At 44.1% G+C, this 57,671-nt stretch carries 58 protein-coding genes, 1 pseudogene and 1 riboswitch (2 of these 60 cut by a window edge); of the genes and pseudogenes, 42 read left to right on the top strand and 17 right to left on the bottom strand.

Annotated elements, in window-relative coordinates:
- Positions 1-277 carry the 3' portion of a hypothetical protein gene (locus tag ACSQ8O_RS08155; protein ID WP_056609146.1) on the top strand. The gene continues 146 nt to the left of window position 1, outside the view, so 277 of the gene's 423 nt are visible here — the last part of the coding sequence; its start codon lies off the left edge, out of view; it ends in the stop codon at positions 275-277.
- Between the two features lie 160 nt (positions 278-437).
- Here ACSQ8O_RS08155 and ACSQ8O_RS08160 read toward each other — a convergent pair whose 3' ends face one another.
- Together ACSQ8O_RS08160 and ACSQ8O_RS08165 are read right to left on the bottom strand one after the other, a co-directional pair.
- Positions 438-2,021: a stalk domain-containing protein gene (locus ACSQ8O_RS08160; protein WP_436241153.1), complete on the bottom strand. Its 1,584-nt coding sequence runs from the start codon at positions 2,019-2,021 to the stop codon at positions 438-440.
- A gap of 166 nt (positions 2,022-2,187) precedes the next feature.
- Complete coding sequence (locus ACSQ8O_RS08165; protein ID WP_056609147.1) at positions 2,188-2,961, bottom strand: LytR/AlgR family response regulator transcription factor; 774 nt, start codon at positions 2,959-2,961, stop codon at positions 2,188-2,190.
- A gap of 189 nt (positions 2,962-3,150) precedes the next feature.
- On the opposite strand from ACSQ8O_RS08165, the gene ACSQ8O_RS08170 reads away from it, so the two are divergent.
- A complete protein-coding gene (locus ACSQ8O_RS08170) occupies positions 3,151-3,780 on the top strand; it encodes a hypothetical protein (protein WP_436241154.1) in 630 nt (209 codons plus the stop codon).
- Here the strand turns inward: ACSQ8O_RS08170 and ACSQ8O_RS08175 are convergent.
- Positions 3,751-4,392, bottom strand: a complete 642-nt coding sequence (locus tag ACSQ8O_RS08175) for a helix-turn-helix domain-containing protein (protein ID WP_436241155.1) — start codon at positions 4,390-4,392, stop codon at positions 3,751-3,753. The genes ACSQ8O_RS08170 and ACSQ8O_RS08175 overlap by 30 nt on opposite strands.
- A 253-nt stretch (positions 4,393-4,645) precedes the next feature.
- Between ACSQ8O_RS08175 and sigI the strand changes: the two genes are divergently transcribed.
- The 4 genes from sigI to ACSQ8O_RS08195 all read left to right on the top strand — a co-directional run bounded on the left by sigI (position 4,646) and on the right by ACSQ8O_RS08195 (position 9,917).
- The gene (sigI, locus tag ACSQ8O_RS08180) at positions 4,646-5,434 is read left to right on the top strand and encodes an RNA polymerase sigma factor SigI (RefSeq protein ID WP_056609152.1); all 789 of its coding nucleotides are present in this window, start codon (positions 4,646-4,648) and stop codon (positions 5,432-5,434) included.
- Positions 5,435-5,453: 19 nt separating this feature from the next.
- Complete coding sequence (locus ACSQ8O_RS08185; RefSeq protein WP_436241156.1) at positions 5,454-6,839, top strand: anti-sigma-I factor RsgI family protein; 1,386 nt, start codon at positions 5,454-5,456, stop codon at positions 6,837-6,839.
- 182 nt (positions 6,840-7,021) lie between these two features.
- Positions 7,022-8,035 carry an aldo/keto reductase gene (locus ACSQ8O_RS08190; protein WP_436241157.1) on the top strand — a complete coding sequence of 338 codons (1,014 nt, stop codon included), beginning with the start codon at positions 7,022-7,024 and terminating at the stop codon, positions 8,033-8,035.
- A 373-nt stretch (positions 8,036-8,408) separates the two neighbouring features.
- Positions 8,409-9,917: a leucyl aminopeptidase gene (locus ACSQ8O_RS08195; RefSeq protein ID WP_436241158.1), complete on the top strand. Its 1,509-nt coding sequence runs from the start codon at positions 8,409-8,411 to the stop codon at positions 9,915-9,917.
- Positions 9,918-10,020: 103 nt separating this feature from the next.
- On the opposite strand, the gene ACSQ8O_RS08200 is transcribed toward ACSQ8O_RS08195, so the two are convergent.
- The gene (locus ACSQ8O_RS08200; protein WP_436241159.1) at positions 10,021-10,575 is read right to left on the bottom strand and encodes a hypothetical protein; all 555 of its coding nucleotides are present in this window, start codon (positions 10,573-10,575) and stop codon (positions 10,021-10,023) included.
- A gap of 129 nt (positions 10,576-10,704) precedes the next feature.
- Between ACSQ8O_RS08200 and ACSQ8O_RS08205 the strand changes: the two genes are divergently transcribed.
- The 3 genes from ACSQ8O_RS08205 to ACSQ8O_RS08215 all read left to right on the top strand — a co-directional run bounded on the left by ACSQ8O_RS08205 (position 10,705) and on the right by ACSQ8O_RS08215 (position 17,680).
- Positions 10,705-11,982 (top strand): MFS transporter, encoded by a 1,278-nt coding sequence (locus ACSQ8O_RS08205; RefSeq protein ID WP_436241160.1) that lies wholly within the window; start codon positions 10,705-10,707, stop codon positions 11,980-11,982.
- Position 11,983: 1 nt separating this feature from the next.
- Entirely contained in the window at positions 11,984-12,907 is a 924-nt protein-coding gene (locus tag ACSQ8O_RS08210) for a Gfo/Idh/MocA family protein (protein WP_436241161.1), read from the top strand.
- Between the two features lie 345 nt (positions 12,908-13,252).
- Positions 13,253-17,680 (top strand): OmpL47-type beta-barrel domain-containing protein, encoded by a 4,428-nt coding sequence (locus tag ACSQ8O_RS08215; RefSeq protein WP_436241162.1) that lies wholly within the window; start codon positions 13,253-13,255, stop codon positions 17,678-17,680.
- A 119-nt stretch (positions 17,681-17,799) separates the two neighbouring features.
- On the opposite strand, the gene gcvPB is transcribed toward ACSQ8O_RS08215, so the two are convergent.
- The 3 genes from gcvPB to gcvT are packed head-to-tail and all read right to left on the bottom strand — an operon-like array spanning position 17,800 to position 21,739.
- The gene (gene gcvPB, locus ACSQ8O_RS08220; protein WP_436241163.1) at positions 17,800-19,257 is read right to left on the bottom strand and encodes an aminomethyl-transferring glycine dehydrogenase subunit GcvPB; all 1,458 of its coding nucleotides are present in this window, start codon (positions 19,255-19,257) and stop codon (positions 17,800-17,802) included.
- Entirely contained in the window at positions 19,254-20,609 is a 1,356-nt protein-coding gene (gcvPA, locus tag ACSQ8O_RS08225; RefSeq protein ID WP_436241164.1) for an aminomethyl-transferring glycine dehydrogenase subunit GcvPA, read from the bottom strand. The genes gcvPB and gcvPA overlap by 4 nt, the downstream gene beginning before the upstream one ends.
- A 35-nt stretch (positions 20,610-20,644) precedes the next feature.
- On the bottom strand, positions 20,645-21,739 hold the full coding sequence (gene gcvT / locus ACSQ8O_RS08230; protein WP_436241975.1) for a glycine cleavage system aminomethyltransferase GcvT: 1,095 nt from the start codon (positions 21,737-21,739) through the stop codon (positions 20,645-20,647).
- A gap of 213 nt (positions 21,740-21,952) precedes the next feature.
- Positions 21,953-22,049, bottom strand: a riboswitch (glycine riboswitch).
- Between the two features lie 198 nt (positions 22,050-22,247).
- Here gcvT and gcvH point away from each other — a divergent pair.
- Both gcvH and ACSQ8O_RS08240 read left to right on the top strand, forming a co-directional pair.
- Positions 22,248-22,637 carry a glycine cleavage system protein GcvH gene (gene gcvH / locus ACSQ8O_RS08235; RefSeq protein WP_065857454.1) on the top strand — a complete coding sequence of 130 codons (390 nt, stop codon included), beginning with the start codon at positions 22,248-22,250 and terminating at the stop codon, positions 22,635-22,637.
- A 44-nt stretch (positions 22,638-22,681) separates the two neighbouring features.
- Positions 22,682-23,278, top strand: coding sequence for a sulfite oxidase-like oxidoreductase (locus tag ACSQ8O_RS08240; RefSeq protein WP_436241165.1), 597 nt, complete (start codon positions 22,682-22,684; stop codon positions 23,276-23,278).
- Between the two features lie 270 nt (positions 23,279-23,548).
- Here the strand turns inward: ACSQ8O_RS08240 and ACSQ8O_RS08245 are convergent, their stop codons facing one another.
- Entirely contained in the window at positions 23,549-24,358 is an 810-nt protein-coding gene (locus tag ACSQ8O_RS08245) for an AraC family ligand binding domain-containing protein (RefSeq protein ID WP_436241166.1), read from the bottom strand.
- 142 nt (positions 24,359-24,500) lie between these two features.
- Here ACSQ8O_RS08245 and ACSQ8O_RS08250 point away from each other — a divergent pair, with 142 nt between their 5' ends.
- The 4 genes from ACSQ8O_RS08250 to ACSQ8O_RS08265 are packed head-to-tail and all read left to right on the top strand — an operon-like array spanning position 24,501 to position 28,838.
- Positions 24,501-25,424: an aldo/keto reductase gene (locus tag ACSQ8O_RS08250; RefSeq protein WP_436241167.1), complete on the top strand. Its 924-nt coding sequence runs from the start codon at positions 24,501-24,503 to the stop codon at positions 25,422-25,424.
- A complete protein-coding gene (locus tag ACSQ8O_RS08255) occupies positions 25,421-27,373 on the top strand; it encodes a hypothetical protein (RefSeq protein ID WP_436241168.1) in 1,953 nt (650 codons plus the stop codon). Before ACSQ8O_RS08250 ends, ACSQ8O_RS08255 begins: the two co-directional genes overlap by 4 nt.
- The gene (locus ACSQ8O_RS08260) at positions 27,364-28,197 is read left to right on the top strand and encodes an amidohydrolase family protein (RefSeq protein ID WP_436241169.1); all 834 of its coding nucleotides are present in this window, start codon (positions 27,364-27,366) and stop codon (positions 28,195-28,197) included. Before ACSQ8O_RS08255 ends, ACSQ8O_RS08260 begins: the two co-directional genes overlap by 10 nt.
- Positions 28,194-28,838 carry a hypothetical protein gene (locus ACSQ8O_RS08265; RefSeq protein ID WP_436241170.1) on the top strand — a complete coding sequence of 215 codons (645 nt, stop codon included), beginning with the start codon at positions 28,194-28,196 and terminating at the stop codon, positions 28,836-28,838. Before ACSQ8O_RS08260 ends, ACSQ8O_RS08265 begins: the two co-directional genes overlap by 4 nt.
- A gap of 552 nt (positions 28,839-29,390) precedes the next feature.
- Here the strand turns inward: ACSQ8O_RS08265 and tlp are convergent.
- Positions 29,391-29,612: a small acid-soluble spore protein Tlp gene (gene tlp, locus ACSQ8O_RS08270; RefSeq protein ID WP_436241171.1), complete on the bottom strand. Its 222-nt coding sequence runs from the start codon at positions 29,610-29,612 to the stop codon at positions 29,391-29,393.
- Positions 29,613-29,909: 297 nt separating this feature from the next.
- On the opposite strand from tlp, the pseudogene ACSQ8O_RS08275 reads away from it, so the two are divergent.
- From ACSQ8O_RS08275 to ACSQ8O_RS08300, 6 genes and pseudogenes are all read left to right on the top strand, one after another.
- Positions 29,910-30,083 (top strand): annotated as a pseudogene (locus ACSQ8O_RS08275) (small acid-soluble spore protein H); the annotation flags it as partial.
- A 486-nt stretch (positions 30,084-30,569) separates the two neighbouring features.
- Positions 30,570-31,145, top strand: coding sequence for a TetR/AcrR family transcriptional regulator (locus tag ACSQ8O_RS08280; protein WP_436241172.1), 576 nt, complete (start codon positions 30,570-30,572; stop codon positions 31,143-31,145).
- Positions 31,146-31,212: 67 nt separating this feature from the next.
- Positions 31,213-32,430: an MFS transporter gene (locus tag ACSQ8O_RS08285; RefSeq protein WP_436241173.1), complete on the top strand. Its 1,218-nt coding sequence runs from the start codon at positions 31,213-31,215 to the stop codon at positions 32,428-32,430.
- A gap of 73 nt (positions 32,431-32,503) precedes the next feature.
- The gene (locus tag ACSQ8O_RS08290) at positions 32,504-32,650 is read left to right on the top strand and encodes a hypothetical protein (protein ID WP_436241174.1); all 147 of its coding nucleotides are present in this window, start codon (positions 32,504-32,506) and stop codon (positions 32,648-32,650) included.
- A 324-nt stretch (positions 32,651-32,974) separates the two neighbouring features.
- A complete protein-coding gene (locus tag ACSQ8O_RS08295) occupies positions 32,975-33,193 on the top strand; it encodes a hypothetical protein (RefSeq protein WP_436241175.1) in 219 nt (72 codons plus the stop codon).
- An 81-nt stretch (positions 33,194-33,274) separates the two neighbouring features.
- A complete protein-coding gene (locus ACSQ8O_RS08300; RefSeq protein ID WP_436241176.1) occupies positions 33,275-33,742 on the top strand; it encodes a DUF2691 family protein in 468 nt (155 codons plus the stop codon).
- A 575-nt stretch (positions 33,743-34,317) separates the two neighbouring features.
- On the opposite strand, the gene ACSQ8O_RS08305 is transcribed toward ACSQ8O_RS08300, so the two are convergent.
- The 3 genes from ACSQ8O_RS08305 to ACSQ8O_RS08315 form a co-directional block, all read right to left on the bottom strand.
- Entirely contained in the window at positions 34,318-35,520 is a 1,203-nt protein-coding gene (locus tag ACSQ8O_RS08305) for an MFS transporter (protein ID WP_436241976.1), read from the bottom strand.
- Between the two features lie 82 nt (positions 35,521-35,602).
- Positions 35,603-35,884, bottom strand: coding sequence for an ArsR/SmtB family transcription factor (locus ACSQ8O_RS08310; RefSeq protein ID WP_028554769.1), 282 nt, complete (start codon positions 35,882-35,884; stop codon positions 35,603-35,605).
- 554 nt (positions 35,885-36,438) lie between these two features.
- Positions 36,439-37,332, bottom strand: a complete 894-nt coding sequence (locus ACSQ8O_RS08315) for a DMT family transporter (RefSeq protein WP_436241177.1) — start codon at positions 37,330-37,332, stop codon at positions 36,439-36,441.
- 100 nt (positions 37,333-37,432) lie between these two features.
- Here ACSQ8O_RS08315 and ACSQ8O_RS08320 point away from each other — a divergent pair, with 100 nt between their 5' ends.
- The 3 genes from ACSQ8O_RS08320 (at position 37,433) to ACSQ8O_RS08330 (ending at position 39,502) form a co-directional block, all read left to right on the top strand.
- Positions 37,433-38,323, top strand: a complete 891-nt coding sequence (locus ACSQ8O_RS08320) for a LysR family transcriptional regulator (RefSeq protein ID WP_436241178.1) — start codon at positions 37,433-37,435, stop codon at positions 38,321-38,323.
- Positions 38,324-38,419: 96 nt separating this feature from the next.
- On the top strand, positions 38,420-38,722 hold the full coding sequence (locus ACSQ8O_RS08325) for a Dabb family protein (RefSeq protein WP_436241179.1): 303 nt from the start codon (positions 38,420-38,422) through the stop codon (positions 38,720-38,722).
- Between the two features lie 213 nt (positions 38,723-38,935).
- Complete coding sequence (locus ACSQ8O_RS08330) at positions 38,936-39,502, top strand: hypothetical protein (RefSeq protein WP_436241180.1); 567 nt, start codon at positions 38,936-38,938, stop codon at positions 39,500-39,502.
- Positions 39,503-39,731: 229 nt separating this feature from the next.
- Here the strand turns inward: ACSQ8O_RS08330 and ACSQ8O_RS08335 are convergent, their stop codons facing one another.
- Complete coding sequence (locus tag ACSQ8O_RS08335) at positions 39,732-40,781, bottom strand: zinc-binding alcohol dehydrogenase family protein (protein ID WP_436241181.1); 1,050 nt, start codon at positions 40,779-40,781, stop codon at positions 39,732-39,734.
- Between the two features lie 124 nt (positions 40,782-40,905).
- On the opposite strand from ACSQ8O_RS08335, the gene ACSQ8O_RS08340 reads away from it, so the two are divergent.
- On the top strand, positions 40,906-41,283 hold the full coding sequence (locus tag ACSQ8O_RS08340; RefSeq protein WP_436241182.1) for a winged helix-turn-helix transcriptional regulator: 378 nt from the start codon (positions 40,906-40,908) through the stop codon (positions 41,281-41,283).
- A gap of 231 nt (positions 41,284-41,514) precedes the next feature.
- Here ACSQ8O_RS08340 and ACSQ8O_RS08345 read toward each other — a convergent pair whose 3' ends face one another.
- Positions 41,515-42,408: an SMP-30/gluconolactonase/LRE family protein gene (locus ACSQ8O_RS08345; RefSeq protein WP_056620499.1), complete on the bottom strand. Its 894-nt coding sequence runs from the start codon at positions 42,406-42,408 to the stop codon at positions 41,515-41,517.
- Positions 42,409-42,922: 514 nt separating this feature from the next.
- Here ACSQ8O_RS08345 and ACSQ8O_RS08350 point away from each other — a divergent pair.
- The 13 genes from ACSQ8O_RS08350 to ACSQ8O_RS08410 all read left to right on the top strand — a co-directional run bounded on the left by ACSQ8O_RS08350 (position 42,923) and on the right by ACSQ8O_RS08410 (position 51,148).
- Positions 42,923-43,198 (top strand): hypothetical protein, encoded by a 276-nt coding sequence (locus tag ACSQ8O_RS08350; RefSeq protein ID WP_436241183.1) that lies wholly within the window; start codon positions 42,923-42,925, stop codon positions 43,196-43,198.
- 277 nt (positions 43,199-43,475) lie between these two features.
- A complete protein-coding gene (locus ACSQ8O_RS08355; protein ID WP_436241184.1) occupies positions 43,476-43,850 on the top strand; it encodes a GNAT family N-acetyltransferase in 375 nt (124 codons plus the stop codon).
- A gap of 6 nt (positions 43,851-43,856) precedes the next feature.
- Positions 43,857-44,354, top strand: coding sequence for a DUF5946 family protein (locus ACSQ8O_RS08360; RefSeq protein ID WP_436241185.1), 498 nt, complete (start codon positions 43,857-43,859; stop codon positions 44,352-44,354).
- 62 nt (positions 44,355-44,416) lie between these two features.
- Positions 44,417-44,734: a hypothetical protein gene (locus ACSQ8O_RS08365; RefSeq protein WP_436241186.1), complete on the top strand. Its 318-nt coding sequence runs from the start codon at positions 44,417-44,419 to the stop codon at positions 44,732-44,734.
- A gap of 165 nt (positions 44,735-44,899) precedes the next feature.
- Entirely contained in the window at positions 44,900-45,136 is a 237-nt protein-coding gene (locus tag ACSQ8O_RS08370; RefSeq protein WP_436241187.1) for a hypothetical protein, read from the top strand.
- Positions 45,137-45,280: 144 nt separating this feature from the next.
- Positions 45,281-45,931, top strand: a complete 651-nt coding sequence (locus ACSQ8O_RS08375; protein ID WP_436241188.1) for a hypothetical protein — start codon at positions 45,281-45,283, stop codon at positions 45,929-45,931.
- Positions 45,932-46,201: 270 nt separating this feature from the next.
- Positions 46,202-46,585: a hypothetical protein gene (locus tag ACSQ8O_RS08380; RefSeq protein ID WP_436241189.1), complete on the top strand. Its 384-nt coding sequence runs from the start codon at positions 46,202-46,204 to the stop codon at positions 46,583-46,585.
- A gap of 190 nt (positions 46,586-46,775) precedes the next feature.
- A complete protein-coding gene (locus ACSQ8O_RS08385) occupies positions 46,776-47,249 on the top strand; it encodes a GNAT family N-acetyltransferase (RefSeq protein WP_436241190.1) in 474 nt (157 codons plus the stop codon).
- Between the two features lie 34 nt (positions 47,250-47,283).
- Complete coding sequence (locus ACSQ8O_RS08390; RefSeq protein ID WP_436241191.1) at positions 47,284-47,820, top strand: hypothetical protein; 537 nt, start codon at positions 47,284-47,286, stop codon at positions 47,818-47,820.
- 140 nt (positions 47,821-47,960) lie between these two features.
- Complete coding sequence (locus tag ACSQ8O_RS08395; protein ID WP_436241192.1) at positions 47,961-48,269, top strand: hypothetical protein; 309 nt, start codon at positions 47,961-47,963, stop codon at positions 48,267-48,269.
- A gap of 53 nt (positions 48,270-48,322) precedes the next feature.
- Positions 48,323-48,592, top strand: a complete 270-nt coding sequence (locus ACSQ8O_RS08400) for a hypothetical protein (protein WP_436241193.1) — start codon at positions 48,323-48,325, stop codon at positions 48,590-48,592.
- 444 nt (positions 48,593-49,036) lie between these two features.
- Positions 49,037-50,527, top strand: coding sequence for a hypothetical protein (locus ACSQ8O_RS08405; RefSeq protein WP_436241194.1), 1,491 nt, complete (start codon positions 49,037-49,039; stop codon positions 50,525-50,527).
- Between the two features lie 243 nt (positions 50,528-50,770).
- Positions 50,771-51,148: a hypothetical protein gene (locus ACSQ8O_RS08410; RefSeq protein ID WP_436241195.1), complete on the top strand. Its 378-nt coding sequence runs from the start codon at positions 50,771-50,773 to the stop codon at positions 51,146-51,148.
- Positions 51,149-51,805: 657 nt separating this feature from the next.
- Here ACSQ8O_RS08410 and ACSQ8O_RS08415 read toward each other — a convergent pair.
- Positions 51,806-52,189, bottom strand: coding sequence for a hypothetical protein (locus ACSQ8O_RS08415; RefSeq protein WP_236293530.1), 384 nt, complete (start codon positions 52,187-52,189; stop codon positions 51,806-51,808).
- An 828-nt stretch (positions 52,190-53,017) separates the two neighbouring features.
- Between ACSQ8O_RS08415 and ACSQ8O_RS08420 the strand changes: the two genes are divergently transcribed.
- The 3 genes from ACSQ8O_RS08420 to ACSQ8O_RS08430 all read left to right on the top strand — a co-directional run bounded on the left by ACSQ8O_RS08420 (position 53,018) and on the right by ACSQ8O_RS08430 (position 55,314).
- Entirely contained in the window at positions 53,018-53,488 is a 471-nt protein-coding gene (locus ACSQ8O_RS08420) for a hypothetical protein (protein ID WP_436241196.1), read from the top strand.
- Between the two features lie 310 nt (positions 53,489-53,798).
- A complete protein-coding gene (locus tag ACSQ8O_RS08425) occupies positions 53,799-54,590 on the top strand; it encodes an aminoglycoside phosphotransferase family protein (protein WP_436241197.1) in 792 nt (263 codons plus the stop codon).
- A 253-nt stretch (positions 54,591-54,843) separates the two neighbouring features.
- Complete coding sequence (locus ACSQ8O_RS08430; RefSeq protein ID WP_236293529.1) at positions 54,844-55,314, top strand: DinB family protein; 471 nt, start codon at positions 54,844-54,846, stop codon at positions 55,312-55,314.
- Positions 55,315-55,544: 230 nt separating this feature from the next.
- Here ACSQ8O_RS08430 and ACSQ8O_RS08435 read toward each other — a convergent pair whose 3' ends face one another.
- Positions 55,545-55,904 (bottom strand): winged helix-turn-helix transcriptional regulator, encoded by a 360-nt coding sequence (locus ACSQ8O_RS08435; RefSeq protein ID WP_056626055.1) that lies wholly within the window; start codon positions 55,902-55,904, stop codon positions 55,545-55,547.
- A 128-nt stretch (positions 55,905-56,032) separates the two neighbouring features.
- Here ACSQ8O_RS08435 and ACSQ8O_RS08440 point away from each other — a divergent pair, with 128 nt between their 5' ends.
- Positions 56,033-56,671: an FMN-dependent NADH-azoreductase gene (locus ACSQ8O_RS08440; protein ID WP_436241199.1), complete on the top strand. Its 639-nt coding sequence runs from the start codon at positions 56,033-56,035 to the stop codon at positions 56,669-56,671.
- Positions 56,672-57,017: 346 nt separating this feature from the next.
- Here the strand turns inward: ACSQ8O_RS08440 and ACSQ8O_RS08445 are convergent, their stop codons facing one another.
- Positions 57,018-57,671: the 3' portion of a GerAB/ArcD/ProY family transporter gene (locus tag ACSQ8O_RS08445; protein WP_436241200.1), read on the bottom strand. The gene runs 435 nt beyond the window's last position; the window shows 654 of its 1,089 coding nt (coding positions 436-1,089); its start codon lies off the right edge, out of view; it ends in the stop codon at positions 57,018-57,020.

Genomic DNA, 57,671 nt, shown 5'->3' on the forward strand with positions numbered 1-57,671 from the left:
CCTCGCTGAATATGCCCATGGGGATGGTGCTGTTGAAGTCGATTTTATTGAATACGTAGATGGCAAAGATCATCTGTTGCACGACAACTGTGTAAATCACGAAGGCGAAGAGCCGCTCGATATCGTTCGCTGCCAAATTGACATGGCGTTAGATCTGTTAGGATTCGCCAAAACGATTGAGGATCAGGAATGGGAAGAGCAACTTATGAAGCGATTAAAAATGCTTAGCGCACGCCGCGACAAGCTGAAAAATAAAAAGACCTCTAAGAATTCTTAGAGATCTAAATGAAAATTCCGATTAAATGGAAAACCTCCCGTTAATTTTCTGGTTTTTGCTAATTTCGAAGCAAATTACAGAGAATAGCTGGAGGTTTTCCTGTTATTTAGCTTAGAGGAGGAATTTTAGCGATAATAACGGGAGTATTTACAGTAATATTTTATTGGTCAATGTTAATTGATGAGTTTTCCCCGTCCCAAGTTACTTTCTTTTGCAATGCTTCGCCAACAAAACGAAGCGGCACGTAGGTTGTATTATTTTCAATCATAGGTGCTTCTTCCAATGGCTGAGCTTGTCCATTCACGAAAGCCGTATGCTCACCTATGGAGAGCTTGATAGATAAGCCTTCTTTTGATCCAGTTATGGTACGAGTACTAGGTTCCCATTCTATTTTGAGGCCTAACTGCTCGAAAAAGGAGCGGAAGGGTACTAAAACGATGCCTTCTTTGTTTAGTGGAACATCAGCTAATGGCATGCTTATGTTATCTAAATAGACTTGAATTGGCTTCTTACCGAAGGCTGTGAGTCCAATTTCGTTGCTTGTGGCGTATATATTTCCATTTAAACCAAGCAAAATGCTAACTGATTTAGACCAAAACGCATTCCTGAGAAATACAAATATTTCTTCTCCCTGGGAATTGAGGGCAATAATATTACCAGAAGCCGTAGTAAAATAGACGTTACCCTCTTGATCTATCAATGGTTGATCCGCAGATCCCAATCCATTCTTCTCAGACTCACGTTTGCTGTATTCCCAAAGCATGTCCCCATTGTGGTTGATTTTTAGAAACCGTCCCCGATACTCGATATAATAGCCATCATTACCATCCGTTGGCAGCCCAGAGGATTGCATATCAGTGTGGTCTACATGGATGGATACATCCAAGTCGCTCCCATCATGGGTTGATAGGGCATGCAATCCATATTCATTTAATAAATAAAGAATACCTTTTGCTGAAAGGTAAGGATGGAATCCAGTGAAAAAACTTATGTATGGCAATGGTTTAGTGCGCCATCGTTCTACGCCAGAGGAATCAAGCGAAATCACTTCTCCAAGTGCAGAGTCTAAATAAACGTTTCCATTTGAATCCAAGTATACCTTTACAAGATGTGAGCTTCGAGAATAAATTCGTGGTGCAGAAGAGGTGATGGATTTGTTTACCCAAGTGACTTCACCTTTTGTATTTCGTGAGGTTAATCCTTCATTCGTAAAGTATACAAAGTTGCCTTTGGCATCACCTGCAAATTGGCTGTTGAATTGACTGTAAATGTTGTTATCCTGCAATTTCCATTTGATGTTTCCTTCAGGAGTTACAGCGTAGATTGTTGTTAGGCCCTTCTCTGAAAGTATGTCTGAACTATAGGCGTACAGTGTGTCATCCTGCCCAATGGTTAAGTAAATAACTGAAATTTCAAACCCCATATCCAAATGTAGTTGCCATTTTTCTTTCCCATTTGGATACACAGCATGAATGATATCTTTGGAATCGGAGGTGTACATCAGACCTTGTTTATCTTGAACGAGATTATGCATAAGTGAATTATCCATTTTCCATTTTAGCTCGTAGTTTGCCGGGTTTAGAATTTTCGGGGAGGGACGTTTAGGTGGGGTTTCCGTAATCGTCCAATTTAGTTCAAGCCCTTCGTCATCAGGCAAATAGACATACGTTGAAGCACTGACAGTGAATGGAGATATAAGACTGTATATCAGTAGGGCACTTAGTAAAAAAAGATATCGTTTCATTTGTGAGGATGCTCCTTTGCGTGTACTTGTCGTAAGACATATTCGACAAAATACAAGAATTCCCTACAACAAGTTTTTACTGTTCGCAGCAAAATAGAAAAGAGCCGCACTGCTGCTACTGGCAGCGCGGCTCATTTAACATTTAGCCTAAGTTACACATCCGGACTCACTTGACTTCCTGCAGCAGCTTTGCGAATTCCTTCTGCAAATCACGGCTGAGTGGTATCTTGACGGAGGTATGCCTCAAGTGAATGACAAATCTCCGAGAAGTGGGGAACCCGCTTTCTTTCACAAACGAAACGACATGTCGCAGATTCACTAGATAGCCCTTGAAGGGGCTGAACATATGGGGTGTGCTTTGAGCCAGAATATCCGATAAATTCGAACTGGATTCCATTTGAGCCCCGTTCACCAGATGAATTCTGGAGAGTCGCTTGTCTTCTTTTTCCACAAAGAGTATGGCATCTTCGGAGATAGGGAGCTGTGATTTTTGATTTTTAACGGTAATCCACGTTGCGGAGGCAGGCTGTGGTTCTTCCGAAATACGGCTTCGATCTAATTGGATTTCTGCAATCGTTTTGCGGATGGCCGCTTGAAATTTCGGCAGCATAACAGGTTTGGAGAGAAAATAGACGGAATCAAGCTCATGAAAGGCGGTCAAGATATGCTCGGTATTCGTTGTTCCACTAACCATAATGACCTTCATTTGATACCCTGATAGTCGTAAAGCTTGCACAACGCTGATGCCATCCAATTTACCTTCAAGCCCAATATCCATGAGAAGTATATCAGGCTGCAGCTTATCGTAATCCCGTAGAAATTGTTCGCCATCCGATACGATCGAAATGACCTGTAATCCACATTGCTGACAATAGTTTTCAAGTAATTGACCTACCCAGTAATTATCTTCTACGATGGCGACTGTAAAGCCATGCTTCATTTACTGATCTCACTCCAATCCTTTCTAGACAATTGCGGAAACTTTTGTCATCTTATACGCTATAACAGCCAACTTAGTCCACTTTGAATGCAAAAGTACAAATATCTTGTATACTTTTAAATGTAATTATAGAAATTGTCAAGTTGCATATCGTATGATTTCGTCGCTTAGAAATGAGGGAAAGCGCAATTGTTCACATGGGTAAAATTGATACTAGCCATTATTCATTTTGTTCCCATGCTCTTATTCTCCTTGTTGCTATTTCGGATTCGAATAAAGCCATATTGGAAACAAATATCGCTAGCCGTGCTGGTAGGCTCACTGCTCTCATTAATTAATAATTCGCCTTTAATATTGGTTTGCATCATATGTATCTTACTTATGTGTGTATGGAAATATCGGTTTGTACCTGCTTTGCTTATTGCACTTTCGGGCTACATTATGCCAGTTCTCATATCAACGACTGTCATTGTTTGTGTCGATTTCACACAAGACGAAGCCTATAATGTGATCAAGAACGATCTTACCATTACTTATGCGACGCGCTCCTTTATTCAGTTGGGCATATTCGCATTTCTCTTGATACTATATAAACGTAGATTAGGATTTACCTTTCTTTCGCATTATACGAGAATTCCGTTCAATCGAGAAAATGTTGGGGCCTATTTATACATGATCGTTGTTATTGTTGGCATGATCTACCGTCATGCTTTAAGTGATAATGTATTCAGTGTAGTGATGCCCATTCAGCTATTGAGTATGGCAACGATTCTGTTCATCTATGTCATGCTAAGTAAAGAACTTGGCTTTCAAAGATGAGGGACATTGACTACCCAATGATTCCAAGGCTTGCCCATTATTAAAAGCGACATAATCAAGAATCGTTTGATGATACTTCTTCTGTGGTATTGCTGCGGCAATGATGAAGGGTGCATTCTCATATGTATCAAAATAAAGTTTGCCTTCTGAGGAGGCATACTTTTTTACTTTGTTCAGATTTACGAAAAGATGCATATCCATTTTCACAAAATGATGCTCTGTTAATGTTTCGATAAAGTGTGTGAAAGCCACGAGAGATTCAACTTGTTCTTCTCGCATGCCGTCTTCTGAGTAGTAGATAATCGATTGGATTCCGAATTCCACATACCAGATGGTATCCAGATTTGCTTGCGCTGGCTTCGACCACGTGGAAGTTTCTTCTAGATATCCTGCCTTTTTAAGTAAATCCGTATACGGGTATTGATAAGCTTGTGCCAACTTTCTCAAGGTCTCAGGAGAAGGTTTAATGACATCATTGGTCGTTCGATTACGACCCAGTTCCAAATCTCTAATATATGCATGAGATAGGCCGCTCTTATTAGCTGCTTTACGCAATGAAGCTTTGCCTCGTAACGTTTCAAGAAACTTACCGAAGTTATTGCTTGCTTCCATATGAAACACCTCCCTTGTCGTACCACCTCTATTCAACATTGCTCATCTGAGAGGGCATCGTGATAGAGGTTTTCTTAATATTATAAAGGATTGATAAAGCAATTGAAACCGTAAACAAGGGTTTATTTGCCAGTAGGTGCTCATTTAGAGATCTATGTTATAATGAATCAGCAAATTATTTATAAATTTCATCATACGTACCCCCCGAATTGTTATATACAAGGACGAAACTACTATACTGTGAGGTGGAAAGGTGCTACTGGTACTATTCAAAAAGTTTCTGGGAAAGAGTGAGTCCCATGGAAAAAATGAACCGCAAGCCTCTTCACTTGAGGTAACTATACATCAGATTCAAGAGGGAGACCTACGACTAAGGAATCAATTTATTTCAGATTATCAGCCCTACGTAGCCAAAGTAACGAGCAGGTTTTGCAAGAGATTTATTGATCCCGCAAGAGATGATGAATTTAGCATTGCCTTAGCGGCTTTTAATGAAGCCATTAATCAATACTCTTCGGTTATGGGAAGATCTTTTCTAGGTTTCGCAGAAACGGTTATCAGGCGAAGGCTCATTGATTTTATTCGTAAGGAGCAACGCTTCAAAGGGCAAATCCCTTATAGTTCGTTTGATCAAGAAGATGATGAAGATAACTTAATGAATCCAATTGAGGTTCATCAAGCCATCGAAGCCTATGAGAAGCAGAAGGGTTTAGAAGAAAGGCGAAGTGAAATTATTGATTTTAATCGCTGCTTAAGTGATTTTGACATTAATTTCTCGGAATTAACGGATGCCTCCCCCAAGCATGACGACTCAAGGCAGATGCTTTTTGGTATCGGCCGTACACTTGCACAGGATTCAGAGCTTATGCGCACTCTGTTGACGAAACGACAGCTGCCAATTAAAGAGCTGCTCGAGCAAGTTCAAGTATCTAGAAAAACTTTGGAACGAAATCGTAAGTACATCATTGCCATTGCACTTATTTTTAACGGTCCTTACCCATATTTGCGGGATTACTTACATATTCGCGATGAAGAAAGTTGAATGAAAGGAAGAACAGCGCATGAACAAGGGGATCGTAATGGAATTAAGCGAAAGCTCCATTATTGTAATGAATTCAAAGGGGCGTTTTGATAAGTTACCAAGGGGGACGCGCAGCTGTGAGTTAGGTGAAGAGATTCTCTACTCACCCGTGAAACGTCGGTTACAAGTACCGCAAATGGCTGTCGTTTCAGCATTAGCTGCTGCAATCGTTGTATGCTTCGTTCTAGTCACAACGTTGTCAGGCGGCGTGCCTGGCAATAGCGTAGTTGCGTACGTAACAATTGATATTAATCCAAGTGTTGAAATTGGTATTGATAATAATGAGATTGTTCGTGACCTGCATGGACTCAATACAGACGGTGAGGATTTGATTCAAGCTTTAGTGTTTGAAGGTAAATCTTTAGAGGCTGTAACGTCTGATATTCTCGATAAAGCTGAGCAAGGGGCATTGGCAAAGGGTGAAGGAGATATTATTATTTCCTCAACGGTTGTAGGAGCCAAAACAACGGTCAACGACGAAGCGATTGCGACGAAGTTGAAAGCTCAGGTCAACAAACACATCGAAGACAGTCATCCGGATCAAGTGAAGAACTATGAAGTGCAAGCCTTCGCTGCCCCGCAAGAAGTAAGGCAGGAAGCGAAAGCAAGTGGTGTATCTGCAGGTAAATATGCGATCTATCTAAATGCTATTGATAATGGTGCGAAAGTATCGCTAGATGACATCAAAACGACTTCCATTCATCAACTTGCGAAGGACAACGGTGGTATTCAAACGTTCGTTAAACCGGATAAGCCGATTGATAAGTCTTCTTTGCAAAGATTACTTGCTGACGAGAAGTCCGGCAAGCTCAGTGAACGAGCTGGGCAAACTTCCGTTGCCAAATCTGGTGCAGATAATTCATCTAATAAAGATGACGACAAAAACAGTAAAAATAACAACGGCAAAGGTAACAACACAGGGAATAATACCCCAGGCAAAGTGACGAAGAAACCGACGCCGACGCCAACGCCAACATCGAAGAATGACAATAACGGTAGAAATAATAACAACGATAATAACAATGGTAAGAACAACGGAAATGATAAGAATGATAACGATAATAAGGATGATCGTAAACCGACCCCAAAGCCGGATCGTAAGGATGATGACGACGATGGGAAGAAACCAACGGTAACGAAGAATTCAACGGCTACACCAAAGGCGACGCCAACACCAACTCCTAAGGCAACTTCAACACCGAAGGCAACTGCGAAACCTACAGTGAAACCAACAATTTCAAGTAAACCTACGGTCAACCCATTCCAGCAATCGAAAGATGACAACGGGAAATTCCCAGGTGTCAATTGGGGCTGGGGAAACAATGCCCGGGACGACAATGGTAATCAAGATGAGGGAAGAAGATAAAGGAAGAGCACCTGGGGCATTTGTCTCAGGTGTTTTTGCATGTAAGCGACCTAGTGGACAGCATGGAAAGTAGAACTGACTTGTATTACAATATTGAAGTGAAGAAGGAAGCTCTTGCGGGAGAGCATGAGAATGTCCAAGTTAATTTGAAAATGAACCAGCAAACCTGAGGGGGAATAAGGTTGAAATATTCAACATTTGGGAAGTCAGGCTATAAAGTGTCGTCATTAGGGTTTGGCGCCATGAATTTGCCTAGCGTACCCTTGGAACAAGCGAGAGAAGCGCTTAATTATGCTTTGGATCATGGCATTAATTACATAGATACTGCGGCAGCTTATAGGAACAGCGAAGAAATTATCGGGGAGTGTATCTCGCATCGAAGACAGGATTATTTCTTGGCAACGAAAACGGGAGCACGCGATTATGCTACTGCGAAAGCGGAAATTGAGCGAAGCCTGGTACGTATGAAGACCGATTATGTTGATTTACTACAAATTCACTATGTGAATAATGTAACGGAATACAAGAAAGCGATGGAAGTCGGTGGCGCCTACGAGGCAGCATTAGAGGCTCAGCGAGAGGGGAAAGTGCGATTTATCGGCATTTCCGGACATCGTCCAGATCTACTTGTTAAATGGATTGCGAAAGGGCAATTCTCGCAAATATTATTTCATTTGAACTTGGCACAGCCCTTCGCCTTGGATGAGCTGATTCCCAAAGCAGCTGAGATGGATTTGATGCGGGTAGCGATGAAGCCTTTATCAGGTGGATTCATTCAACCAGTGGATCGGGCGATCCGCTATCCGTATAGCCAAGATGTGCATGTGACGATTTCAGGGATGGTCAGCGTCAAGGAAGTGAAAGAGAATTTGGAGGCGCAGCGAAAAGAAGTTGGCCCAGAAGAGCGCCGTGAACTAGAGCAGCTTGCACTTGAGTTAGGTGAGCACGATTGCAGACGTTGTAATTATTGCTCTTGTCCACTGGAAATCCCGATCCCTGACGTGATGATCGCGAGTAAGTTCAGGGAGAAATTCGGCTTGCTGCCGAAGGGGGATGGATTTTTCCAGCGGCATCAGGAAAAAATAACTAGCTGTGCAGACCATGATCCTTGTAAGGTGGTCCCACTATGTGAAGCAAAGTGTCCGTACCAACTACCGATGTCTTCGGTTGTGCAGAAGGCTGCTTCGTTTTATTAGGGGGAGTTAGCGGATGCTATTTGGGGCTCGGGAATGATGCTGCATGACTAATGCTCCTCAGTCCAGGCGAATAACTGGAAAAAGTCCATCTAATTGCGACTACATATATCGATTTAGAGGAATAGATGGATTTTATGTAGCTAATTTATCTAGTTTGGCTTGAAAACAGCAGATATGCTGAAAATAACTGGAGTTTTTCCAGTTAAATGGATATTTCTGTGAGAAGTGAAGGAATTAGCTGGAGTTTTTCCAGTTAATTGGCGGGGCAACCAGAATAGGAATCAAGATACGAAAACAGGAATAACGATGAGATCGATTAGTGGGAAGAATAAAGTAAGAGTAGAAATATAGATGAGGGTAGGGACAACTTCCTATGTTTATAAAAATAACGAACGTTACAACAGGGGTTTACACCTCGTTGCTAGATAACACAACAGGGGCAGACGCGATTCTCGTCTGCCTCACAGAAGCAGAGCTGCGCCAGGACGGCGTCCTCGGCCAGCCGCAGCTCGATCAGGCCCTTGAGCGCATGCGCGCAAAGGGCCTATTCACGGGCGCCTCAGGCGAGCTCGAGGCGCTGCCGACCCACGGGCTGCTGCCGTACGCGTACGTGCTGATTGCGGGGCTCGGCCCCGCAACCACGCGCGATACGCTGCGCGCAGCCGCGGTCTTTGCAGCGCGCAAGATGCTCGCGCTGCAGTTCGAACGCTTGGCACTGAAGCTGCCAAGCGGGTTTGAGACCCGGTCAGCTGCCTCGGCGCTGACTGAAGGGCTGCTCCTCGGTACGTACCGCATCGCGGCGTACCGCAAGAACGAGCCTGCGCGCGCGGAGCTGCGCCAGGCGGTGTTGCTCACAGAAGCGGCTGCGGATGCAGCGCTTCTGGCAAGTGCGATCGCAGCCGCAGAGGCGGTTGCGGAGGGTACGAACTATGCCCGGGATCTCACGAACCTCCCGGGCAACAAGCTTGTGCCAGCTTCCATCGCAGAGGAAGCCATCAAGCTCGCCCAGCACTATGGCTTCGCCATAGAAGTGCTGGATGAGCACGAGATCGCCGCCCGCGGGATGGGCGGCCTCACAGCGGTGGGCGCGGGCAGCGTCCACCCGCCCCGCATGATCACCCTGCGTTACACGGGTGATCCAGATAGCGCCGATGTGCTTGGCCTCGTCGGCAAGGGCGTTACCTTCGATACTGGCGGTATCTCGATGAAAAAGCCCGACGGCATGGAAGAAATGATCAGTGATATGGGCGGAGCCGCCACACTGCTCGGGGCTTTGCACGTCGTCGGTCAATTGAAACCGAAAGTGAATCTGGTTGTGGTCATTCCCGCAGCAGAGAATATGACATCTGGCACCGCGTACCGCCCAGGGGATATCGTCACGATGCTCAGCGGTCATTCCGTGGAGGTGCTGAATACCGATGCAGAGGGTCGTATTATTTTGGCAGAGGGAATCACCTACGCGAAAGCGCAAGGGGCGAACCGGCTGATTGACGTAGCAACGTTAACGGGTGCAATTTTGATCTCCTTTGCAGATATCGCAACAGGGGCTGTAACGAATGACGATGAATTCATTAAGCCATTTCTGCAAGCAGCAGGAGCTGCTGGTGAGAAAGTATGGCAGCTTCCGAACTATCCTGAATACCGTGCAATGCTGAAAAGTGATGTAGCGGATATCAAAAACGCGACCTCCTCCGACCGCTGGGCAGGTGCGATTACGGCTGGTCTGTTTATCGGATACTTTGCCGAGGAAACGCCGTGGATCCATTTGGATACCGGTGGCACAGCTTGGCTTTGGTCGGCCAAAGGCATCGAGCCCAAAGGGGCAACCGGTGTTATGGTTCGCACGTTAGCTGCGTATTTGTGCGGCGAGCTCCTCACTTAATCATTTTCAATAAAAAAATCACCCACGCTTGAGACTTCTCCTACCTACCTATTACATGTAGGCTGAGATCTCAAGCGTTGGGTGATTTTATGTTTTGAGGCTATTAAGCGCCAACCTGTTGCCCCACAGAGGCAGGTTGTTTAAAGTTGGTTTGCAGTAATTCTTGAATATCCGAAGTACGAATAATTAGACGGTTCACTTCATTGGTTGTATAAGAGAGCTGTTCGGTGCGCTGCTCAAGTTGATCTAAGGAAATGCCGATCCAATTCTTCTTACGGCGATGCTGGAATAGGTCGTATTTGAGTACAGTAAGCGTTGCCGCAAATGGATCTGGCTTTACATATACATCTTTCATGTTATCTGCTAGATTGAAGAAAAGCTTGCCGCCATTCCATTTGATATAACCAGGTTCAAAAAGGATCACGAGAAAATCAGTATCACCGCTGTCCTTGTTTTCCATTGAAATGAGGCGTACAGCGCCGTTCCCTTTGGGCTTAATATATTGATTCGAGCGAATATCAGGTAAAAAAGGCACGACAAGAATCGGGCAAACACTAGCGACATACAAATAAGTAGTTGACTCAAATTTCATAGAGAGTACAATGAAAATCAAAAAGAGCAACAAAGTTGCCAGCAAACCCCAATATTTAGGTTTCATAAGTTTACGATGATCCCGCCTGACATGATAGATTAGGTAGTCTCTACTATTTTAACATAAGCGACCCATAGGTTGTAAACTATTAGATCCTGCTAACCTTGCTAGACCGACAAAAGGAGATTTATGCCTATGAAATTATTCGATCCGAACGCGCGCAAACCGAAGAAAAAAATGTCCACCTACCGGAGAAGCTTACTCGTTGCGACATTTGAGGGTTTTCCTGCTGTTATTATTTTTCAACTGCTTGGCGGACCGTTCCTAACCGGTTACTTGATTTACTTAGGCGCAAGCTCGACCGAGATCGGACTTATTCTAGCGATCACAACAGTCGTCAATATCGTGCAAATTGCGATGGCTGTCGTTATGCAGAAATTCCGAAATCGGAAGCGGATGCTGATTATTTTCGGATCTACCCATCGTGTGTTATGGGCTTGTGTCGGTTTAATCCCTTTTGTCTTGCCGCAAGAGTATTGGGTGATTACCTATATGATTCTGTACACGGCTGCGCATCTAGGGAATGCGGCTGGGGGGATTGTGTGGACCTCACTGATCAGTGATGCGGTACCTGGACCGATTCGTGGACGTTATTTTGGACTGCGTAATACCATTCTGGGTGGCGTGAGCTCGCTGGCGCTATTCGTAGGTGGTCAGATTCTCGATAAGTACCCAGGTGAGCAGGGCTTCAATTACATTTTTGTGATCGTAAGTGTTTGTGTGGTTCTTAACGTGATTGCTTACTTTTTGTACCCGAATCCACCTTTTGAGCCTTCAACGGCATCCAATCCAGTTGGTATGCTCCAGAAGCCATTAATGGATCGCGCGTTTCTCAAAGCGATTATTTTCCTGGCCGCCTTCCTCTTCGTGCAAGGATTGACCGTGCCCCTTTTTTCCTATGTCATGCTGAAGTTGATGAACATTTCCTACGGAACTGTTTCCTATATTACAGTGGTACATACCTTAGTCATGATGGCTAGCTATTATGTATGGGGAAATTTGAATGCACGATTCTCGGCCCAAACCTTGCTATTATGGTCGTTACCGATCATTGCGTTAGCGTGTTTATTATGGGGAACTATCGCCTTCATTCCAGCTGTTGTTGTGCTGTTCTTGGTTCATATTGTGCTCGGGATTGGCTTAGGAGGCTTCAATCAAATGGTATTCGCTTTTACAATCGGGGATACTCCAAAGAGTGAGCGTCCGATGTATATTGCGACGTATTCGGCGATCACAGGTTTCGCGGCTTTCTTGGGACCTGTAGCAGGTGGCAAGATTTATGCCCTAATTGTGGATCAACCTGAGTGGGTGCAGGTGTATGGCGTATCCACGATAGTTGGTGCTATCTTGCTCATACTTGGCTTGTGGGTAGGACGTTATGTATTACGAACAGAAATAAGGAGTGGCGTTTAGGATGTCAAAAAAAAGAATTGGCCTCATCGGCTTAGGCGATATTGCGCAAAAGGTATACTTACCGCTGCTTTCCGTCAATGAACGGGTGGACCTTGTTGGAATTATGAGCTCAACGGCTGCGACCGTTGAACGTATGAAAATGAAGTACAGAGTGCCCTTCGGGACGACACAATTGGATGAATTATTAGCGCTTGGGTTGGATGCTGTTTTCGTGCATAGCCCGACGTCGACGCATTATGATATTGCGATGAGGTGCATCGCGCATGGCGTTGCGGTCTATGTAGATAAGCCGCTTTCGTATGCGTGGGCAGAGTCCGTGGAAATGGCTTCCTATGCGGAGCGCAAAGGTGTGCTGCTAGCTGCGGGTTTCAACCGTCGCTACGCACCTCTATATATCGAAGCGAAGACGTGGTTGCAGGAAGCGGGCGGATTCGATGTGGCTTCAGCCGTCAAACATCGTACCAAGCTGCAAGGACACAGTGCCAAAGAAACGCTGTATGACGATTTGATCCACATGTTGGACACGTTACTTTGGTTAGGAGAAAGCTCTTACGAAGTGATGGCCTCCCATCAACAAGTGGACGATAGCGGCAAGCTGCTGCATGCCTCAGGCACGCTGGGCTTTGGTTCCGCGATAGGCTCCTACAGTATGGTCAGACTCGCTGGTGTTGATTTGGAAAAGGTGGAGCTGCACGGCAGTGGAAGATCCGTCGAGGTGACGAATTTGGAGTCAGCAGTCTTTTATGATAAAAATGCCGCTCCACGCCTGCGCACCTTCGGCAGCTGGGACACCGTGCTAGAGCGTAGAGGCTTCGCTGGTGTCGTCCAGCATTTCTTGGACTCGCTGGATAATCCGAATGCTTGTGGCATTCGCGGAGATCTGGTGTTGGCTTCGCACGAGCTGGTGGAGAAGCTGTCTGTGTGAAGGGGACCCGAACCGGGTTCCGGATCTTAATCTAATCTTGAAGCCCTCATCTTGTTCAGACAAGATGAGGGCTTTTTCCATTTTTATAACATGCAAAAAAGTCCAATGATAGAATCCATGTTTACAAGCAGCTGGAAGACGCGAGAGTTCATATAAGTTGCTTTTGTTCATGCTGCGAAAGGAAGGATTGTTCAGTGTTAGACGGTATGTAGACTACACAGATGCGGGTTATGGTTCTACCATATAGACAGAGGTGATGAAATCGCAAAGCGAAATTTGATGTACGGGAGGTTACTTTACTCATCACTCAACCCACCTCATCTCAACCACAAAAGGAGACGGAGCATGATGCATAGAAAGCACAAACTGTTAGGATGGTTTTTGCTGTTGATAGCCATTACATCTCTTAATCTCACCAAACAACCAGAAGCTTCAGCGGCTCCTGCGCTACCCACGACCTATTTGCAGGATGATTTCTCGGACGGCGATTATACGACTAATCCTGTATGGACAGCAACCTCTGGAACATGGAAAGTGAATACAGACCCCACAGATGCCAGTAATAAAATGTTAAATCAGACGGACGCTGGTGAAGGGATTATTACCGCAGGAGATGCTGCATGGACGAATGCTACCGTTACTATGCGATTCTATACAGGTGCCGGTGGAGCTTACCCGGGTATTCTGGCGCGAGTTCAGGACTATAGAAATTTTTATTATTTCCAAATGCAAACGACTACTGGCTTGGTTCTTTCCAAAAGAATCAACGGAACGGATACAACGATAAGAAGCTTCAGTTATTCCATGAACAAAAATACGTGGTATACGCTAAAAATGGTTACGGTCGGAAATTCCATTAGATGCTATATCGTTAACAATGGCGTTGATAAACTAATTTTTGATGAGAACGACACCACATTTCCAAGTGGGAAAATCGGCATTCGGAATAAATGGCAAGCCATTTATTTGGATGATGTGAAAGTAACGGACGCACCGCCTGTCAACACTTCAGGGGTTCAATCCAACACTCAAACCAACTCCACGATATCCCTGAATTGGCCGCAAGTAGACGGGGCAACTAGTTACAATATTTATCGTTCAACGACGGCAAATAGCGGTTACACCTTTATATCTAATAACACAACCAACAACTTTATGGATACGGGGTTACTTTCAGATACCGCGTATTATTATAAAGTAGCCTTTCTCTATGGCGGACTGACGGAATCGCAATGGTCCTCCGAAATAAGTGTGCGGACTACGCCAGCACCACCAGCAGCACCTACGGGACAGACTGCAACAGCCGTAAATGCCTCGAAAATCAATTTGAGTTGGACAGCGGCAGTTAAGGCAACTGGATATCGGGTGTATCGATCTGCTGATGCGGGGAACACATTCACTCAGGTATATGATGGGACAGCATTAAACTACGTAGATACAGGTTTAAATCCTAACACAGCTTATAAGTATCAAATCAAAGCTTATAACTCGATTGGTGAATCTCCAGCAGCATCTGTAGAGGCTTCTACTTATCGCTATGATGCCCCTGGAAATTTCCAAGCAACATCAGTTACAGATACAACAGCTGCACTAACCTGGGATGCCCTGCAAGGAACAACCGTAACGTATCAACTAAGCAGATCCTCAAGTGCGACTGGAACGTATAGTCAGATATACAACGGTCCGAATACGGTGTATATCGATACAGGCTTAACGCAAGGCACAGGATACTTTTATAAAATAGTTGCCGTCATAAATGGGATCTCATCAGCCTTATCCGATCCGCTTGGCGTAGGTACAGTGAGAACGGCTTTTACACCTGGTACGGTCTGGTCAGATATCAGTGGTAACCCCATTGATGCCCATGGAGCAGGTATCATGTATGATCAGAAAACGCAGAAATATTATTGGTACGGTGAATACCATAAAGGTGCATGGCCTGCAGCTGGAGTGAGAGTTTACTCTTCCACGGATCTGTATAATTGGACAGATGAAGGTATGGCACTGACGATGGTAAAATCAATGGACGATTTTACGAACGATCCTTATATTTCCGCGCTCTATGCCGGTAGAACGGATACGATAAACATCTGGGCAGATATTCGAATGGGCCGAATTATTGAGAGACCCAAAGTTATCTATAATGATAAAACAAAAAAATATGTCATGTGGGCTCATATTGATGGAGATAAAGATCCGTATAATAACAACGCGAATTATGGCAAAGCGCAAGCTGGTTATGCCATAAGTGATTCACCTTTAGGGCCGTTTATCTACCAGAAGAGCTACCGCATGGATCAAGCACCAGCGGGGCAGATCGATTATCAGCCTGGTAACCCTGGTATGGCACGCGATATGAATTTGTTTAAAGATGATGATGGTACGGGATATCTCATCTATTCCAGTGAAGAAAACTTAACGATCTATATTTCCAAGCTGTTGGATGATTACTCTGACGTGACTGGCTGGCACACAGATGGCCATGTAGATGCTAACGGCAAACCTGTCCGCGATTCTAGCTATAAGGCTGTTTACGGCTCAGATTATGTGAGAGTATTTCCAGGTACTCAGCGTGAAGCTCCAGCTATTTTTAAAACTAATGGAAAATATTACATGATCACTTCCGGTGCAACTGGTTGGTCTCCGAATGAGAATAAATTCAGTGTGGCAGATTCTATGTTTGGCCCTTGGTCAACGCCGGTGAATCCATTTGTAAGGACATCGACATCAGATCCAGACCCCATGACAGCATTTAAATCGCAATCGACATTTGTGATCCCAGTTGACCCCGCGAAAGGAAAATTCATTTATGTGGGGGACGATTGGAATGGCGGACAGTTTACGACAAATGGCGGTGCCAAATATATATGGCTGCCCATTGAATTTGGGCAAGGTACGGATATCTCGATAAGATGGTATAGCACTTGGAATAAAGATGTATTGAACAGTATGGGCAAAATGGACATTAATCTGAAATTGCCTGAAGTTGTTGCTACGGGAGCAGTACTGAATTTACCGGCTCAGGTAGCAGTACTCCCAAGTGGTGCAACGGTTGCAACGACAACCGCAGTAACATGGTCAGTCAATTCACAGCCTATAACGGCGAATACATTTGCACTTCCAGGTGTGTATACCTTACAGGCTGTTCTTCCACAGTTTAATAATAAAGCGTTACGGTTTAAAATCTACGCCGTTCCTGATAAGACCATCTATTTCGTAAACAGCGGTGGTTATGCGACAAGTGATTACAGCCTGTTAACCTCATACCTTCAAGATACACTTGTTAATAAGGACGTAGTTGAACAGGCGTATAACGTTGCCGATCCAGCTCCTTGGGGCTATGTAGGAACGAATTCGAATTCAGCAGGGTCAGCTAGTGGAGATATTTTCTCAACACTCCGATATCTGAATGGCGGCAATGTTAGTAATTCCCCTGCGGGTACGGACCTGACCTACAAGTTTAATGTGAAAAATGGTTCCTACACCGTGTACACAGGCTTCAACGATATATGGAATAATGCCTCTAGGAAAGCTGACTTATATATCAATGGAGTTAAAAAGAATGCGATCACTTATATTTCCAATACAGTCTATGGAAATTCTGTTGATGTGACGGATGGCACGATCACGGTTACGGTGAGAAATACAGCCTCACAGGATCCGTTGATTAACTGGCTGATGATTGTTGATCAAACACAGACACATGATCCTTTAAGGGGACTTCAGGTTGATTCGACAACATCCCATTCTGCGGAGCTTTCCTGGAACAAAGCGATCGGGGCAACCTCCTATACACTGTACAGATCAACCAGTGCAGGTGGCACCTATGCGCCTATTTATCAGGGAGGAGCAGCAAGCTTCACGGACAGTGGAGTTGATCCTGCAGTACGTTATTACTATAAGGTGACTTCTACGAGTCTATCTGTCGAATCGCCAATGTCAGATTCAGTCTCGATCCTCTTAGATCAAACGAAGCCAGTTACCGAATTTGCTATGGCAGGAGCGGCTAACAGCGGCTGGTACACGTCGAATGTCGTATCGTTACATGCTGCTGATGATTTATCTGGAGTAGCCAAGACGGAATACACACTTGGTGATTCGACGAATTGGACGGCGTATTCGGGACCGTTTATACTACCGCAAGACGGTTCTTATTCAATCCAGTACCACTCCGTGGATAAGGCAGGCAATGTGGAAGAAGTGAAACAGCAGACCGTACATGTTGATGTAACACTGCCTAGCTATACGTTTTTGATCAATGGCAATGAGTTAAGGGAGGGAGACTCGTTTGATGATCATCTGCCTCTAACCTTCCAAGTGTCCGATAATCTATCTGGATTAGCATCTGCACAGATCACGGTTAGCGGCTCGGTCTATGCGTTAGATCTGACAAGGAGCTCAAGCGTAGTTTTTGATTTAGCGGGAAAAGTTGGAAGTAATCATGTATCTATCATGGTTGAAGATATAGCTGGGAATAAATTGCTTAAAAATGTCCAAATCCATGTGACAACCAGCATTGAAGCCATGGATCAGCTGCTTACTCGCTATAGTGCTTCTTTAAGTCAATCATTAACATCGCAGTTGAGCAACGCCCTTAAGCAGGCACAGCATAAACTGGATATGAATCGACCTGATCAGGCTGCTAAGCATATGGAGGACTTTGTGAAACACCTGAATAAAGCCGAAATTGGGAAAGATATGGATAACAGCGGAGTAAAAGCTATCTTTCTTGCAGATGCAAATTCGTTGATTGTGAAATGGTCATCTCAGTGAAATTAGGAGTTAATCTTAGAATGAGGTCATAACACCAAATAAAGGCTGATCCCTAAAGTAGCATTTCTACTTTAGGGATCAGCCTTTTCACATATTGTCGCGTAAGTTTGATGTGCGTGTTACCCGCAGGTACAATTCAGAACTGGCTTCCGAGCGGCCAACGCCTCATCCATCCGACTGACAACAGTTGTGTATGGGGCATTTTTAACCAACTCTGGATTCTCTTCTGCTTCTTTGGCAATGGCGATCATCGTATCGATAAAGCTATCGAGCGTTTGCTTGCTTTCCGTTTCCGTCGGCTCGATCATGATGCATTCTTCCACGCTGAGCGGGAAGTAGATCGTTGGCGGATGGTAGCCGAAGTCGAGCAATCTTTTGGCAATATCGAGTGTACGTACGCCCAGCTTCTTCTGGCGATTCCCAGATAGCACGAATTCATGCTTACAGAAGCGGGGATGCGGTACGTCGAAATACGGCGTTAATCGAGCTAGCATATAGTTGGCGTTCAACACAGCGTATTCGGATACTTTGCGCAAGCCCTCGGGACCCAGCGTACGAATATACGTGTAGGCACGGACAAGGATGCCGAAGTTGCCGTAGTAGCCTTTGACGCGACCGATGGACTGCGGATAGTTGTAGTCGAAATAGAAGCTGTTATCTTCGCGCTTGGCTACGAGCGGCGTCGGCAGAAAAGGAATCAGCCGCTCTTTAACGCCGACAGGGCCAGCACCTGGACCGCCGCCACCGTGCGGTGTGCTCATGGTTTTGTGCAGGTTGAGATGGACGACATCGAAGCCCATGTCCCCTGGTCGCGTGATGCCCATAATGGCATTCGCGTTCGCGCCATCATAGTAAAGCAGACCGCCTGCAGCATGCACGATTTCGGCGATCTCGACGATTTGTTCTTCGAACAAGCCGAGCGTGTTTGGGTTCGTCAGCATGAGAGCGGCAGTGTCGGAGCCGACAGCACGGCGCAATTCGTCGAGATTGACGAGGCCGCGATCATCGGATTTGATCGTTACGGTTTGGAACCCAGCAACCGTTGCACTGGCTGGATTCGTGCCATGCGCCGAATCTGGACAAATGACCTTGGTACGATGCTCGCCGCGGCTTTCGTGATAAGCACGAATCATCATGAGCCCCGTCCATTCACCATGTGCGCCAGCCGCAGGCTGCAAGGTTACGCGATCCATGCCCGTGATCGCTTCGAGATCATGTTGGAGATTGTACAATAGCTCCATTGCGCCTTGTATCGATTCTTCCGGCTGATACGGGTGAATATGGGCGAAGCCGGGGAAGCGGGCGACGTCTTCGTTGATTTTGGGATTATATTTCATCGTACACGAGCCTAGCGGATAGAAACCATTATCTACGCCAAAGTTGCGACGAGATAGCGCCGTGTAGTGGCGGATGACATCGACTTCATATACTTCGGGTAGGTCAGGTTCGAGCTGCCGCCGAAACTTGGCAGGAAGCAGTTCATCGATATTCACGTCGGGAACATCCGATTCAGGTAAGGAATACGCGACGCGTCCAGGATGGCTCATTTCGAAAATAAGGGCTTTTTCGTTGTTCATACGAGTTCCTCCAATGCGGCTGCGAAGGCATCGATATCTTCGCGTGTTCGTTGCTCGGTGACGGCGATTAGCATATGGCCGGCTAGCTCTGGATAGTCGCGGCCGAGATTGTAGCCGCCGATGAAGCCCTTGTGAAGGAGCTGACGATTCAGCTCCTCGATGTTCGTGCCGTCCGGCAGCTTGACGGCAAATTCATTGAAGTAGCTGCCAGTGAACGGCAGCGCAAGCTTGGTTGACGCGGCAAGGCGATTCGCCGCGTAATGGGCTTTGCGGACGTTGAGCGTGCCAACGTCCTGAATGCCCTTCTTGCCCATCGTGGACAAGTACACGGATGCGCAAAGCGCGAGAAGCGCCTGGTTGGAGCAGATGTTCGACGTGGCTTTCTCACGTCGTATATGCTGCTCCCGCGCTTGCAGCGTAAGCACGAATCCGCGCTTGCCATCGCGGTCCACGGTTTGGCCCACGATGCGCCCCGGCATGCGGCGCATCCAGCTCTCCGCGACGGCGAAGTAGCCGCAGCTCGGCCCTCCCAGCGCAGCTGGGATGCCGAGCGGCTGGCAATCGCCAACGACGATGTCAGCGCCGAGCTTGCCCGGCGCTTCGAGCAGCCCGAGCGTGAGCGGATTCGCGCTCACGACGAGCAGCGCGCCCGCGCCGTGCGCGAGTGGCTCCACAGCCGCGATATCCTCCAAGCAGCCGAAGAAATTCGGCGATTGGAGGATGACGGCGGCAGCGTCGCTCTCGAGCTTGGACGCGAGATCGTCTAGATCGGTTACACCTTCGGGTGTAACCGCGATCTCGACGACGTCCAAGTTCAGCCCGCGGGCGGACGTGCGCAAGACAGCACGCGCCTCCGGGTGCACCGCGCGGGACACGAGCAGACGGCTGCGCTTCGTCGCGCCGCTGGCTAGCGCGCCGGCTTCGGCAAGCGCGGTTGCGCCATCGTACATCGAGGCGTTCGCAACGGCCATGCCGGTGAGCTCACAGATGTACGACTGAAATTCAAAAATCGCCTGCAATTCCCCCTGACTAATCTCCGGTTGGTAAGGCGTGTACGCGGTATAGAACTCGGACCGCGAGATGACATGATTGATCACCACCGGAAGGTGATGATCGTAGATGCCAGCGCCGAGGAAGCTGGCGTAGCGCTGGAAATCCGCGTTGCGCCCTGCCAACTCGCGCATATATCGGAGTAATCCCTGTTCACTGAGGGCATTCCCCACTTGCAGTTCACCCTGAAACCGCACCTGCTGGGGGATATCGCTAAACATCTCTTCCATGGAGGAGATGCCGATGGTTTCCAGCATTTCCTTTTGATCCTGTTCCGTAATAGGTAAATAACGATGTTTCATAGCCAAGGACGCTCCTTTCAACCCGGATTCGGGGATCATTTCTTTTTGTGAAAAGGGGTAGTAACGACTGAAGCTTTCACTTGCGCGCCTCTAATCTCTACAAAGACTTCCGTACCTAGGGCGCTATACGCGGAATCAATCAGAGCTAAGCCGACATTCGTTTTGTACGTTGGAGACTGCGTACCTGTTGTTACCTCACCAATCTGTTTACCTTCAGCGTATACGGCATAATGAGGACGCGGAATGCCGCGTTCTTGCATTTCAATGCCAACAAGTATACGTGGCACACCATTTGTTTTTTGCTCGAGCAGGGTATCCCGCCCTATGAAATCACCTTTATCCAGCTTTACAAAAAAGGAAAGTCCTGCCTCCAGCGGCGAAATCTCCGAGGATAGCTCCTGTCCGTAAAGGGGGAGTCGTGCTTCAAAGCGAAGTGTATCTCGAGCACCCAAACCAGTCGGGATGAGCCCATGCTCTTCTCCAGCTTTAAGCAGGTTCCGCCAGAGTGAGATCGCATCCTTTTGATCGACATACAGTTCAAAGCCATCTTCACCTGTGTAACCGGTGCGGGATAGCAACGTTGTTACTCCGGCAACTTTCACATCAGAGAGGAAATGGAAGGTCTTCAATGTGTGAATCGGTGCGTCGGTCAATTTAGCTAAAATGTTTAAAGCCTTCGGACCTTGCAATGCCAGCAAGGCAGTCTCATCAGAAATGTTGCTCAGCTGGACCTGACCTGTCAGGTGCTGCTGCAGCCAAGCGATATCTTTCTCAATGTTGGAGGCATTGATAACAAGCATGTAGTCATCATTGCTGAGCTTGTAAACGAGCAGATCATCAACCACACCGCCACTCGGGTAGCATAGGAGGCTGTACTGGCACTGTCCTTCTACCAGTTTGGATACATCATTCGTCGTAACGCGTTGTACAAATGCGAAAGCATCCGGGCCTTGAACACGTACTTCACCCATATGCGACACGTCAAAAAGCCCCGCTTGACTCCTGACAGCATCATGCTCTTTTTGAATGCCAGTGAACTGTACAGGCAGCTCCCAGCCGCCAAAATCAATGATTCGCGCGCCATGTTCCGCGTAAATCGGGAAGAGCGGTGTTCGTTTCAGCATGCGTATAACCTCACCTTCCATCGAGTGATTTTCCGTTGTTATTATTTCCAGGAATGCAAAAAAGGAGCAAAAGGTATGCAACACAAACATACCTTTTGCCCCTGTCCTTTGTACCTGAGAGTTGCCTAGAACGGAAGAACCTATTCGCTCAACCGTTAAGTTTCCCCTTGGGTGTCCGATTTCCCGTGTTTAACGAGTGCTCGAAGCTCTCCAGAGTCGCGTCCGATACAGGTCCTTTTGCCTGAGAGATTCACCGCTTTGGGCTTACTCCTTCGGCGCCGCCATCGTGCTCGGCAGTCTCTCCCTGTATCCTCATTCGCCAATATTTAATTAGCCTACTTAACTTCATTATGTGTCTAAATTGGTGTGGATTGTCAACAATAACTTTTGATCTAGAGGGTCAGCGGAGGTTCGGCATGGTCCTTTCACAGCTTCTCGTACAGCCGTCTTGACTTTGATGTTCACAGTAGATTAAGCTAAAAGCAAAATTTGTAAGTAAGTGAGGCGTGGACTGATGAGTAACGTACAAGCCAATTTGTTATACACCAAAGAGCACGAGTGGGTAGAAAAGCTATCGGATACGGTGGTTCGCATAGGGATTACCGATTTTGCACAAGATCAATTAGGAGATATTGTATTCGTAGAGCTTCCGAAAGTTGGCGCTTCTGTAACAGCCAATGAGAGCATTGGGAGTGTGGAATCGGTCAAAACGGTTTCGGATATTTTCTGTCCGGTATCAGGCAAAGTAACGGCTGTGAACAGCACACTGGAAGGCTCGCCAGAGCTAGTTAATAGTGCGTCTTTCGGTGAAGGCTGGATGGTTGAGGTTGAAATCTCAGGACCGGAAGCATTGGAAGGCTTATTAAGCGCTGCGGAATACGGCTCCTATATCGGTAACGACTAAGTTATTTTGATTTCGATGCAAGTAGAACGGATGGAGGTTTTTCCATGCAATTTGGGCAAAAGCTGCCGCAGGATCCGAATGATCGTGTTCCTCCTGGGCAAACGCTGACACAAGGCTGGCCTGTGCTGCACTATGGGTCCGTGCCCTACTACAACGACATGAGCAAATGGGATTTGCGTTTGTTCGGTTTGGTGGAAGAAGAGTTCACCATTTCGTACAAGGATTTCATGGCGCTACCGCGCAAGGAATTTGCTAACGATATACATTGTGTCACGACATGGTCCAAGCTGGACAATATATGGGAAGGCGTTGCCGTCTCAGAGCTTATGAGCAAGGTGAAGTTGAAACCAGAAGCAACTCATGTGATGTTGCATGCGGAGCATGGGTGGACGACAAATCTTCCACTGGAAGATTTCCTGTTGGAGACGTCGTTCCTAGGCATTCGACATAATGGCGTGTTGCTGACACCTGACCATGGAGCACCTGTACGGATGGTGGTTCCGCATCTGTATTTCTGGAAAAGCGCCAAATGGCTGCGAGGCATCGAGTTCATGGCGAAGGATAAGCCAGGCTTCTGGGAGCGGAATGGTTACCATATGTACGGAGATCCCTGGAAAGAAGAACGCTACGATTTTGATTAATGGTTCAAAAACTTAAGTGGCAATTAATAATTATTTGCGGGTATGAATATGAATTGAGTATGTTAGAGTAAATATAACAAAAGAGACGGATTCGCGGTCCGTCTCCTGCACAACACTTGGATGGAGACACTCCAAGTGACATACCGGAAATGAATAACCCCTACCCTATGGCGCTAACCTGAGTGGGGTTATTTTCTTTTCATATAGGTTAGTTACTATATACTATTTGAAGCCTGCCATCGATAGGCTTATTTTCATTTTTAGGAATAATCAGGAAGTTTCATAGGATGTATTTCCACTCTCCAATTTGGCCTTCTCTCTATATGCTGTTGGTGAAAGACCAATGGTCCGTTTAAACATGCGTGAAAACATGAGGGGGTCTTGGTAGCCCACGGATTGGGCAATTTCGGCGATCCCGAGAAGCTGCCTGCGGAGAAGGCGGCAAGCTTTTCTCATCCGAACATCGGTCAAATATCGGTAAGGTGACATGGACAGGCGTTGCTGGAAAAGACGGCATAGGTATTTAGTATCCAACCCTACATAGTCAGCGATTTCGTTTAGAGTTATTCGATCGGCATAGCGGGTGTTCATAAAGGAAACGGCATTGCGTACATGGTGTCCGACATCAGCTCTTAGCGGGGGCGCATCGTCCGGTATGGCTAGCGTTCCGAATATTTGGTACAGCAGAGCGGTCAGTAGGAGCTCCTTGGCCGATTCCTTGCGCAGGCTCATTAAATTACCAAAAAGAGATTCAATGGACAGTAACGAGTCAGCCGTCCGAACAGGTGACAGGACAGAAAATCCGGCCAGTTCGACCAGACGGGGGGCCAACGTCCCGACAAAGCCGAACCACGAGTAGTGCCAGGGCTCATCCGGATCAGCATGATACGAGTGGACGGTGTCCGGCATAACGAGGAACAGTTCACCAGGGCTAAGCGTTTCCGTTCGGCCTCCTGTCGAGTAAGTGCCGTATCCGCTGTGAATGTAATGAAGGATGTACATATCTCTTACAGAGGGCCCGAATGACATGTTAGGCAGGCAACTTTGTGTGCCGACCTCGAGCACAGCCAGATCGGTCAATCCGATCGGTTCCGTATAAATAAATTCCATGTTTGCTTTCGCCTCTTCCTCAAATAGAGAAGATATGCCATGAGATGGGGAACTCTGGCTATTTTGATTATAAAGGATGAACACTACAATTTATAGTAGGAGGGATTAACAAATGGAGTATACTACATTCGGCCGTACCGGACTTCGAGTATCGAAACTCGGGCTAGGCGGCGCACCCCTTGGAGGGGTTTTTGGACCCGCGGATGAACGCGACGTCGAGAAGATGATCCATGAGGCGTTGGATAGCGGCATCAATTTTATCGACACGGCACCGAGCTACGGCAGAGGTGAGTCGGAGCGTCGAATCGGCAGGGCGCTGAACTGTGGTAGAAGAAACGAGGTCGTGTTGGCATCGAAGGCAGTAGGTCCCGGAGAATCGTTCGATTATGTAACGACGATTCGCTCCGTTGAGGATAGTTTGGAACGGCTTCAAACCGATTGGATTGATCTGCTGCAAATTCACGATGTGGAGCAGGTTCCGTATGAAACGATTGTGAACGAGACGCTTCCTGCCCTAGAGAAGCTGCGGGAAGACGGAAAGATTCGATATATCGGTGTTTCGACAAGGATATTATCACTTCTGGGGCGTTATGCTCGGCTAAATCGGTTTGACAGTATCCAGTTTTATGCGAGATATATGCTGATTGATCATACGGCGAAGGACGAACTGCTCCCTCTCGCAGCAGAGAAAGAAATCGGTGTTATTAACGGTAGCGTGCTCGGACTCGGCCTGCTTGCCGATACACCGGCACCCTTTTTGAGGCCGAACCTCATCGAGGAGGCAGCGAATCGGATGGAACAGCTCAAGTTTTTGCGTAAAGCAGAGCCACATGGTCTCGTTGAGCCAGCCATGCGTTTCAGCCTATCGCATCCGGGCATTCACGTTACCTTGACGGGAGCTGCCACATCGGATGTGCTGCGCACGAACTTGGCATTTTGCGATGGGCAGGGACTGGATCCAGAGGAGCTGCAACGGGTATATGCCTTATTTCAGGGCAAAAGTTTATTTCCAGCGGAGAAGGAGGAATCGAAATGAACATACAAGGAAGCATGTTGCCAAGGATTGTAGCGGAAGAGCGAATGGTTGCACCAGAGTGGGCGCTGCAGGAACAGTGGTTATTTGCTACGCTGAATCAGGCGGCGAAGGAGTTTGTGGAGCGTTACACACAGCCGGATGGAAGCTTGATTTGGCAGAAGGAATGGCCGGGTATGGACGGCTCGGATGATCCCTATGAAGGGTTCATGAATCTAGCACTGCTTTACGTGTTAGGGGGCAGTCGTGAACTCCATGAAGTATCGCGAAAGATTTGGGAAGGGATTACTTGGCAATGGACCGAGTATGGGCAAATTCACCGAGAATTTGATGCTTACTATGATTGGATGCATCATGGCGAAGGTTATTTGTTTCTCTACTTTCTCGGACTTGCTGGTCCCGTTACACGCAAGGACAAGCAGAGAGCAGTTCGTTTTGCCAGCATGTATATGGGAGACGATCCGGATGCTCCGAATTACGATAAAGAACAGAAGCTTATCCGATCACCATTGAACGGAAGTAAAGGTCCGCGGTTTACGGTGTCGGAAGAGGATTGGGTCACGCATCGCAGCATTCTCGACGATTATCCTGCACCGTATGAAGATATTCCAGGTGTTGATTTTGCGAGCGGCAAATGCCCTTGGTCTAACGATGACGTATATCAGAAGCTGATTGCGATGATGAATGAGCGAATGAACCGGGGCGATGTCCCGCTGAATTTGAATGCAACCGGATTGGTTGCGCATGCATTCATGCATAATGGCGACGCCGTCTATCGCGATTGGGTGGTCGATTATCTCACAGCATGGGAAAAGCGTACTGGTAATAATGGAGGCATTATTCCCGACAATGTCGGTCTGTCCGATGTAATCGGCGAGTACAATGACGGCAAATGGTGGGGAGGCTACTACGGCTGGAGATGGCCGCACGGCTTTATGACCATTATCGAGCCGCTGACGAACGCGTGTATGAACGCCGTTTTACTTACGGGAGACATGAACCAACTTGAGCTTGCCCGTTCTCAGCTGGATGCCAACTGGGCGCTGCGGCGGGAAGAGAATGGCCAGATACTCGTACCGAATAAGCACGGGGATAATGGCTGGTATGATTGGCGAAAGGCACTGCCGAAGTATCCGGTCTATTTGTGGACGATGTCCATGGCCGACGAGGATTTAGAGCGGCTAGAGCGGATTCCGAAGGATCATGATTGGAATGAAATAACTGTGCCTGTCGTATCAGGAAGGGACAGCCGGACAGGAAGGGAAACGAAGCACTATATCGGCAATACAGAGCCTTGGTTCCAGTACATTCGAGGGCTAAACCCAGATTATCCGAAGCGGATATTGGCCGCCAATATGGAGCTGGTCGGTCGACAACTCGAGCGAATGCGCTCGGATCAAGGCGATCCGCACGGGTGGAAAAGCGGCTTTGCAGACGGTGACTTTTCTAACATTCATATCTGGCAGGAAATGTGCCCGATTTATTTCGAGTCGCTTGTACAGCTGACAATGGGAGGACCGATGCATATCTCGCACGGTGGCCTGCAGCATGCTAGAGTGCGCTACTTTGATTCGCAGGAGAAACGGCCAGGTCTTCCACATGGCGTATCAGCCTTAGTGGAGGCGCTTACAACGGACGGCGTGACGCTGCAGTTATGCAACACCAGCTTATTTGACGAGCGAGAAGTCGTCATTCAGGCAGGGGGCTTTGGTGAGCACGAATTTACCGATGCCCAGCGGATTGACGCAGATGGGCACCCGCAAGGATCGCTAGCTGAGCTCAAAGGAAAATGGCTGGCAGTTCATCTGAAGCAAGGCTCTGGCATTAGGCTGAAGCTTGGCATGAAGCGATACGTTAATCCGCCGAGCTATGAGATGCCGTGGCCGAACCCCTACGCTGCTGATCTACTGGCAGGGCGTAAGGGAGAGGAAGGCGAAGCACCGTGTATATAGACAGCCATGTTCATTTTTGGAAGCCATCGCGTGGTGATTACGGTTGGTTGAAGCCCGAAAATAAGTTGCTCTATAAGGACTACTTGCCAGAGCAGCTGCTTCCGGAGCTGGGCGCTTTCGGTGTTAAGGGGCTTGTAGCCATACAGGCCGCCGTTAGTTCTGAGGAAGCGGCGTTTCTGTTGGAGCTGGCGCAGATCTGCCCGATTATAGCCGGTGTGGGAGGAGGACTCGATCCGTTCGCGGATCTTTTTCACGAAGAGCTCGAGTCCTTGAAGGCCAATCCGCGCTTTACCGGTATCAGACTTGGCGGCAGCGCATTTCGCTCTGTACGATCCGAGACCGACCAGAACAAGCTGCGGTCGGCGCTCGCTGCGCTAATGGAGGCTGAGCTGACGCTGGATCTGCTCGTACAGCCTGATGACCTTTCAGATGTAGCGTCGTATTTAGAGGAGCTGCCGCTGCTAAAGGCGGTCGTCAACCATCTGGGCTGTCCGAACATTCGGGAGCAGCGAATGGGAACGTGGCAATCAGGCATGGAGCGGCTATCCCAGCTTCCCTACGTGGCGGTTAAATTGTCCGGTATGATCACGATGGCAGGCGGATTTCATCCTGAAAGGCTTCGGCCTTATATCGATCATTTGCTTCAGTTGTTTGGCAGCGACCGGCTATTGTTCGGCAGTGATTGGCCGGTCGCCTTGCAGGCAGGTGGTTATATGGATGTTATCAATTTGTTCGAGGCAGTGCTTCCTGATAATCTTGCAGAGGAGGAGAAGGGAATGATTCGCGCGGGCAACGCCAGCCGATTCTACCCGATACTGACATGATGAGAAGGATGTATAGGGCGCAGGTGAAGGAAGGCTGCGAAGTGGGCTTCGCGCTCTCGTTAGCCCAAGAAGCCGCAAGCTGGCAGCGCCAACTTCGGGGGCAGGGTGTAGTGAGTTGCTCGATTTTCACGAAGGGGAGCGGTGTATTTCTCTATTTTGAAACGACGGGCGAAGGCTGCGAATGGGAATGGCCAACCACGTGCAAGCTGTTGCTGGAGACATGGCCGGGCGGTTTTGGAGGCGTGCAGAGGTATGCCGTTCCGATGCTCGATATATACCACGATGGTGAGCCGGAAATGAGGGAAGATCGATTACAATCCGGCCGTGAGCGAGTCGGTATGCTTGCGAGATTGAAACCGTCGAAGTACAGCAGCTATATCTTCTATCATTACGCTATGCAGGAGGAGAAACCGAGCTGCTTTAATCCGACTTATATCATTGGGGCGCATGAGGAACTGATCTTCTCCTATCATGAGCGTCCGGCGCCCGCGTTCGAACACGGGGCGACGCGAATGAAATGGCCTGCACCGATTACGCCAGAGAACTGGCACACGATCATGGAGCCGCATTTTATCCCCTGGTCGGACAGTGAGCTGGGGCCAGTCTTGTGGGAAAAGTTGGACACCATCTTGTCATTTTAATAACTGAACATATAGCGCATAAACATTCCTTCCAGAAGGGACGTAGATGCGCTAGGGCGAGTAACGGGGGGCAAGGGGCGTGCTCCCTGCATTCTTTATGGCTTGAAGTGACGCACTAACGTTTACATTCCTTGACACGAAGGCAAAATGAGTTTGGCGCCGCGCTATAACTATTGCTAGAAGCTTATTAGAAGGCGGAGGCGTACTGAAAGAGATTATATTTACAATAACCAGGAAGCATTCTGACCCCAAAAATGATTTAATTAAATTATCAAATGATGCACGTAAAGTATTAAATCTTGATCCTTCTAAGCCAGAAATAATCCAGCCGTTAAAACAAGTAATAACAGGATTGGCGGATGCACATCACGCTATTTTGATGGTTAATGCCTCGAAAACGATAGCCTTCTTTATAATAAATACGAAGAAACGGCAGCCATTTTTTTCTCAACTATCGGGCATAGAAAAACACCCCATAGCGGACTTCGGTTGAACCAGAATGGTTATCCGATATCTCGACTACAGGGTGAAGTTAATAAGTAGGGAAATCTGTTATTCTTGTGCGTTGGATTCGTCTTTTTTCTCTGCGATAAATCCATTGATGCTCTCTTTGCGGCGAGCATTTTTGGATTCGATGCTCTCTTTGTCTACAGCAGAAATTTCATCCGCATGTTCATCCAAGTATTCCTCAGCTTCGTTTAGATTTGCCATTGTATTATCGATGGCATTCTGAATACGGGCTGGATTATCTTCGCGATTGTCTGGCTTAGCCATTGTAGTTCCCTCCCTTTGTTGCGATAGATTAACATCCTGTTATACAATTCCAAATGATCAATCAAATTATTCATTCAAACAAAAAAACGGCAACTGCGTCCCTTTAGGACGAAAGCGTTTATATAGAAATATAACCGATAAAACGCCAAAATCTCGTTAGCCACCGACTGAAGGCCAGGCGACCTGAAACAGAAGAGCAGAGGATTGTCCTCGGGATTTTAACGTGAGTAACATACCATGAATACATCCTTTCAAACGTACAAATAATGTAACTAGTACGTGAAGGGAGGACAAAAAATGAACATTCAACGCGCTCAAGAGATTGCAGTTTCACCAGCCATGGTTGATGTTACTTATAACGGGACGCCAATCTACATCCAACATGTCGATGAAAAGAATGATACAGCCAGAATTTATCCTTTGGATCAACCGGAAAACGAGCAAAGCGTCCCTTTAAGCAGTTTAGTCGAGAGCTCACAAATGTTAGATATTGTAGACATTAAAATGATATGCCCGTCACCTAAATGATAAGAAATATGTTAATCATGAATCAATGAGCGATTTCTAGCATATTCCATGAGATATTATGGATCAAATTATCGAGAAAATAATGAAAGTGAATCTAGGGATATTGATAAGCATGTGTTAGGCTTATGTGCTCCCACTAAATACTTGAAATATTAAGAGCCGCGTAACTCACTTGAGAAACGCGGCTTTAGTCTTATTTTCGTAAAAAAGCTTAGAGAGACTAACGGGCAGATTACTCTAATACCTAACAAATGCTATTCTTTAGAAAGTGGTGATCGAAAAGCAGAGGTCCACTAATTTTACTTAAAAGTCTGTAATCCATTTTATCCATCTTTTCCTAGAAAAAGCTAACTTTCATATCTGCAGAAAATACTGGACTTATCGTTCCGGAAAAGTATATACTCTACCTACAGAAACGGAGGGAGAACCATGGGACGCTACAAAGAGTTTGATAAAGAAGCGGTGCTTCATAAAGCGATGCTCGTTTTTTGGAAGAAGGGCTACGAAGCGGCAAGCATTCCCGATTTGCTGGAAGCTATGGATCTTAGCAGATCAAGTCTGTACGAAACGTTCGGGGACAAACAAACGCTTTATATCGAGGCGATCAACTGGTACAAGAAGTGGAAGCAAGCCAAACGGGACATCCTCGTCAATGCGACATCCGCAAAATCGGGAATCCGGCAGTACTTCGAGATACACATCGATTCCGCCTTGGACGGCGAGTTGCCGAAGGGCTGTCTCATTACTAATGCAGCAGTCGGCATGGATTCGCCAGATGAGCAACTGAATGCGTTGATCAGGGAGCGGTTTGACGAGTTGGAGAAATCCTTCTACGAGCTGCTGCGCAAAGGTCAGGAGACGGGAGAAATCAGGCCTGAGAAAGATATCAAGACTTTATCTTATCTGCTCTCAAACCTGAATCATAGTATAAATATCGTTGCGAAGGTGCAGGGTGACCGCAGCAAGATGCAGCAGATGATAGACATGGTGATGGAAATGATATAAAACATTTTTTTTGCACATTCCGGAACGACTGTTCCATAAAATTTCAGGTGAGCAAAGGGGACTTTCTATGCATTCAGCTTCCATTCCAACGGATAAATCGGTTTCGCCATCGCTAATTTTTATCCTGGCAGCCGCTTGCGGTATTATAGCGGCAAATCTTTATTATGCTCAACCATTGATAGGCTCCATCGGTTCGACCATCGGGCTCTCCTCCGGGGCTGCCGCACTCATCGTTACATTGACTCAAGTCGGATACGGGATTGGCTTGTTATTTATCGTACCGTTGGGAGACATCCTGGAAAATCGTAAGTTGATCCTTTCATCATTGCTCCTTACAGCCGTCGTTTTGACAATTGCCGCTGTAATCAAAAGCGCCATTCTGTTCCTCACCGCTTCACTCGTGATCGGAGTAGGTTCCGTAGCAGCACAAATCCTTGTGCCGTATGCGGCTCATCTTTCGCCTGAAGCCGTGCGCGGTCGCAATGTGGGCAACGTCATGAGCGGGCTACTTCTGGGGATTATGCTCGCGCGTCCCATTTCAAGCTTGGTGGCGGAGTATATGGGCTGGCGCGCCATATATTTCATCTCCGCAGCATTGATTTTCGCGCTGGCTCTTGTATTGGCAAAGGCACTACCCTCAAGGAAGCCTTTGACCGCTACAGCTTACCCGGCGCTGCTGCACTCCATGCTGCATCTGCTGAAGGCGACACCGGCATTGCGTCGGAGGGCAATTTATCATGCTTGTGTATTCGGAACGTTCAGTTTGTTTTGGACTACAGTTCCGTTGGTATTGACAAGTCCGCCGTTCCATTTCACTCAGAAGGAGGTCGCTCTGTTCGCATTAGTCGGGGTAATGGGGGCAATTGTGGCGCCAGCGGCGGGCCGTATGGCAGACCGTGGATGGGTTCGCCCGGCTACGGGATGGGCGTTGGCCATCGTCATCTTTTCCGGGTTGCTTCCCTTGCTGGTTCCATCAAGTTCTGCACTCGCAATCCCCATCCTCGTAGTTTCGGCGATTTTACTTGACATGGGGGTTTCCGCCAACATGGTTCTCGGGCAGCGGGTGATTTTCTCTTTAGGAGCGGAATTTCGCAGTAGGCTTAACGGTTTGTATATGGCCATTTTCTTTTTAGGGGGCGCTATCGGCTCATCGGCAGGGGGATGGGCTTACGCAACGGGGGGCTGGGAGGCGGCACTGCTAATCGGAATCGCCTTACCGGCCATCGCCATGGCGTATTATGCGACGGAGTTTTCGAGATTAAGGAAGGAAAATCTCATTGATTGAGGAGCACAGTTGAGTAATCCACACGTTCTAAGCTAAAGAGTAACGTTAATTGATCCTATCGGAGGCATTTATCTTGTTCATAGTAAATGTAGAGGGTGCAGTTTTTAAAGAAGAAAAATGGTTGATTATTAAGCGTAGTGAGAAAGAAGAGCATGCTGGAGGTAGCCTATCACTTGTTGGTGGTAAAGTTGATATCGAGAACAATAAGGTTGATATTTAGAAAAACAGTTCGACGAGAAATCTACGAAGAGGTCGGACTAATGATCAAGAGCAATTTACAATTCGTATATAGCAGCTCCTTTGTTCTGGATAACGGAATATGTGATAAACGTTGTTTTCTTTGCGAATATGAAAATGGAACTGCGTATAGTAAAAGTCCTGATGAAGTTGCAAAGATGTACTGGATAACAATCGAGGACGTTTTGAATCTTCATGGACAAAAGAAAGTGTTAAAAGGGCAGAACAACAACGAAATTCTAAGGAGGCGTTTAACTAACGTAAGAACGTTTGTTCAATACACTGCAATGGGAGGCTGCCGGCTTACTTGCAGGATTCCTTTCTTGAAGCAGAGTGCTGTTGGTTCTTTTTTTATAACCCAGAAATTGAGATTCCTGAACAAGACTGGGTTAGGCGTATGCTCAGTACGTATGCGGTATCAAAAAAAGGGGATTTGAGTCATACCTATAACTTCTCAGATGATCCCATTAAGCTTCAGGACTACTTACAGGCTATTTCTGCTTATTATAAAAAAAGAGGCACATAAGTGAAGGCTACCGAGGATTATTGTACGGTAGCCTTCTTAGCTAAGGTGCAGGATAATTGAATAATGCTGGAGGAGATAAAAGTGAAAAGAGGAATTAGTTTCGAGATTTTAAATGAGTACGGATGTTTTCTTGGAGATATATTAAAGCCCTTCGATACGACATCATTCAACTGGTATATTGGGGGCGAGGAGTCATATTTCGTGAATGACTGTACTTTAGGGGAGCCACTTTTCCCTGAAGAAGTGTACGGTATGGATGGCGCAGTTCTTAAAGGAATCATAGAAAATAATGAGCATTATTTAATTTTTGTAAATGTGAAAGCTTACCCAAAAGAGAAGATCGTAAAAGATATTAAAACATACGAAGAGTTCTTAAATAGCGATTGTCAGCTCGTTCTCTTAATCGTTGATAGCACATACGTCTCGATCTATTGCAAAGATAAAGATTTAATTGAAAGTCTGTATCATAACGCAAAAATAAATGGATACGAAAATGTCGATTTCGTTACAGATGAAAATGACGGGCGAACAAGACTCTCTGTATGGTAGTAACGTTACGCAAACGAAAAAAGTTAGTTAAAAACATGTGAAGGACAGTTAGTTTAATCTCTTTAAATTATAAGGTGGTGCAGGGTTGAATTTCATTATCATAACAATTTCTTTCATCGTTTCAACGGTTTTATCTATCTTTATTATGAGAAACAAGAAAAGCAAATGGTTAGGAATGTTATCGGCTTTTGTTATCAACACAATAATATTGGGTTTAGCATTTTGGTTTTTGTACAACTTAACCGAGGAATCAAAATTGTTTGGAATTGATTTTTATAGTCGTTATGTATTAGTAATTTCTATCCCGATAATAACTTGGATTAACTTTATCATTCTCTCTTTTAATAGAAAAGGGAAGTAAGTGCATATAATTATTCCTCTATGTCCAAAGTAAATCAATCTCATTCTGGCTGGAAGAAGAGAAAAGCGAATCTACGGCCAGGTCATGAAGGATGAAGCATGTTTGCGAAAAGAAGCCTGTAGCCTGCTAGTCAAAGCGGGAGCTGCAGGCTTCTTCTCGTTTTGCTTGGGTTTGGCACGTTAGGCGCTACCCAGTTGACGTGAAAGAAAAATGCTTATGAGCTGATCTTCCCTGCGCGAGCCTCCTTGTGTGCTGTCCGGGAAGCCGCGCCGACGCGAAAGTAACCGAAGGCCGCGGCCGACATGAGCGCGGCGACGGCGACGCCGGCGGCGCCGATCCAGGTGACGGCGGTCAGCGAAGAGCCTTCCACGACGACGCCGCCGATGCCCGCACCGGCAGCCATAGCTAGCTGCACGACGGAGCTGTTCAGGCTAAGCATGATGCTGGTCGCTTCTGGCGCGAGCGAGATTAGATGGTACTGCTGCGTCGGACCGGACGACCAGGCGGAGAAGGACCAGAGCATGAGCAGAGGGAACATCAGCCCCGGCGAATGGGCGGCGAACGAAATCACGACCAGCCAGGTTGCGTGGAACAGCATGCCGGTCACCAGTGTGAGCTTGAATCCCCAACGGTCGGTGCCGAACCCGCCAAGCTTAGAGCCGATCAGACTGGCAATGCCAAACGCGAGCAGCGCGATACTGACGAATTTCTCGCTCATGCCCGTAATATCGAGCAGAAAGGGGGAGATATACGTGTAGGTGATGGAATAGCCGCCTAGCCAGAAGAACGTAATGCTGAGCGCGACGACGATTTTCGGATTCTTGAGCAGTTTCAGTTGGTCGCGCAGCGGTACCGGCTGCTCGCCGTCCGTTTTCGGAATTGTGGAGGCGATGAGCAGCAACGCCAGTAGTCCGAGCAGTCCGATGCCACCGAAAACCACCTTCCAGTCATAGGCGGAAGCGACTAGCCGGCCAAGCGGTACGCCGACGATCAGTGCCGTACTGAAGCCCATGACGAGCGTGGCAATGGCACTGCCCTGCTTCTCCACCGGTGCGAGTTTCGCAGCGACCGTGAGCGCCGTGACAACGAATACGCCGCTGCTGAGCGCTACGATAACTCGAGAAACGATGAGGGCGCCGAAGCCAGAGAACAAGTAGGCTGCGACATTGCCGATGATGAATACCGAGAGCGCGTATAGCATCAGCTTTTTGCGGTCGACTTTGGCAGCGGCCGCCATCAGGAAAGGCGTCCCGAACCCGTATGCAAGGGAGAACACGGTGATCAACTGGCCTGCTGCTGCGATCGAGACGCCGATATCGTCTGATACTTTATCCAGAATACCGGCAATGATGAATTCGGACGTACCGACGAGAAAGCTGACTAAAGCAAGCATATAAATTTTCAAATTGTAAGACAAACGTTCCAGCTCCTTATCCATTTTTCTCTATATAATATTTTTATATTTCTAAATATATCGAAATATACGGCAAAAAAAACGGCTACCCCAGTAGATACGGGGCGTACTTTCGCGCGACTTCTTTATTGACGCTGTAATAAATGTACGTTCCGTCTTTGCGCAGCGTGAGCAGGCCGCATTCCGTAAGCTGTTTCAAGTGATGCGACAGCGTGGAACCGGCAACGGACTCGAGCTTGCTACTGATGTCGGAGCAGCATAGATTCATCTCTTCTGTAAGAAGCATCGCTATTTTGATCCGGGTCGGCTCTCCGAGTGCTTTGTAGACTTTCACTGCCTGTTTGACTTCCTCGTTGTCCTCGACCATGGGTTCTCACCGCCTTTTCAAATGTATTTCGAAAACTATAGAAATAAGAGTAACACAACTAGGCAGCCGTTGTAAATGGGCGATTTGATGAATATCAATAGTGAAGTTTCCTTGCGCATCAACCTTCATTTTTTCATTGAATTGAACAACAACTATGAAGAAAATCGCTAATATCAAAATTAAGGACATTCGGGGTTTGAGATTAGTGACTATCTTCAAAATTCTCGTATAGCTCCATATTGAAATACAAAGTGATGAAATAAACATGATAAGCCAACAAAATATGAATATAAATTCGATTCTTATTATACTACTGGGTTACCACGTTTAATGAACAAGGGCGTTGGGACGGCTTTCGGCTTGATGCCGTTAAAAAAGGATGTGATTTAATAAATGAAGTATTACACCCGATCAAAGTCAGGAATCAGCCCTGATTGCACAGGCCGTCATGTAGGTAGGATAAAAAATTCACTCTACATGCCTTCCGCCATCGTTTGAGATACCGGACCGTCATACTCGTTCTTTTCCTTTCCCAACTTCTAATTTCTCATGTGTCATTTGTTCCCCTTTTGCAGAAATTTCAGTTTGAGGTTCACCAGTGCAATGCCTGCGATAATTAGAATGAGTCCCGCCACCAGTTTGGAAGTGATCGTTTCACCCAAGAAAAGGACACTGCTTACGATCGCAATGAGAGGGACCAAAAAATTAAAAGAACCGACTTTGCCAGCTTCGCCCGATCCGACAAGCAGAAAGAATACGAGCCAGGTCAAGGCTGTACAGAAAATCGAAATAATCGACAAAGACGAAAGGAATGACAGATTCCAAACGATATCCGTCCAACTTTCAACGGCAGAGCCCGCAACCAACAATACGATTCCACCAAAGATCATCTGAACAGTGACCAACCAGACGGCATCGACCTTTGTCGCGGTTTTCTTTATATAGATGGTACCAAATGTCCAAGTGATCGTGCTGGCTAGACCGAGCAGGATGCCGACGATTGAAATACTACCGGAGCCTCCGCTTACGCTGACGACAGCGACTCCAAGAAAGCCGAGAATCAAACCGACCATTTTCAAACTGGTCATGGATTCGCCCAGCCACAACCAAGCGCCGACGCCGAGCAGAACAGGTTGCAAGAACACGATCGTCGAAAACAGTCCGGCTGGCATAGCCTTCAATCCGAATGTTTGAAAGACGAAAAATAGAATAATATTCAGCAATGCGGAGATTAGGTAGATGTGCCAAGTATGCTTCAGATTAAGCTTTTTGTAGCCGGGTAAAGCGAAAGGAAGCAATATGAGACCCCCAATAAAGATCCTCAAGCCGGCGAAAAGCAACGGTGGCGCGAATTCGAGCGCATATTTAGAGAGCGGCCAGTTCACCCCCCACATTGTAACTAGAAACGTTAAATAAACAATAGTACGTGTTCGCGAAAGTTGCATCATGTGTCTTCAGCTCCTGTTGTGGATTTGTATTTACCATGATACAATGCCTCGTAAGATAAATGAAATGAATGATTTTTATAGAGGTGATATCAAAATTGTTATGACACATTCGCAACTGATTTTATTCATGAAAATCGCCGAGACCGGCAATTTTACAAAAGCTGGGGAGCAATTAAATATGACGCAGCCTGCCGTAAGCCGAGCCATCTCCACGCTTGAATCGGAATTGGGGGTCATCCTCATGATTCGGGATAAAAAGAAGGGGATCATTCTCACCGATATTGGGAAGCGCCTGACTGTAATATTCAGAGAGATTTTGCACGGCTACAATAAGGTGGAGCAGGAGGTAACGGCCGAGAAAGGGTTTGAAGTCGGCACTGTTCGCATTGGGACGTTCCCTATTGTGTCCGCACACTTCTTGCCGAAAATATTAAAGGTGATCGGGGAGAAGCACCCTGGGCTAACGTTCGAACTGTACGAAGGAACTATTGACGAGATTAAAGAATGGCTGTCTTCTAGAATAATCGATGTCGGATGGATTATTCCACCGAACGGTGAATTGGAAGGAATTCCGTTCTTTAAAGACGAGTTATGTCTGCTCCTTCGGGACGATCATCCGTTGCAAAGCCGCCCGAAAATTCATATCACAGATCTGGACAATGAACCTATGATTGTATGCAAAGGCGGGTTTGTAACGCCAATTTATGAGCTGTTTCAGCAATTCGGAATCGCTTTGCACGTCAAATATGACGGCCACAACATAAACACGGCGTTGAGCATGATTCAAGAAGGGCTGGGCGTCGCGATCGTATCGACAACTTCGTTGTCGTTGTCGGTGCTGCCGCCTAATGTCCGCGTCCGGACAATTGAACCGCAGCCTTTCAGAGAGATTCACTTGGCGGTTCCGTCCCTGAAGGAGGCTCCTCACGGGGTGAAACTGTTCCTTCAAACCGCAAGGGAGCTTTATTTATCTGGTGACCGGAACCGCTAATGTGCAAATTTTGCATAGAGTAGTAGCCTATCTCGCTAAACTAACGAAGAACGATAGCACCACAACATTAAGTTTAAAAAAAGGAGCAATTTAGCGATGTACGAACATCTCGTTGTATTCAAGTTCAATACTAATGTCACGCCAATCAAGCAACAGGAATTGCTGGATCAATTGTTAACGTTTCGGGATCGTATCCCCGGGATATTTGATATAAGTGCAGGCATCAACGTAACTGAAGAAACGGAAAATATTAAGGGCTATACTCTCGGATTACGGGTAACGTTTGAAGACCTTGCATCGCTGCGTTCATATGGTCCGCATCCCATTCATCAGGAATTTGTTAAATCGCTAGATGGTTTACTGGAAAATGTTATTGTAGTTGATTACCCATTGGTTTAAGCAACCAATACGAGGCTGCCGGTATAGATCGGCAGCCTCGTTGCGCTAAAGGGCAGATTAGTTGAATATAATTTGCTGTAAAAATTTATGTATTTGTTATAATAAAAAATGACTTTGGATTGTCCTTTTCAGGTAGCATTACACCTATAAATTGTTAATTGCTTACGAAATTATTTATATTAGTGTGCAAGCTCATCATTGGGGGGAGTTAAGATGTTTCAGGTGATTTTGGTGTTATTTTCTTTGTTATTAAGTTCTTGTTCAACTGGGTCCGAGAAAGTTTTACAAAAGCAGGAGCCTGGGATTTTTTATAAAAGTTATTTACAAGTCCAAGAATTAACTACAAATGTTAAAGTTAGCTTTGATATGAGCAAAGAGCAAGTTGATGAGATATTAGGAAAATCCGATAAGAAGAATTTTCTGGGGATATATTCCTATGAAGGGTTGGAAGTGTTTTATCGTAATAACAAAGTTGTAGGCTTGCTTTTGTCATTGGACAAACAAACCACCAAGAAATTTTTAACGAGTAGAGGTATTGGTCTTGGAAGTATGTTTGAAGATGTAAAGAAAAAATATGGGGAAAGTGTTATTGATAAAAACAATAATATTACTTATATTTTCGAGGAAGTCAATGGGAAGTACGTGATAAGGAAATCCAAGAGTGAAGTTATTGAGCCTTCTAATACCTATGTTATTTCAATGAACGCTAATAATGGATTAGATAAAGGAATAACTACATTACATATTTTTGATTACAAATTTGCTTATGAAACGAAATAATACATTTAAAATATTCAACAAGGTTACCGAGTTTTTTCGGTAGCCTTTTGAGTAACCGAGGACTTTGCCGATACCTATAGTATTCATCATTAAACTAACGGTGAACGATAGTGAAGGAGCTTGCCTCGCGGCAGCTCCATTTTTGTATTCTATTGGCAGTTTAGTGTAGCCTGCTTCGATATTCGGGATTTCCTTGGAATATATCACTACGTTTATCATTGAAGCTTTATTAGAAGTTTTCCAACACAATCTTTCCTATCGATCTACCTGTTTCCATTTTTTCATGTACTACACGTAGGTTTATTGCATTAATTGGTTCTAGGCGTTCAGTTAAAGTAGTTTTCAACTTACCATTGTCGATTAAATCAGCCAGTTTATTCAGTAGATCGTGTTGTTTGATCATATCTTTGGTTTGGAACATGGATCGGGTAAACATAAGCTCCCATACAAACGTAACACTTTTAGAAAAAAGCAGGTCCATATCCAAGCTCCCCGTCCAACTAGCCTTATCTGCAGGAACGATTGAACAAATCTTACCTTGGGGGGTTATGACCTCTGCCATATTCGCTAAATGTTGTACCGTGTCATTTAAGCAAAATATATAATCCACGGTCTCAAATCCAATATTCTTGAGTTGTGATGCAAAATGACTATTGTGGTTGATTGTAAAATCCGCCCCTTGATTTTTGGTCCACTGGATTGACTCTGGGCGTGAAGCAGTTCCAATTACAGTTAGACCTGCTAAACTGGCAAGTTGAGTAGCAATCGACCCTACTCCACCTGCAGCACCGATAATGAGTATGCTTTTATTTTTGTTTTCTTCTACACTTTGACTGATTCCTAAACGATCAAATAAACCCTCCCAGGCCGTAATCGAGGTAAGCGGTAAAGCGGCTGCTTGTGCGAAATCCAAACTCTTCGGTTTGTTTCCCACAATTCGTTCATCTACCAAGTGAAATTCACTATTACCCCCTGGACGAGCCACACTCCCCGCATAATATATCTTATCTCCAGGTTTAAACAACTGACATTCAGCTCCAACCTGTTCCACAATCCCAGCTACATCCCAACCAAGAATTTTTGGTGATTCTTCTTCATAATTGTTTTTCTCTCGAACGCCCAAATCGGCAGGGTTGACAGATATAGCTTTTACTACTACTAATAGATCGCGACCTGTAGGAATCGGCTTTTCTATATACAGGTCAACAAGGCTTTCCGGATCGGATAAAGGGAGATATCGGTAAGCACCGACTGCTTTCATTTTCTGGCGATTGCTCATATTTTTCTTCCTTTCAAGTTTGTATATCGTACAGTTGAAGTATATATCGTATACTTACTTTAAAGAAGTACGCATATTTTTATTATATAGTATTAAAAATCATACCATTGGAGGGGATTTAGTAATGGGAGACCGGAGAAACAAATACGGTGTTAGTCCAAATATGGAAGGATGTCCTGTGGAGACAACTCTGGATGTCATCGGGGGTAAATGGAAAGGGATTATTCTCTACCATCTCATTGGCGGAACGAAAAGATTTAATGAATTTCGGCGTCTCAATCCGGGTATTACGCAGTTTATGCTTACACTACAGTTACGGGAGCTTGAACGGGATGGCATCATTCATAGAGAAGTTTATAAAGAAGTTCCGCCCAGAGTGGAGTATTCACTTACTGATTTTGGAAAGACGTTAGAACCGATCATACTATCTATGAAAGAATGGGGGGAGATTTATAAAATCAGACTTTACGAAGTTAGAACGCCAAACGGGGAAGATGCTTGAATGATCAAATGAGGAGAGTTTGTCTAACAAGACATGGATTGTAAAATAACTTTTTGTGAAAGTGGAGGAGCTTGCTACGCTAACGGACAACGATAGTGGAGGAGTTTGCAGCGATGCAGCTCCTCTTTTTTCATTGAAGTAAAGGCAGAATGGGAAGTTATTGCGTAGTTCGCTCAACTAACGGAATCGTCAGGTTCGAAAGGGTACTAGCTTCTCCTTATTCGCTTCGGATCAAAATCCTGCTTTAGTCACCCCAACGGGTATCTTGTATACGGAGGAAGTGGCGGTGATATACATGGTCCGTCCTGATACTCCTCCCCACGTTAAATTGGTAGTTATTTCAGGAATCTTCAACAATCCGATAACGCTTCCGTCTGGTTCAAACACCCATACTCCTCCCGGTCCTGCGCAGTACACGTGCCCCTCTGCGTCCACCTTCAAGCCATCGGCGACGCCCTCTCCCTTGCTCACGTCCAGCTTGGCGAACAGTCTGCCGTACACCAATCGGCCTTGCTCATCAAGATCGAACACTCTGATATGCTGACGTTCCGTGTCGCTGACATACAGCTTTCGTTCATCAGGCGATAACGCTAAACCGTTAGGGCCAGCAAAGTCATTGATCAGTAGTGTCAGTTTGCCTGACGGAGATAACCTGTAGACTCCCTGAAAAAACTGCTCTTGCGCTTTCGGTGCTTTCAATTCATTCACTAAACCGTAATTCGGGTCTGTGAAGTAAATGGAGCGGTCCGAAGCTACAATCACATCGTTCGGACTGTTCAAGCGTTTTCCCTCATAGTGGTCAGCCAGCGTAACGATCGGTCCAATCGGATCATACAGGGAATATAAAGAGAGTCTTCGACCAGCATGTTCGCAAGCAATGAGCCGCTGTTCGGCGTCAAACGCCAGTCCGTTCGACATTCCACTTGGACGCCGCACTACGGAGAGATGGTCCTGCTCCTTCAAGCGATAAATCGTGTTTGCCTTAATATCGCTGAATACAAGCGAGCCGTCCGTTTTATCCCAAGCTGGACCCTCGGTAAAAATAAATCCGGTGGCCGCTTGTTCGAGACACGTGATCTGAGGAAACAAATCATAAAATACGTTAGATGCAATATCAGCTTTCATTTCTTTTACCTGCAATATCCAAATGTATTTCTCCTTTAAGACCCAGGATGAGTTTTTTCTTAGGATATGCAGGAAACATGTTCGTCGTCAAAAACATCACAACATTTGATAAAGACTTGAAGGCAGCTATATAACCTAACTACTCGGTTGGATGATGTTTAAATCAGTACGTCTGAGATATTTCAACAATTTTATCCTAATAGAAAACTTCCTGGATTTAAAAGGCTTATCCCTGAAGGGGAAGTAACAGTTATTGATAATGTGGTTGTTGGATGGTCTGGGCAAAGGGACTCAACTAACGGAGAACGAGAGTTCAATAACAACAAGAAAAGGCAGCCGACCCTATTGGATCGGTTGCCTTTTCTCAACTAACGGGCAGGATTGCGCAACAATACTATACTAGTTTCGTCTAATTACATGTGGGTTATTTAGAAATAAATTCAAATTATGATAGTCTAATGTATATATTGGTTATCGTTCCAATGCTTTAAAGAATATTTAGAAAAAGGGCGATATGATGAAAAGAAATAGTAAAAGATGGTTAATAATTATGCTCCAATTACTAGGTATTTATATTATCTTTAAAGGAATCATCTATCTTTATCAATTAATACAACTTATGTTTCTTTCAGCTAAGGGAATAGGAGTTGCAATAATAATAACTGATTTTGGTTTTAGAATACCTGCTAATCTTATTGTTCTATGTTTATTTGGAATAGCATTTTTACTAATAGGTTTAATTCTAGTTTTCTTACCAATAAGAATAAGTAAAATAAAGAGTGCTCGTTAAGCAATATGGTGTAGCCTCTACCAAGCAAATCCGCCCGTTATTTTACTTTTTTGGTGATCTACACATCAGGTCATTAAGCTAACGGAGAACGTTACTTTAATAGGGATCGCCGGCTGCCGCGCAGTCTGACGATCCCTATTTTGCTGAAGTAACGGGCAGGAATGCTCAATTGTAACGTGGAATAAAATGTAAGGACAAGGGTTATATAGGAGTTAATATTGATATGATTCGTGAAGCTTAAGGATCTGATAAAAACCAACTGTGCGAGCTCTACCGTATGTTAGTGCCAAATAGTAAGAAAATGAATGTTCTCGAAGAACAAATTGATACAATCAAAAGTGATCCTAATAACTTTCTACTTGTTTTCGATGAAGGCAGTGAAAAATTAGGGACAGTGACGCTAAATATATGTATCCAAGCATTACATGGAACAAGACCGTATGGAATTGTCGAGAATATTATTGTTCATGAGAATCATCGAAGTAAAAGTGTTGGACAACAACTTTTACAATATGTTGAGGACTATTGTAAATCAATAAATTGCCATCGGATTATGCTTCTAAGCAATTCAAGCCGTGAAAGAGCTCATCAGTTCTTCGAACGAGAAGGATATGACGGATCGGTGATGTTGACCTTTATTCAGGGAGTGTGAATTACGGTGGAAAATAATAAAATATGTCCAGGTTGCGGGGTAATGCTTCCAAATAAGAATATAGAATTTAGTGACCAATATAACGCATCGGGTGAGTGCATACAGTTATATCATGAGCTATCTGCAAATTTAATAATGAGTCCAGATGTAACGTTTCCAACCCAACATGCGGTTGATGCATATGGTGCGCAACATTCTGGCAGTAGGGTGAAAAACATTAGAACTGCTTTTTCTTTAATCGGACTATATTTGGCAGTTGAGCGTGAATGTACAGGAAGACAGGTACAACATGCACATATGGAAATAGCAAAAAGAAATATAAAATGGTCTCCGTTTATTCTACCAATCCGACCATACGCTTTGTCGGTTGCAGATGTTCTTAGTGTAGTCGAGGTGAAACGTAATGAAATGCTGATGGAATGGAGCAAGAACGTTTGGGATACTTGGGAGAATTATCATGAATGGACGAAAAACATCTGTAAGAATTATTTGAAGAATTTCTAAACTAACGGAGAACGAGAGTTAATGATAGCTGAAGAAAACCATAATGAGATTGACATGAGGGAGTGGTTAAAGACGGAAATTTAAAGGAAAGAGCTTATACATATCTATTTTATTGCGTTCTTTTAGATATTCGGAGCGCCTCTTATACTCATCGTATTAAATGGTGGAATCCTGCATCTTGGGTCCAGGCTAAAATTAATATGATTGAAATAAACAATATTGCTGATGTATTCCATAACTTACCCGATTTACTAGTTAACAGACCAGATGAATTTGATGAAAAATGGTTTTGGGATTACTTAAAAGTGCGACTTCCGGAGAAGCATGAGTTTTATTATCAAGTTTTTAATGAAAAGCTAAAAGAAAAGATTAGTTATTGAACTAACGGAGAACGATAGCGCGGTGATGGAACCGATCCATCGCTTGTTTTCGTTTCCGTGTCGCTCCGTTCAACTATCGGGAGGATATTAGAGTGCTGGGGTAGAAATTACATGATGCCTTGAGGAAGAAATCAGGGAATATCTTTAAACTTCTGGAGACCTAAAATGAAAAAATATCATTCAATCACATTGTTTTTTGATTATTACATAAGAGTCTTAAATGGTGGAGGTTCATTTACATTAAACGAATTATATGATCTGTATATAACACAAGAATCAAAAGTCCAATTGAAACTTGATTTAGACAGCATTCTTGATGAATTTGCAGGTGAGGACTGGGAAACAAATGCTGAAGTTGAATATCTCTATAATAATTTTGGGAAAAATCGTGTAAAAAAATAGTAAATAAATTAGTTCGGATTATCGAGAATGAAAATGTTGGTTGAACTATCGGGCAGCGGTTCTCTTCAAAAGTTTATGCTAAAATATGGATATAATTAATAGATCAGTAAGCAGTACAAATTATTATTTAGAGGTGAAACATGAATGAGTGAATTTACATACGGAAACTTAATATTAAACAACAATAAGTCAGTTGTCCGCAACTATTGTCCAATTGGAACTGCAATTTTTCCTCTCAACGAACAGTGGACTGCATTTTTCACAGAAGGTGACAGTGAAACGACATCTTCTTCCTACATAAAGGCCTTTTCAAATGAATATCCTGTACTTTACTTTTATAATCTAGAAGATCATTGTTGGGGTTATCAGATATGGTCTGCCGGTAAACTCTCATCACATTTGCACTTTTCCTATGAGTTTGAGTCTGAGTTGTTGTTTAGCGTTGCGCAGGAAAGATATCCGGAGCAAAAATACATTGCATCTTTTTTATTTGAAGATGATAAGGGAAAGAAAGTTTTTAAAGAGATTCAGAAAGAATTAAGTGATGATTCCGCTTTTGAGGAAGCATTAAAGAAGCACTTTGCTTCAGTAAAAGCTGAGGATTTTAAGTTGTTCGGGTTTGAAGAAAACATTATTAAGCAATTAGCAGAGTTGTTAACTGTTGATACGTACTTTTGCTATGAAGAGGATCATGAGATTGTCAAAGAATTTAAAAAACTAATAAATATCGAAGATATGAGTTGGTTCAGATTTGAGAGGATCGAACGAGAAGACGAAGAGTTTGACTTTATTTGATATGTGGAAAATTCATAATACGAGGAAACAAAAATTGATCTAAAATGGGCTATCGTAAGGGGAATTCAAGGCTCAAATTCTTGAGCTGGCTGATGAGATCAATTCAATGGTGGTGCGTTACACTAACGGAGAACGATAGCGCAATAACCAGGGAGCAGCTCGCCACGCCGCAGCTGCTCCCTGGTTTCGTTAGAGTAATAGAGGTTATTGAAATCAGGTAAGAGCAACAAATTGAATAAATGGTTCGTTAAGGTACTAGAGGTGACATAAATGAATAAGAGAAGTTACTTGATTATTCTGTTAGTAATAATGGTGTCCATGATTTTTGCTGGGTGTTTAAAAGGTGAAAAAGCACATTCGGACTTACTCGGTACCGTCAATGTAGAAAATTTAGATTCAGCAACAACAGTGACTTATACATTCAAAAATCAAAGTGGAAAAAGGGTAACTGTTATTGGAGGAGCAAGCTATAAGTTACATAGAGACAACAAATTAGTAGAAGAAGGTAATGTTCCAGTAAAAGACTACATTGATTTGGATCCTGGAGAAGAATATAAAGATAAAAAGACATTTTCAAATTTGCAGCCTGGTTCGTACAGTATACGAGTAGAATGGAACAAAACGGTAGTTTCTGATAATTTTGTTCGAAACTGAAAATGGAACATCCTTTGTTAAGCTAACGAGGAACGATAGCACAATAAACAGGGAGCAGTATGCCGCGGCAGCTGCTCCCTGTTTTGGTTCAAGTAACGGGCGTTTGCCCCGCGAAAATATGTTATTATTTGGATGTACGGTATTTCTAGATAGTTTAGAAGAGTTGAGCAGAGAAAGGTGAGTTGAGGATATGAGTGAAATAATTATTCATGAGATTAACGATGTGACTGCACTTCAAATTGCTGGAATGGATTGTTCACCACTACCAAAGGATAGAGATTCAATTTATCTCAATTTCTATCGTTTTTTTCGTGATACATGTTTGGTTGCTGTACGTAATGGTGAAGTTATAGGTTTTGCATTAGGCATGGTTGAACAGACATCTAGGTTACATGCCTACCTTAACTATTTATTTGTCAAAGAGGAATATAGAAAAACAGGTATAGGCAAAAGATTACTGGAGCAATTTGAGATGGCCGCTTCAATAAAAGGTTGTGAGTTCGTAACTTTATTAACAGGAAAGCAGGAAAATATTGATTACTACCAAAGGCAAGGTTACGAAAAGAACAATGATTTAAAACAGTTTAGTCAAAATGATGCTGTTTATGATTACTATTACAACATAAAAAAGGTGTCATTACTGTATAAGCCTTTAAACCAATGATAAAGCATTTTCCCAAATAGTAGGGGGCGTTTGGATGGTTGAGTTCCTATACCATTATTTTAATGATTCCGTAGGACCCTTTCGTAATTTATCTGATTTAGAACCCGAAGAAGCTGAACGAGTTCTAAATGATCTTCGTCTTCAGAAAAAAGGATTTGCGAGTAAAAGGTCAATGGATTATCTTACCATTCGTCGAAGCCTTGAAAATAGAGCAAGGGAATTATTCGTACAAAAAGGTGGAAAACCTATTCGAAGCCATCCCCATTACATGACCGTTGGAGAGTGTCCGTGGCTCATGGAGTGGTTTGAAAAAGGTAAGGTACTTAGAATCCCAATTACAGAGTTCGATTCGCTGACTCTAAGTTTTACGTATGGGGATTTGTTTCCAACCATGAGGTATCAAGATGGGAAGAAATATCGAGGTCAGGTCTATACGTTAAATGAGATTTATCATGTAATTGATGAATTCGGATTACCACAGGAATGGAACAATCAGGGGAAAGATGGACCAGAGAGGTACATAGAAGTACAAATTTGGGATGATAAACCATTAACTAAATGGTTGCGCTAACGGATAACGAGAGCTCAATAAAAAATCATATGAAGCTGCCGCGAAAGAAACGGCAGCTTCATTACATTAACGGGCAGAATAACGAAATGAAAGGTGGAATTTATTAATCAAGAATATTGTCCAACAAAGGAGTGCAATCAATGAAACTTTTCACGAAGGAAGTAAAGAAAATCGTAATTGATGAGTGCTTATTTCATTGCATTATTGACCAAACGCCTTCAAATGAGTCAATAAGTTTTAAAGTATATCCTTCAAAAACTAAAACATCGTATTTTTTTATATTGTTTTCTTGGAAAGTTAATTGGTCCACCAACTTATGTGAACCGAGTGTTTGTGCTAGCTTAATTAAATATGCAATAAAAAATGGTTGGGATTATACAAAAGAAAAGATAGTAATGAAAATTGAGCAAGGCGATTTCCTTGTCAAGGAATTAAGATTGGAGTCATAATTGATTAAGCTAACGCAGTACGAGAGCTCAATCATAATGGGGGAAAGTCATAGATGTTAAGAAAGACTATTAAGAGAACAATAATTGTGTATGTAATTCTTGGTTTTTTGGTAGGTTTAGGTATGCTTGTCTACTCTTTTTTTAATAAAGATTTCACTTTCTATTTTGGTGAGAAAGAGGTACATGGTATAGTTTCAGGGATAATCGCTGTTCCATTTGTACCATTCATTATGGCTATAGTTGGATTATTTCATGCAGTAATGCTTTGGTTTCCATTAGTCTACATATATAAGAAAATGACAAGTAATAGGTCATTGCGCTAACGAGGAACGTTTGTTCAAAATTTTGTAAAAAGGAAAACTACATTGAATAAATCTAAAATCACAATGGGAATTGCTTTGTTTTTTTTGGTTCAGTTATGGTTTATCAGAATCATTTAGCGATTTCTTGGTCTACAGGGCTTGTAATTCTGGTAGGCTTAGTTTACTTGTTTAGAGGGCTTAGGAAGGCTAAATAGTAGTTGAGCAAGAGGAAAACTATAGATCAGCGTGGAAACAGTAGCCGGCTATGACGATCGGCTGCCATTTCCACGCTAATGGGCAGAAGAACGGAACAATGTCTACGCTAAAGTCCCTGAACAGTAAGTAGTGATTTAGATAACGATGGCCTCAGCCTTTTCGGCTAGGCTTTTTTTGTTTAATAACCGAAACTAAAGCGCACTAATAACGTCTGTATCCATATAAGTGAACACGAGGGAGGAACCCGCGTTGAATACAAGTTTAGCAAGGCTTTGTCTTATGATGGTAGCTGTGCTTACTATCGTTAGTTGTGAGAATAAGAGTGAGATGCACCCAACTGAAACGCCAACCGCTACATCATCGCCAGCGTCATCGGCATCACCATCGACTATACCAACGCCAGAACCGACCTCCACTACATCACCGCACCCTACGAATATTCCCATTGACAAAGTAAGGATCATGCTTGAGGAAGAGCCGCGAATGCCATCGAATGCTTCAGCACTCGTATCGAGTTCGTCGAAACACTGGATCATCGATTTTAGTGAATCTATGAATCGTACCTCTGTAGAAGAAACGTTGAAGCGAAATCTGCTGCCACTGGGCAGTACAAGTAACACCGTCGACCTCAATTTCGAATGGATGAATGATCGGCAGTTGAAGGTCATAACATTCTTGCGGACAACTGAAGTCGAAGCCAACCGAGTGATTTACACCATATCCGTGAATGGTGCTTCTACGACTGCTGGAGCTAAATTGGAGCAAACAAGTGAATTCAGGGCCACTGTAGGCGATATCAAGCAAATTTACCGTATTTCAATCGATGGCAAGTCAAGAGAGAAGTTAAGTTCGTTTGATAAACCCTATTTTTTAAACAAGGTGCCCAATGATGCCGGCTACATGTTCACCATCCAAAACACCTATTACTGCGAGTGCGATGCTAGGAGTAAAGCGCTGTACGATTTATTTGATTATGATCAACGAACACATGTTTCGTATCCTGTCGAGCTCTATACTAGTTATGTGGGAGAGGGCGGAAAGGTAGTTGCTGACACAAAGGGCTTTTTCTACACGAATCCTCAAGGTTTGAAAATGCCAGAGAGCAGATCAGAATATCACATTTCGCTGGATGGATATTTATTTGGTACAGGGATCAGCAAAGATCGCCGTTATGTGTTTATCGTACGTGGGGAAAAGGGCCAGAAGACGGATTTTGATTTCATTTTATTGAATCTGGAGACCGGTCAACAAGAAGTTTACGCTAAAACGATAAAGGGTAATCCACCTTCGAACCAAATCAGCGACGGGACGTTACCCATTTCGTTTAATGATGACGGTAAGCAGGTCACTTTTATCATGGAGAACACAGAGCCTTGGGGTTATGAACGTTACGCATTCAATTGGGATCAGCGTACAGTTAAGCCACTTGCATCACCAGACGGAGAAGTGTGGTGGAGTGTGAATATGACCAGTGACGGCGTCTTTCAATTGTCTAACAGTGGAGATCTATATAAAAATGGCGTTAAACAAAATAAACCAAAAGAAGTATCGTACGGGACCTGGATTAACAACTCGCATAAGTTGATGATGTTTGAAGTAGTGGCAGGCCGAAGTAATAAACTCACCATGTATGATGCGGACAGTAAACAAATAACGCCAACGAACATTATCCTTCAACCAGACGAAAATGTGATTGGAACGAGTTTAGATGGAAATTGGATATATGTGTCTGGAAAATAAACCAAAGTGACATTTTGTCAATAGACACCCTGAACGGTACATGTGTATCAAATGTTCATTGAAAATAAAGATTTTAGACTGAAAAATAAAGTGATAAACAGGAAAAATAAAGTAGACTGGCAGATTACATTAAGCTAAAGGGCAGATTAGCGTGGAGATTGATAAGTGTTTGAAGTGAATCCATATGGTAAAATAAAGGAGAACAGAATGGGATAAAACAATAAATATATTTGGGGTGGGAAAGTGATAACGGCATTAATTGGAAGTGTTAGTTTTTTTGCAGTTGCTATATTTTACATATTGTTAGCTATGGGTTTACCTTACGGAGATTTTGCAATGGGCGGTAAGTATAAAATAATGCCAAAACAAATGAGAGTTGCATGTGCAATATCGGTATTCATTCAGCTGATTGCAATCATTTTTATACTACAAACAGGAAATGTAATCTCAATAGATGCTTTAAACACCATTGCAAAAGGAGTATGTTACTTTTTTGCATTTTATTTAATAGTAAATACCATTATGAATGTTTTGTCCAAAAGTAAAAAGGAAAAGCTCGTTATGACACCATTATCTTTTCTCACAGCGATTTGTTTCCTAATCACTGCTATGAATGGTTAGATAACTTTATTGTTAAACAAGGTAACTATAGTTCAACCGGAACAGGGAGCAGGCCGTCGGGGTGCTGCTCCCTGTTACATTGAATTAAATTAAGACTGAACGATACGAATTCGAAGGTTAGGCACAGTGTTTTAATATAGAGTTGGAATCGGAGAACAATTGAAGGAAACAATATCTCTTAATGCAATCGAATATTGATTCCATCTTCCGCCGAAAAACCTAAAGCCATAGGCTCTTGATTCCCCGACAGTCGTCAAAAAAAACCAAAAATTGTCTCCGTTTCTAAGCCACATATAAGTGAAACGATATAAACAATGTTGAAGACCGAATGGACTCGGGCATAGGGAGGCAATTGTTGCATATATCCCATTATTCGAGGTTCACTCCTAATTGAAATTAGATTTATAACCAGTTTATGCCCAGAGTCAAAGATTGGGTTGGATGTATGCCTAGGAGCAGGGCGTGTAAAAAAAGGTATTTAATGCAAAGGACGGTTACAATCTAACGGAGTACGATAGCTTCACAAGACACAACGGCAGCTGGCACACGATCGGCTGTCGTTGTTCATTGAAGTAACGGGCAGTTTAATTGAACAAGGATAATAAAAAGAAAGCACCATTAGTTCAAGTGCTCTCTTCGAGAAATTAGTTGTCAGACTCAATTAAAAGGACGGCGAATTACTTTAATAATGCGTACCCCCATACTAATCAGTCTTTGTGCTTGAGCCACATTTATTCTAACGAGCACTGCTTCGTCGGTAGAGTTCTCAACGTCGAATACTGAAAAGATCCGCCCATTGGCGAACAGTACTCCTTTGAGCTCAACATCTTTTCCGCGAGTTGGTCTTGGTACAGTATTTTGAATTTTGCAACGCATTACACCCGCACGTATTAGACGGCGTGCTTGTTCAGCAGTCGTTCTAATCGCGAATAGCGGGTCTATTTCTACCCCCGTCGTTTTCGCTTCAATTTCAGCTATTAGAAAAAATTGACTTCCTACTTGTGCAATACAATTGGAACCTATGGTAACAGGATTTGCCATAATTTATCACCCCCGAAATATAGTATGAAGAGTATGAGAATTAAGAAACGGCAAATATCAGTTCCAACTAAAAAATATAATAGCGTTGTTAACGGAAAACTTTTAAAGTAAGAAAAGCATTGATGATATTTTTGTAATGAAATTTTATCAAGACTGGTACTTTAGATACAATTAAAAAAAAGGTATGATTTGATCACTGATTAATAGAGTGAAGGGACATAAGGAAAACACAGATGCACTTGAAGGTATCTGTTTTTTGTTGAACTAACGGATAACATTAGTTGAATAAAGAGGGAGCAGATCGCCAGATGGTAGCTGCTCCCTCGTTTCGTAGATGTAAAGTGCAGGGAAATTAAATCAATTCACGAATAGCTCAATAAGAAAATTAGTAATTCTGAGGTGTTTATATGAAATTAATGTGGTGCTGGAGATGTAAACAGGAAATGCCAATGCTCGATGAAGTTGAATACCAACGGATAAACCAACTTTATTTGGAATGCATTAAATGTGCACAAAAATATAGAATTAGAAATAATGTTTCATCGTCAGTGAATGAATTGTTCAAACCATTAGTGCAAGAATACGAGAGGATTACTGGGTTTAAAGATTTGCATCACAACGCTATAATGCATCATAGAATTTCACAGTACGGAGATCCATGTAAGAAATGTGGAAAGCCACTAAGAACACCACAAGCCAAAATGTGTGTTGCATGTGGAGAAAAGGTTATAAAAATGGTGTGAATTGATAAGTTGACCATTCCGCTAACGGATAACGGTAGCAGAATATACGCAATTACTGAAGTCACAAACTACAAGGGACAAAGTGATGAGAACAATTTCGAAATCTAGTATGTTTTATCTTAGATTTGGAACTAGATTTAGTTTAGTAAGTCTGTCGTTAATCCTCATTGGAATATTTGTTTTAATTCAATCTATATCTGAGAATATCAACAATTTACCTATTGCAGTCGCTCTCTTATTGGCTGGTCCTATGTTGTTAATTGTCAGTGTGATTAGATCAAATAACAAGATCATGTTGATAATGACTGGGGAACACTCAAGGGGCAGATATAAGGAATGGAAGAACTCTTTTATGATTCAGAACAATAGTACATTGGTCTTCTTGATATACACGTATTACGATAAGAGAGGGAAATTAAAAGAAACTGCAGTATTATCGACAAATACAAATGCAAGGGAAGAAGTAAACATTTTTTATAATGAAGATGACAGTGTTGTACTTGAATATTTACCTGGAAGTCCTTGGATGAAAAGCGAAAATGAAATAGTTAGATAATAAGAACTTTGTAAGCGATTTATAGAAGTCACTAACTGTATAACACCATATTCACACATCGGGCCATTCAGCAATACTTATTAATCTAACGGGTAACGTTTGTTCAAAATGATACCATTACGAGGCTGCCGAAGTTAATCGGCAGCCTCATTGAAGTAACGGGCAGGTTTGTTACAATAATCACTTTCACAATTTACTAGCTTGACCGAGGTGTACGATAAGGGGATTGCCAGTTTTTCTTTTACCTTATTCGATTATAGTAAATCATAGGAATATTATTCTAAAATGGAATAGGGTGTTTCTTGTGGTAGTGGGCGAACGGATTGGTAGAGGAAACACTGCGGATATTTATTCATTAGGGTCGAAACAGGTCCTTAAAGTATTTCGCGAGCTGAAACTGCTTGACCTGGAGCGGAATATTAGTACCGCTATTGAGGAGTTGGCGGTAGGTGCCCCGATATTTTATGGATCCGTAGAAACTGACGGTCTTACCGGACTTGCATATGAGAGGATCCTGGGACTTTCCATGCTAGAGATTCTAATGGCTAAGCCGGAAAAAGCTGCAGAATACGGTCGTCAACTGGCTCAACTTCACACCAAGATACACAGCGTCAAGGCAACCGGTCGTTTGGAATCCATTAAAAGTCGACTGGCTTATATGATCAGCGGCATTCGTCACGTCGGCTTCGAGCCGCTACGAGAGGTGATCGAAAGCCGTTTATCCGAGCTTCCCGGGGGGGATCATCTTTGCCACGGTGACTTCCATCCTGGCAATGTGCTTATAAGTCAAAGGGGGCCTGTCGTCATCGACTGGATGACCGCAGTATGTGGTCCGGCACAAGCCGATATAGCCAGAACGATCATTATACTGCGTCACGCGGTCTTGCCGGCGGAGCTTCCCGAGGTCGCTATCCAGACGTTTGTTCAGCTTAGAACAATATTACTTCAAACGTACGAGGACACATATCTCGAACTGTCCGGATACAGCCGGGAGGAGATCGCTAAGTGGGAGCTTCCGCTAATGGCGGCACGCCTAGGTGAGAGTGTTCCGGAGGAGGAGCAACGCACTCTGCTCGATATAATACAGCGCCAGCTAAACTAGTTTTCATCACTTAGAGAATTAAGCTAACGTAAGAACTTTAATTTGGAAGAAAGAAAAGAGAAATAAGTAGCCTACATTCATTAAGCTAACGGGGAACGATAGTTCAATCGCGATATGACGGCAGCCGGAGCAGAAACGGCTGCCATTTTCCATTGAAGTGACTGGGTAGAATAATTCTAATATCTTTTAGATGCATTACGAACGTAAGTTCTGATATAATGTATCAATAAATTGAAGTCGAAAGGAAGCAGCTATGAACGCAATAGAAGCTATAGTTCAGAATTTGAGTGAGGTTAGGCGTAGAAGCATGATTATTTGGGGAAGTATTCCGCATGAGTTTTTTGACTGGAGACCGGATTTAGAAGCAATGAGCATAAAAGAGATGATCCGCCATGTCCTGGATAGTGAACATTATTATCATCTTGCCTTGTTGAATGAAGGAAGTCTAAACGCTTATGAATCCCCTTATGAGACTCGTACTTTTACAACACTCAAAGAGGAACTCAACTTTTCAGAACCCTATCGGAATGAATTTATGAATACAGTAAAATCCTATACACCAGAGGATTTAACAAGAATCCAGATTGATAGAAAAGACGTAGGGTACATTCGATCATTAGGCGACATGCTTATGAGAATTGCATACCATGAAGCAGTCCATTCAGGTCAACTTTTAGATTATTTAAGATTAGCCGGATTAAAGCGGCCAAAGGTTTGGGATTGAAGTTTAAGAAAGAAAGATTGAGCTAACGAGGAACTCTAGCTTAATAACAATATGAAGAGGCAGCCGGTCCAGGTGGATTGGTTGCCTCTTTTCAAGTACCGGGCAGGATAGTTCGGATTTATCGATCTTCTTTATGATCTGGCAGGCCGCGCTGCCGGACATGCCTCGTAATCACTTTCGTTATATTGTGACTCGGAGCAGAATGAAACGGACTAGCGTAATGTCGAACGCTAGTCCGTTTCTGTTTGTTCATTTTTCTCCTTTTTGAGCTGCTTTCGCTCAACATGGGCCACTCCCCATTGATGTAAAGTTTCCAAAATCGGAGACAGGCTCATGCCGTATTCCGTGATGGAGTATTCTACTTTCGGCGGGATTTGCGGATAAATAACTCGTTTAACGATCTCTTCCTCTTCCAATTCGCGCAGATGGAGCGTAAGCATCCTTTGAGTGATATCGGGCAGCAATCTTCTTAGCTCATTGAACCGCAAAGGTTTACCTTGAAGCAAATGATAAAGGATAATCGGCTTCCATTTGCCGACGATCGAATCCAGCGCCACAACGAATTGACATTGGACAGGGTTCTTTTGCATACGTATGCCTCCGTTACAGTACCTTTTTTAATACTATACCACATTATTGTGCGTACTTAAAATATGTAAGTATATATAATATGATTATCCTTGAAGTATAACAGATTACAGAAGGGAAGTTTTGATTCATGGCAACCGTATTGTACATCACCGCACACCCTCTCGATCCACAATCATCGTATAGTCTCGCGGTAGGCAAAGAGTTTATCGAAGCGTACCGCGAGGCAAATCCGAGAGATAAAGTTGTTCATTTGGATCTCTACAAAGAGAATATTCCGCAATTTGATGCTGATGTTTTAAGAGGTTGGGAAAAGCTCCGGTCGGGTTCATCTTTTGATCAACTAACTGATGCTGAGAAGTCAAAAGTGACTTCTCTTGAAGCGATTGTTGATCAATTCGTGGCTGCTGATAAGTATGTATATGTTTCCCCGATGTGGAATTTCACGATCCCACCGGTTTTGAAAGCATACACTGATGCGACTTCAATTCCGGGTAAGACTTTTAGATATACCGAAAACGGCCCTGAAGGTCTGTTGACCGGTAAAAAAGTCTTACACATTCAAGCTAGTGGTTCTGTTTATTCGGAAGGTCCTTTAGCTCCACTTGAAATGGGATACAGCTATCTGAATAAGGTTTTACAGTTCTATGGGATTCAATCTATTGAGGCAATTTTTGTTGAAGGAACGGCATTAAAATCACAAGAGCAAGCTCCAGCTATTAAAGAAAAAGCAATTGCACATGCTAAGGAAGTTGCCAAACGTTTCTAATCGGGGGACCGTTCTCAAACCCGAATCCATAAAAGCAAATCCAGCAAAAGTGAAGTAATGCTGCGAAGCTGATTCCGATTACTTTCGGGGGAGCCCCCATTATCCACAGGAAATCAGGTTGCGTATATTTCCCAAAAAATAAAAAGGCTGTTGAAGTATTTCAATAGGCTTTTTATTGCGCTAACGCAGAACGATTGTTTAAAGTAAGGGGCAGTTTGCAGTGGGACCGGCAGCTGCTCCCTTTTTATTGAAGTAACGGGCAGAATAGTTCAATAACCCTACATTCCTACCCAATATGAAACTGAGCTGGAACCGACTGCTTAGCAAATAAGGAAGAGAAGTAGAATTAAACTGCACTCACCTTAGTTTTTATTTTATTTCGGATCAAGTAAAGAATAAAAAGTAATGGTATGTAGGTGAAAACAAAATAAATTCCAATATTAATAGTGAAGTTTCCTAGCGCATCAATCTTCAATTTTTCGTTGAATTGAACAACAACTATGAAGAATATCGTTAATATCAAGATTAAGGATATTCGGGGTTTGAGATTCGTGACTCTCTTCAAAATTCTCGTACAACTCCAGATTGAAATGCAAAGTGACGAAATAAACATGATAAGCCAACAAATTATAAATATAAATTCGATTCTTTCTATGAATTGAAACTGAATAATTTTGGTTATGCCTAAAAGGGGATAGAGCGTGTTTTTTAGCAGGCCCTGACTGTAAAACAGCAGGATGGAAATGTTTATTACAACGAATTGAAGAGTATTACTAAACAAGCCTAAATGAGCCCATTTCGCTTGCTTTTCAACAGATTTAATAAAAGGAAAGTAAACGAGAAGCGCTTCGAAACCAATAAATATGCCGTAAGAAGCTTTAGAAGCCTTAAGCAGTTCAGGAGCGGAATGATTCCATACTGGCATTAAATAATTGAGGTTTCCAAATTTAATCGGGAAATAAATCAGGGGTAACAATAGGAAGGCAGTTACCGTAGAGAA

This window comes from Paenibacillus sp. LjRoot56, assembly GCF_964253335.1.
Lineage (GTDB): Bacteria > Bacillota > Bacilli > Paenibacillales > NBRC-103111 > Paenibacillus_E > Paenibacillus_E allorhizoplanae.

Bases quoted from the DNA above. Each gene is read 5' to 3' on its own strand.
- ACSQ8O_RS08160 (WP_436241153.1), bottom strand. From the start codon at position 2,021: ATGAAACGATATCTTTTTTTACTAAGTGCCCTACTGATATACAGTCTT.
- ACSQ8O_RS08165 (WP_056609147.1), bottom strand. From the start codon at position 2,961: ATGAAGCATGGCTTTACAGTCGCCATCGTAGAAGATAATTACTGGGTA.
- ACSQ8O_RS08175 (WP_436241155.1), bottom strand. From the start codon at position 4,392: ATGGAAGCAAGCAATAACTTCGGTAAGTTTCTTGAAACGTTACGAGGC.
- ACSQ8O_RS08185 (WP_436241156.1), top strand. From the start codon at position 5,454: ATGAACAAGGGGATCGTAATGGAATTAAGCGAAAGCTCCATTATTGTA.
- ACSQ8O_RS08195 (WP_436241158.1), top strand. From the start codon at position 8,409: ATGTTTATAAAAATAACGAACGTTACAACAGGGGTTTACACCTCGTTG.
- ACSQ8O_RS08200 (WP_436241159.1), bottom strand. From the start codon at position 10,575: ATGAAACCTAAATATTGGGGTTTGCTGGCAACTTTGTTGCTCTTTTTG.
- ACSQ8O_RS08205 (WP_436241160.1), top strand. From the start codon at position 10,705: ATGAAATTATTCGATCCGAACGCGCGCAAACCGAAGAAAAAAATGTCC.
- ACSQ8O_RS08210 (WP_436241161.1), top strand. From the start codon at position 11,984: ATGTCAAAAAAAAGAATTGGCCTCATCGGCTTAGGCGATATTGCGCAA.
- ACSQ8O_RS08215 (WP_436241162.1), top strand. From the start codon at position 13,253: ATGATGCATAGAAAGCACAAACTGTTAGGATGGTTTTTGCTGTTGATA.
- gcvPB (WP_436241163.1), bottom strand. From the start codon at position 19,257: ATGAACAACGAAAAAGCCCTTATTTTCGAAATGAGCCATCCTGGACGC.
- gcvPA (WP_436241164.1), bottom strand. From the start codon at position 20,609: ATGAAACATCGTTATTTACCTATTACGGAACAGGATCAAAAGGAAATG.
- gcvH (WP_065857454.1), top strand. From the start codon at position 22,248: ATGAGTAACGTACAAGCCAATTTGTTATACACCAAAGAGCACGAGTGG.
- ACSQ8O_RS08240 (WP_436241165.1), top strand. From the start codon at position 22,682: ATGCAATTTGGGCAAAAGCTGCCGCAGGATCCGAATGATCGTGTTCCT.
- ACSQ8O_RS08250 (WP_436241167.1), top strand. From the start codon at position 24,501: ATGGAGTATACTACATTCGGCCGTACCGGACTTCGAGTATCGAAACTC.
- ACSQ8O_RS08255 (WP_436241168.1), top strand. From the start codon at position 25,421: ATGAACATACAAGGAAGCATGTTGCCAAGGATTGTAGCGGAAGAGCGA.
- ACSQ8O_RS08265 (WP_436241170.1), top strand. From the start codon at position 28,194: ATGATGAGAAGGATGTATAGGGCGCAGGTGAAGGAAGGCTGCGAAGTG.
- tlp (WP_436241171.1), bottom strand. From the start codon at position 29,612: ATGGCTAAGCCAGACAATCGCGAAGATAATCCAGCCCGTATTCAGAAT.
- ACSQ8O_RS08280 (WP_436241172.1), top strand. From the start codon at position 30,570: ATGGGACGCTACAAAGAGTTTGATAAAGAAGCGGTGCTTCATAAAGCG.
- ACSQ8O_RS08285 (WP_436241173.1), top strand. From the start codon at position 31,213: ATGCATTCAGCTTCCATTCCAACGGATAAATCGGTTTCGCCATCGCTA.
- ACSQ8O_RS08310 (WP_028554769.1), bottom strand. From the start codon at position 35,884: ATGGTCGAGGACAACGAGGAAGTCAAACAGGCAGTGAAAGTCTACAAA.
- ACSQ8O_RS08315 (WP_436241177.1), bottom strand. From the start codon at position 37,332: ATGATGCAACTTTCGCGAACACGTACTATTGTTTATTTAACGTTTCTA.
- ACSQ8O_RS08320 (WP_436241178.1), top strand. From the start codon at position 37,433: ATGACACATTCGCAACTGATTTTATTCATGAAAATCGCCGAGACCGGC.
- ACSQ8O_RS08325 (WP_436241179.1), top strand. From the start codon at position 38,420: ATGTACGAACATCTCGTTGTATTCAAGTTCAATACTAATGTCACGCCA.
- ACSQ8O_RS08330 (WP_436241180.1), top strand. From the start codon at position 38,936: ATGTTTCAGGTGATTTTGGTGTTATTTTCTTTGTTATTAAGTTCTTGT.
- ACSQ8O_RS08335 (WP_436241181.1), bottom strand. From the start codon at position 40,781: ATGAGCAATCGCCAGAAAATGAAAGCAGTCGGTGCTTACCGATATCTC.
- ACSQ8O_RS08340 (WP_436241182.1), top strand. From the start codon at position 40,906: ATGGGAGACCGGAGAAACAAATACGGTGTTAGTCCAAATATGGAAGGA.
- ACSQ8O_RS08345 (WP_056620499.1), bottom strand. From the start codon at position 42,408: ATGAAAGCTGATATTGCATCTAACGTATTTTATGATTTGTTTCCTCAG.
- ACSQ8O_RS08350 (WP_436241183.1), top strand. From the start codon at position 42,923: ATGATGAAAAGAAATAGTAAAAGATGGTTAATAATTATGCTCCAATTA.
- ACSQ8O_RS08355 (WP_436241184.1), top strand. From the start codon at position 43,476: ATGTTAGTGCCAAATAGTAAGAAAATGAATGTTCTCGAAGAACAAATT.
- ACSQ8O_RS08370 (WP_436241187.1), top strand. From the start codon at position 44,900: ATGAAAAAATATCATTCAATCACATTGTTTTTTGATTATTACATAAGA.
- ACSQ8O_RS08375 (WP_436241188.1), top strand. From the start codon at position 45,281: ATGAGTGAATTTACATACGGAAACTTAATATTAAACAACAATAAGTCA.
- ACSQ8O_RS08380 (WP_436241189.1), top strand. From the start codon at position 46,202: ATGAATAAGAGAAGTTACTTGATTATTCTGTTAGTAATAATGGTGTCC.
- ACSQ8O_RS08385 (WP_436241190.1), top strand. From the start codon at position 46,776: ATGAGTGAAATAATTATTCATGAGATTAACGATGTGACTGCACTTCAA.
- ACSQ8O_RS08390 (WP_436241191.1), top strand. From the start codon at position 47,284: ATGGTTGAGTTCCTATACCATTATTTTAATGATTCCGTAGGACCCTTT.
- ACSQ8O_RS08395 (WP_436241192.1), top strand. From the start codon at position 47,961: ATGAAACTTTTCACGAAGGAAGTAAAGAAAATCGTAATTGATGAGTGC.
- ACSQ8O_RS08400 (WP_436241193.1), top strand. From the start codon at position 48,323: ATGTTAAGAAAGACTATTAAGAGAACAATAATTGTGTATGTAATTCTT.
- ACSQ8O_RS08415 (WP_236293530.1), bottom strand. From the start codon at position 52,189: ATGGCAAATCCTGTTACCATAGGTTCCAATTGTATTGCACAAGTAGGA.
- ACSQ8O_RS08420 (WP_436241196.1), top strand. From the start codon at position 53,018: ATGAGAACAATTTCGAAATCTAGTATGTTTTATCTTAGATTTGGAACT.
- ACSQ8O_RS08430 (WP_236293529.1), top strand. From the start codon at position 54,844: ATGAACGCAATAGAAGCTATAGTTCAGAATTTGAGTGAGGTTAGGCGT.
- ACSQ8O_RS08435 (WP_056626055.1), bottom strand. From the start codon at position 55,904: ATGCAAAAGAACCCTGTCCAATGTCAATTCGTTGTGGCGCTGGATTCG.
- ACSQ8O_RS08440 (WP_436241199.1), top strand. From the start codon at position 56,033: ATGGCAACCGTATTGTACATCACCGCACACCCTCTCGATCCACAATCA.